This is a genomic window from Pseudomonas sp. CH235 (assembly GCF_004368175.1).
Taxonomy (GTDB): domain Bacteria; phylum Pseudomonadota; class Gammaproteobacteria; order Pseudomonadales; family Pseudomonadaceae; genus Aquipseudomonas; species Aquipseudomonas paraglycinae.
Genome location: NZ_RRZJ01000026.1, coordinates 1 through 57,671 on the forward strand (window position 1 = coordinate 1; position 57,671 = coordinate 57,671).

Annotated in this window: 42 protein-coding genes and 1 pseudogene (1 of these 43 running past the window's edge); 25 read left to right on the forward strand and 18 right to left on the reverse strand. The window is 61.9% G+C overall.

Features of this window, described 5'->3' with window-relative positions:
- Positions 1-183: 183 nt before the first annotated feature.
- The 3 genes and pseudogenes from EIY71_RS22145 to EIY71_RS22155 form a co-directional block, all read left to right on the forward strand.
- Entirely contained in the window at positions 184-639 is a 456-nt protein-coding gene (locus EIY71_RS22145) for a VOC family protein (protein ID WP_085747571.1), read from the forward strand.
- Between the two features lie 80 nt (positions 640-719).
- Positions 720-2,264, forward strand: coding sequence for a class I SAM-dependent methyltransferase (locus EIY71_RS22150; protein ID WP_134023103.1), 1,545 nt, complete (start codon positions 720-722; stop codon positions 2,262-2,264).
- 11 nt (positions 2,265-2,275) lie between these two features.
- Positions 2,276-2,524, forward strand: a pseudogene (locus tag EIY71_RS22155) (GGDEF domain-containing protein); the annotation flags it as partial.
- On the opposite strand, the gene EIY71_RS22160 reads toward EIY71_RS22155, so the two are convergent.
- Positions 2,503-3,627 carry an alkene reductase gene (locus EIY71_RS22160; protein WP_085747568.1) on the reverse strand — a complete coding sequence of 375 codons (1,125 nt, stop codon included), beginning with the start codon at positions 3,625-3,627 and terminating at the stop codon, positions 2,503-2,505. The pseudogene EIY71_RS22155 and the gene EIY71_RS22160 overlap by 22 nt on opposite strands.
- A gap of 117 nt (positions 3,628-3,744) precedes the next feature.
- On the reverse strand, positions 3,745-4,422 hold the full coding sequence (locus EIY71_RS22165; RefSeq protein ID WP_134023105.1) for a type 1 glutamine amidotransferase domain-containing protein: 678 nt from the start codon (positions 4,420-4,422) through the stop codon (positions 3,745-3,747).
- A gap of 209 nt (positions 4,423-4,631) precedes the next feature.
- Between EIY71_RS22165 and EIY71_RS22170 the strand changes: the two genes are divergently transcribed.
- Entirely contained in the window at positions 4,632-5,216 is a 585-nt protein-coding gene (locus EIY71_RS22170; protein WP_134023107.1) for a TetR/AcrR family transcriptional regulator, read from the forward strand.
- Between the two features lie 145 nt (positions 5,217-5,361).
- Positions 5,362-7,488, forward strand: coding sequence for a TonB-dependent siderophore receptor (locus EIY71_RS22175; protein ID WP_134023113.1), 2,127 nt, complete (start codon positions 5,362-5,364; stop codon positions 7,486-7,488).
- 50 nt (positions 7,489-7,538) lie between these two features.
- Here the strand turns inward: EIY71_RS22175 and EIY71_RS22180 are convergent, their stop codons facing one another.
- The 4 genes from EIY71_RS22180 to EIY71_RS22195 all read right to left on the reverse strand — a co-directional run bounded on the left by EIY71_RS22180 (position 7,539) and on the right by EIY71_RS22195 (position 11,473).
- Positions 7,539-8,495: a 2-hydroxyacid dehydrogenase gene (locus EIY71_RS22180; RefSeq protein WP_134023115.1), complete on the reverse strand. Its 957-nt coding sequence runs from the start codon at positions 8,493-8,495 to the stop codon at positions 7,539-7,541.
- A 32-nt stretch (positions 8,496-8,527) separates the two neighbouring features.
- A complete protein-coding gene (locus EIY71_RS22185; protein ID WP_102686642.1) occupies positions 8,528-9,292 on the reverse strand; it encodes an SDR family oxidoreductase in 765 nt (254 codons plus the stop codon).
- A 39-nt stretch (positions 9,293-9,331) separates the two neighbouring features.
- Entirely contained in the window at positions 9,332-10,024 is a 693-nt protein-coding gene (locus EIY71_RS22190; RefSeq protein WP_134023117.1) for a fumarylacetoacetate hydrolase family protein, read from the reverse strand.
- A gap of 99 nt (positions 10,025-10,123) precedes the next feature.
- Complete coding sequence (locus EIY71_RS22195; RefSeq protein ID WP_102717362.1) at positions 10,124-11,473, reverse strand: MFS transporter; 1,350 nt, start codon at positions 11,471-11,473, stop codon at positions 10,124-10,126.
- Between the two features lie 587 nt (positions 11,474-12,060).
- On the opposite strand from EIY71_RS22195, the gene EIY71_RS22200 reads away from it, so the two are divergent.
- Complete coding sequence (locus EIY71_RS22200; RefSeq protein ID WP_085747560.1) at positions 12,061-12,993, forward strand: AraC family transcriptional regulator; 933 nt, start codon at positions 12,061-12,063, stop codon at positions 12,991-12,993.
- Positions 12,994-12,997: 4 nt separating this feature from the next.
- Here the strand turns inward: EIY71_RS22200 and EIY71_RS22205 are convergent, their stop codons facing one another.
- Positions 12,998-13,936 (reverse strand): AraC family transcriptional regulator, encoded by a 939-nt coding sequence (locus EIY71_RS22205; RefSeq protein ID WP_134023119.1) that lies wholly within the window; start codon positions 13,934-13,936, stop codon positions 12,998-13,000.
- 21 nt (positions 13,937-13,957) lie between these two features.
- Positions 13,958-14,791 carry an oxidoreductase gene (locus EIY71_RS22210; protein ID WP_134023121.1) on the reverse strand — a complete coding sequence of 278 codons (834 nt, stop codon included), beginning with the start codon at positions 14,789-14,791 and terminating at the stop codon, positions 13,958-13,960.
- Between the two features lie 205 nt (positions 14,792-14,996).
- Between EIY71_RS22210 and EIY71_RS22215 the strand changes: the two genes are divergently transcribed.
- Complete coding sequence (locus tag EIY71_RS22215; RefSeq protein ID WP_134023174.1) at positions 14,997-15,965, forward strand: alpha/beta hydrolase; 969 nt, start codon at positions 14,997-14,999, stop codon at positions 15,963-15,965.
- Positions 15,966-15,976: 11 nt separating this feature from the next.
- On the opposite strand, the gene EIY71_RS22220 is transcribed toward EIY71_RS22215, so the two are convergent.
- A complete protein-coding gene (locus EIY71_RS22220) occupies positions 15,977-16,855 on the reverse strand; it encodes a LysR substrate-binding domain-containing protein (RefSeq protein WP_039771013.1) in 879 nt (292 codons plus the stop codon).
- Positions 16,856-16,959: 104 nt separating this feature from the next.
- Here EIY71_RS22220 and EIY71_RS22225 point away from each other — a divergent pair, with 104 nt between their 5' ends.
- The 4 genes from EIY71_RS22225 (at position 16,960) to EIY71_RS22240 (ending at position 20,425) form a co-directional block, all read left to right on the forward strand.
- The gene (locus EIY71_RS22225) at positions 16,960-17,385 is read left to right on the forward strand and encodes a VOC family protein (protein WP_011333668.1); all 426 of its coding nucleotides are present in this window, start codon (positions 16,960-16,962) and stop codon (positions 17,383-17,385) included.
- Between the two features lie 113 nt (positions 17,386-17,498).
- Positions 17,499-18,758 carry a cation:dicarboxylate symporter family transporter gene (locus EIY71_RS22230; protein ID WP_039771015.1) on the forward strand — a complete coding sequence of 420 codons (1,260 nt, stop codon included), beginning with the start codon at positions 17,499-17,501 and terminating at the stop codon, positions 18,756-18,758.
- A gap of 109 nt (positions 18,759-18,867) precedes the next feature.
- On the forward strand, positions 18,868-19,971 hold the full coding sequence (locus EIY71_RS22235; protein ID WP_129973846.1) for an alkene reductase: 1,104 nt from the start codon (positions 18,868-18,870) through the stop codon (positions 19,969-19,971).
- 73 nt (positions 19,972-20,044) lie between these two features.
- Positions 20,045-20,425 (forward strand): nuclear transport factor 2 family protein, encoded by a 381-nt coding sequence (locus tag EIY71_RS22240; protein ID WP_039771019.1) that lies wholly within the window; start codon positions 20,045-20,047, stop codon positions 20,423-20,425.
- A gap of 40 nt (positions 20,426-20,465) precedes the next feature.
- Here EIY71_RS22240 and EIY71_RS22245 read toward each other — a convergent pair whose 3' ends face one another.
- Positions 20,466-22,325 carry an ABC transporter ATP-binding protein gene (locus EIY71_RS22245; RefSeq protein WP_134023123.1) on the reverse strand — a complete coding sequence of 620 codons (1,860 nt, stop codon included), beginning with the start codon at positions 22,323-22,325 and terminating at the stop codon, positions 20,466-20,468.
- 164 nt (positions 22,326-22,489) lie between these two features.
- Here EIY71_RS22245 and hchA point away from each other — a divergent pair, with 164 nt between their 5' ends.
- From hchA to EIY71_RS22260, 3 genes are all read left to right on the forward strand, one after another.
- Positions 22,490-23,368: a glyoxalase III HchA gene (gene hchA, locus EIY71_RS22250; protein WP_134023125.1), complete on the forward strand. Its 879-nt coding sequence runs from the start codon at positions 22,490-22,492 to the stop codon at positions 23,366-23,368.
- Positions 23,365-24,084, forward strand: coding sequence for a PA1136 family autoinducer-binding transcriptional regulator (locus EIY71_RS22255; RefSeq protein WP_134023127.1), 720 nt, complete (start codon positions 23,365-23,367; stop codon positions 24,082-24,084). The genes hchA and EIY71_RS22255 overlap by 4 nt, the downstream gene beginning before the upstream one ends.
- A 121-nt stretch (positions 24,085-24,205) precedes the next feature.
- Positions 24,206-27,088: a winged helix-turn-helix domain-containing protein gene (locus tag EIY71_RS22260; RefSeq protein WP_134023129.1), complete on the forward strand. Its 2,883-nt coding sequence runs from the start codon at positions 24,206-24,208 to the stop codon at positions 27,086-27,088.
- On the opposite strand, the gene EIY71_RS22265 is transcribed toward EIY71_RS22260, so the two are convergent.
- The 3 genes from EIY71_RS22265 to EIY71_RS22275 form a co-directional block, all read right to left on the reverse strand.
- Positions 27,075-27,689, reverse strand: coding sequence for a response regulator transcription factor (locus EIY71_RS22265; protein ID WP_102717370.1), 615 nt, complete (start codon positions 27,687-27,689; stop codon positions 27,075-27,077). The two genes, EIY71_RS22260 and EIY71_RS22265, sit on opposite strands and share 14 nt — an antisense overlap.
- Before the next feature lie 78 nt (positions 27,690-27,767).
- On the reverse strand, positions 27,768-28,139 hold the full coding sequence (locus tag EIY71_RS22270) for a response regulator (RefSeq protein WP_134023131.1): 372 nt from the start codon (positions 28,137-28,139) through the stop codon (positions 27,768-27,770).
- The gene (locus EIY71_RS22275) at positions 28,139-30,100 is read right to left on the reverse strand and encodes a PAS domain-containing sensor histidine kinase (RefSeq protein ID WP_256661103.1); all 1,962 of its coding nucleotides are present in this window, start codon (positions 30,098-30,100) and stop codon (positions 28,139-28,141) included. Before EIY71_RS22275 ends, EIY71_RS22270 begins: the two co-directional genes overlap by 1 nt.
- Before the next feature lie 338 nt (positions 30,101-30,438).
- On the opposite strand from EIY71_RS22275, the gene EIY71_RS22280 reads away from it, so the two are divergent.
- A complete protein-coding gene (locus tag EIY71_RS22280) occupies positions 30,439-31,404 on the forward strand; it encodes a quinone oxidoreductase (protein ID WP_178083791.1) in 966 nt (321 codons plus the stop codon).
- Here EIY71_RS22280 and EIY71_RS22285 read toward each other — a convergent pair.
- Complete coding sequence (locus EIY71_RS22285) at positions 31,391-32,620, reverse strand: MFS transporter (RefSeq protein WP_134023136.1); 1,230 nt, start codon at positions 32,618-32,620, stop codon at positions 31,391-31,393. The genes EIY71_RS22280 and EIY71_RS22285 overlap by 14 nt on opposite strands.
- A 216-nt stretch (positions 32,621-32,836) precedes the next feature.
- On the opposite strand from EIY71_RS22285, the gene EIY71_RS22290 reads away from it, so the two are divergent.
- The 4 genes from EIY71_RS22290 to EIY71_RS22305 all read left to right on the forward strand — a co-directional run bounded on the left by EIY71_RS22290 (position 32,837) and on the right by EIY71_RS22305 (position 36,621).
- Positions 32,837-34,171: an epoxide hydrolase family protein gene (locus EIY71_RS22290; protein WP_134023138.1), complete on the forward strand. Its 1,335-nt coding sequence runs from the start codon at positions 32,837-32,839 to the stop codon at positions 34,169-34,171.
- Between the two features lie 71 nt (positions 34,172-34,242).
- Positions 34,243-35,286 (forward strand): alpha/beta fold hydrolase, encoded by a 1,044-nt coding sequence (locus tag EIY71_RS22295; protein ID WP_134023140.1) that lies wholly within the window; start codon positions 34,243-34,245, stop codon positions 35,284-35,286.
- Between the two features lie 24 nt (positions 35,287-35,310).
- Positions 35,311-35,820: a cytochrome P460 family protein gene (locus EIY71_RS22300; RefSeq protein ID WP_134023142.1), complete on the forward strand. Its 510-nt coding sequence runs from the start codon at positions 35,311-35,313 to the stop codon at positions 35,818-35,820.
- 24 nt (positions 35,821-35,844) lie between these two features.
- Positions 35,845-36,621 carry an alpha/beta fold hydrolase gene (locus EIY71_RS22305; RefSeq protein ID WP_085747542.1) on the forward strand — a complete coding sequence of 259 codons (777 nt, stop codon included), beginning with the start codon at positions 35,845-35,847 and terminating at the stop codon, positions 36,619-36,621.
- A 46-nt stretch (positions 36,622-36,667) separates the two neighbouring features.
- On the opposite strand, the gene EIY71_RS22310 is transcribed toward EIY71_RS22305, so the two are convergent.
- Positions 36,668-37,882: a CynX/NimT family MFS transporter gene (locus tag EIY71_RS22310; protein WP_085747541.1), complete on the reverse strand. Its 1,215-nt coding sequence runs from the start codon at positions 37,880-37,882 to the stop codon at positions 36,668-36,670.
- A gap of 134 nt (positions 37,883-38,016) precedes the next feature.
- On the opposite strand from EIY71_RS22310, the gene EIY71_RS22315 reads away from it, so the two are divergent.
- Together EIY71_RS22315 and EIY71_RS22320 are read left to right on the forward strand one after the other, a co-directional pair.
- The gene (locus tag EIY71_RS22315; protein ID WP_134023144.1) at positions 38,017-38,832 is read left to right on the forward strand and encodes a helix-turn-helix transcriptional regulator; all 816 of its coding nucleotides are present in this window, start codon (positions 38,017-38,019) and stop codon (positions 38,830-38,832) included.
- Between the two features lie 134 nt (positions 38,833-38,966).
- Complete coding sequence (locus EIY71_RS22320) at positions 38,967-39,716, forward strand: creatininase family protein (RefSeq protein WP_134023146.1); 750 nt, start codon at positions 38,967-38,969, stop codon at positions 39,714-39,716.
- A gap of 70 nt (positions 39,717-39,786) precedes the next feature.
- Here EIY71_RS22320 and EIY71_RS22325 read toward each other — a convergent pair whose 3' ends face one another.
- The 3 genes from EIY71_RS22325 to EIY71_RS22335 form a co-directional block, all read right to left on the reverse strand.
- Positions 39,787-41,220, reverse strand: coding sequence for a catalase (locus EIY71_RS22325; RefSeq protein ID WP_134023148.1), 1,434 nt, complete (start codon positions 41,218-41,220; stop codon positions 39,787-39,789).
- A 136-nt stretch (positions 41,221-41,356) separates the two neighbouring features.
- Complete coding sequence (locus tag EIY71_RS22330) at positions 41,357-41,773, reverse strand: organic hydroperoxide resistance protein (RefSeq protein ID WP_134023150.1); 417 nt, start codon at positions 41,771-41,773, stop codon at positions 41,357-41,359.
- A gap of 40 nt (positions 41,774-41,813) precedes the next feature.
- Complete coding sequence (locus EIY71_RS22335) at positions 41,814-42,218, reverse strand: hypothetical protein (protein WP_102686666.1); 405 nt, start codon at positions 42,216-42,218, stop codon at positions 41,814-41,816.
- Positions 42,219-42,708: 490 nt separating this feature from the next.
- Between EIY71_RS22335 and EIY71_RS22340 the strand changes: the two genes are divergently transcribed.
- The 4 genes from EIY71_RS22340 to EIY71_RS22355 form a co-directional block, all read left to right on the forward strand.
- A complete protein-coding gene (locus EIY71_RS22340) occupies positions 42,709-42,927 on the forward strand; it encodes a hypothetical protein (protein ID WP_134023152.1) in 219 nt (72 codons plus the stop codon).
- 103 nt (positions 42,928-43,030) lie between these two features.
- Entirely contained in the window at positions 43,031-52,039 is a 9,009-nt protein-coding gene (locus tag EIY71_RS22345; protein ID WP_134023154.1) for a non-ribosomal peptide synthetase, read from the forward strand.
- Entirely contained in the window at positions 52,036-56,148 is a 4,113-nt protein-coding gene (locus EIY71_RS22350) for a non-ribosomal peptide synthetase (RefSeq protein WP_134023156.1), read from the forward strand. Before EIY71_RS22345 ends, EIY71_RS22350 begins: the two co-directional genes overlap by 4 nt.
- A protein-coding gene (locus tag EIY71_RS22355) for a non-ribosomal peptide synthetase (RefSeq protein WP_134023158.1) crosses the window boundary here: on the forward strand, positions 56,145-57,671 show its beginning. 7,569 nt of this gene lie beyond the right edge of the window; only the first 1,527 of its 9,096 coding nucleotides appear in the window; the start codon lies at positions 56,145-56,147; the stop codon falls past the right edge of the window. The genes EIY71_RS22350 and EIY71_RS22355 overlap by 4 nt, the downstream gene beginning before the upstream one ends.

Here is a 57,671-nt window from a genome sequence, read left to right on the forward strand (position 1 = left end):
CGATGCATCGCCGATGGTAGTGTGGGGTTTCCCCATGTGAGAGTAGGTCATCGTCAAGATTAAATTCCGAAACCCCAATTGCGAAAGCAGTTGGGGTTTTGTTTTGCCCGCAGGAAAGTTTTTGCTCACGTTTGAGCACGCGTTGTTGGTTACCATGTGCGTCCGTTCGGCAGGAGGCAGGCAATGCAACTCAAGTTCAGTCACGTCGATGTACTCGTCAATAACCTCGAAGAAGCCTGCGCGTACTACGCGCAAATATTAAAGGCGAGAACCTCCAGGACGCTGGTGTGGGAGCGGGGCGGCCTGCATGTGCGTTATGCGATTGCGTTGATCGGGCAGGAGCGTTTCATGCTGGTTCAGCCATTGGCCGGTAATCTGCGGGAGCTCCTGGATAGCGCAGGCGAGGGCATGATCTACCGTCACTGCTATTCGACTCCCGATATCGAAAAAGCCTACGACGAGCTTGTCGCTGAAGGCGTACAGCCCGAAGATGAAAACGGTAAACCGTTGGTCCGCGAACATCTCCAATCACCGGCAGGGGCACGCATCATCTGGTTGCCCAAGCGCTTCGGTCACTTCTCGATCGAAATCCTCGAGGAAGAGACGCTAGAGGCATTTATCGAAGACGCGTTTGCCTGATAGCTTCTCCTCTTGTGATACGCCATCACTACCCCGTATAAGAGCGACTTTCATTTCCGATATCAGAGTAGGGTGCACGCATGAGCAATGCCTGGAACGAGGGATATTTCACGGACGAAGGCTACACCTACGGGTATAGCCGGGAAATCAATCCGGTTTTCCAGCGTTATTGTCTGCTGCTGCGCGGTTTCGCCACGCTGGAGAGCACCGACGGTTATCACTGTGAGCTGGGCTTTGGTCAGGGCGTTTCGATCAACATCCATGCCGCGGGCAATCCAGGCTCCTATGTCGGTACCGACTTCCACCCGGGTCAGGCGTCCCATGCCATCGCTCTGGCCAGAGACTGGGGCAGCGATGCGCGACTGTATGACGACAGCTTCGAGCAGTTGCTGGCCCGCCATGACTTGCCCCAGTTCGACAGCATCAGCCTGCATGGCATCTGGACCTGGGTCAGCCGCGATAACCATAAGCTGATCGTGGAATTCGTCCGCCGTCATCTCAAGCCAGGTGGTCTGCTCTACGTCAGCTACAACTGCTTCCCGGGCTGGTCGCCTCAGGCACCGTTGCGCCAACTGTTCAGTCTGCACGACCGTTTCGCCAGCCAGCCGTCTGCGCGCCCTGATCAACGTATCGACGCTGCGCTGCAATTTTCCGAAGCGCTGCTGGCTGCAAATCCTAAATATGCCAACTCCGCACCGGGGCTGGACGCCAAGCTCCAGAGCATCAAGGGTCAGGATCGCCAGTACGTCGCCCATGAGTATTTCAACCGCGACTGGAACTGCATGTATTTCACCGACGTGGTGGATGCCCTGGCACCCGCCAAGCTCGATTACGCCACGACAGCCGTGCCGCTGGACTCCGTCGACCCGCTCAACCTGAGCGCCGAAGGCATGGACTTTCTGGAAGGTATCGAGCATCCCGTCATGCGTGAGCAGGCGCGTGACTACTTTGTGAACCAGAGTTTCCGCCGGGATCTTTATGTGCGTGGCGCCAACAAGCTGTCCGCCTCCGAGCACCGTGAGCGGATGCTCAGCACGCGCTTCGTCCTGTTGCAGGCAGCCGACAGCGTGCCGGCCAACGTCACCGGTCCGGCGGGCGCAGCGACGCTGCAGGCAGAGATCTATGGCCCGGTACTCGCAGCCCTGGCGGATGACGCCTATGTGCCGAAGACCTTGCGGCATTTGCTGGATCTCGTGCCCTCGTTGGCCTATGGCGACGTCGAGCAGGCCCTCAACGTGCTGATCGGCATGAGCGTTGTAGCGCCCTGTCAGAGCGAGGCCTCTGAAAAGCTGGTGCAGGCCCGTTGCAACACCCTCAACCTGCAGCTGTGCAAGCGTTCGTTGTACGGCAACAGGATTCAGACCCTGGCGAGTCCGGTGACCGGTGGTGGCGTGACGGTCAGCCGCTTCCAGCAGTTGTTCCTGATCTCGATCAAGCAAGGCAAAAAGCACCCGGCTGAATGGGCGCAACTGGCGTGGGGCATCATCGGCGGCCAGGGCGAAGGTCTTCTGAAGGACGGCAGGGCCCTGACCACCGCTGAAGAAAACCTTGCCGAACTGACCTGGCAGGCTCAAGCGTTTGCCGAGAATACGCTGGTGATTCTCAAGACTTTGAAAATCGTCTAGTCGAGACGAGGGACGGCGCAGCGGTCGTGGCGCAAATAATCCTGAAACGCTTGGCGCAAGAGCCTATCGCTCACCGGACCAGTCCATTCGGCCGAGTGAGTGTGAGCATCGGCACTGCGGCCGCCACAGGGTCGCAACTGGACACGGTACAAGGCCTGATCGCTGCGGCAGATCAGGCGCTGTATCAAGCCAAAGGGGCGGGCCGCAATCAGCTCGCCAAAAGTGTCGCCAGCGAAAGCTACTCTCCGTACACCGGGTAATCCACATAGCCTTCGGCATGGCCGCCATACACCGTGGCCGGGTTCAGCGAATTCAGCGGCCAGCCATTGGCGATCCGCGCGGGCAGGTCCGGGTTAGCCATGAACGGGCGACCGAAAGCCACGAGGTCCGCCAATCCGGATTCAAGCAACCGCGCACCGCTTTCGGCGTTGTAGCGGCCCGCGTAGATGATCGCGCCGCTGAAGGTGTCGCGTACCGCTCGACGGAAGGTTTCCGGCATCACTGGCGCGTCGTCCCAGTCGGCTTCGGCGATGGACAGGTAGGCGATGCCGACGTCTTGCAGCACCTTGATCGCTTCGATATAGGTGGTGTGCGGGTCTTCCTCGACCATACCCAGATAAGTCCGCTCTTCATCGGTGGTGGTGAACAGCGGGGCAAAGCGCACGCCGACCTTTTCTTTGCCGATGCATTCGGCGACCCCGGCCACCACTTCACGCAGAAAGCGCAAACGGTTATGCAGCGAACCGCCGTATTGATCGGTGCGCAGATTGCTGTGGGCGGAGATGAACTGGTTCACCAGATAACCATTGGCACAATGCAGTTCGATACCGTCGAAACCGGCGTCCATGGCATTGCGCGCCGCCTGGATGTACAGCTGAACCAGTTCCTGGACTTCATCGGTGGTCAGCGCTCGAGGCGCGGACGGCGGAACCAGAGCGCCCACACCGGGCGCGGTTTCGATGAACACACTGATCCGGTCGGTGGCGATGGCGGAGGCCGACACCGGTGCGTCGCCATTGGGTTGCAGGGCAGTATGGGATACGCGACCGACGTGCCATAGCTGCGCGAAAATCACGCCGTCACTGGCGTGGACAGCCTCGGTGACCTTGCGCCAACCGGCAATTTGCTCAGGTGTATGAATGCCCGGGGTCCAGGCGTAACCCTGGCCACGGGGTTCGATCTGAGTGCCTTCAGTCACCAGCAAGCCCGCACCGGCCCGCTGCTGGTAATACTCGGCCATCAATTCATTGGCGACATTGCCCGGTTGGGTGCTGCGCTGGCGGGTGAGGGGCGGCAGGACTATGCGGTTTTTCAGGATGTGGCGGCCCAGGGTGACGGGTGTAAAGAAACTGCTGTGGTTCATGGAAATACCTTTTCATGGCCTTATTAGACCAGTCGACTATTCAAGTGGCGAAAAAAGAACACCGTGCAACGCACACACGGTGTCCGGATCAGTTGTTCGAGGATGTAGCGGAAAGCTTCAGCCCAGCAGCTTCAGCAGTTTTTCGGCGACAGCTGCCGAGCTGGCAGGATTCTGGCCGGTGACCAGTTTTCCATCCGTCACGACATGAACTTGCCAATCCGCAACTTTGGAATAGCGACCGCCAAGACGCTGAAACTCGTCTTCGATCAGGAAAGGTACGACATCCGTCAAACCGACGGCCGCCTCTTCGGAATTGGTGAAACCGGTCACTTCGCGATGCTGGATCAGCGGTTTACCGTCTGCGTCGACGACATGACGCAGCACCCCCGGCGCGTGGCAGACAAAACCATGAGGCTTGTCGCTGCGCGCGAAGGCTTCGATCAGGGCAATCGAATGCTTGTCTTCGGCCAGGTCCCAGAGCGGGCCATGGCCACCTGGATAAAACACGGCATCGAAATCTTCGGCGCGGACGTCGGCCAGGCGGCCGGTGCTCGCGAGTGCCTGTTGGGCCGCAGGGTCCTGGCGGAAGCGATCGGTTTCAGTCGTCTGAGCGTCGGGCTCGTCGCTCTTCGGATCAAGCGGCGGCTGGCCGCCGGCGGGCGAAACCAGTGTGCCGTCGGCACCGGCGTCCTTGAAGGCGTAGTAGGGGGCGGCGAACTCTTCGAGCCAGAAGCCGGTTTTCTTGCCGGTGTTGCCGAGTTGATCGTGGGAAGTCAAAACCATCAAGATTTTCATAGAGCACCCTGGGTTGGTCTGGCAGCGTTCATGAGCAAGGGATTCGCACAGGATCGACACCGGGAAAAAGTTTGTCGGGGCGCAGCATAGTTTCCAATTAGACCAGTCGTCTAGTAATTTTTTCTCTGAAGCTTTTTCATGGACAGGTGTGGCAAACTCGCGTTCCTTTGAGATAAACGACTGGTCTATTGCCTGGTAATTCGTGCCCCATGAAACCGACCTACGACGACACCCGCCAACATTTGCTCGACACCGGCCACCGGATGATGGCCGAGAAAGGCTTCACCAGTGTCGGCCTGAACGAGATCCTGCAGACCGCCGGCGTGCCCAAGGGCTCGTTCTATCACTACTTCAAATCCAAGGAACTGTACGGTCAGGCCTTGCTCGAGGATTACTTCGTCGACTATCTGGCGGACATGGAGCGACGCCTGACGCTGCCCGGCCTGAGCGCCTATGAACGGCTGATGGATTATTGGCAAGGCTGGCAGGATCGCTGCACCCTGGAAGGCCATGGCGACGAATGCCTGGTGGTGAAACTCAGCGCCGAGGTGGCTGACCTTTCCGAAACCATGCGCCTGACCTTGCGTGATGGTGCAGAGCGAGTGGTGGCGCGCATCAGCGAGTGCATCGAACAGGGCCAGGTCGAAAAAAGCTTGCCTGAGGGCGATGCTCGGCAACTGGCTGAAACCCTGTATCAACTGTGGCTGGGGGCCAGTTTGCTGAACAAACTGCAACGCACAGGACAGTCGTTGAGTACGTCAATGGCGACCACGAAACGCCTGTTGAGCGTGTGAGCAGGAAATAGACGCAAGAGGTGAGAGTCAGCTGCACAAACGAATGGGAATGCCTATCAATTGCGCGGCGGGTGGTATACCATCCGCCGCGTTTTTGCTGGCAGTTATCCCCTTCGTTCTGGCCTATCCGTAAGGTTTTCTCCTCATGCGTCGAACTCTGCTGTCCATCTGTGTGTTGCAAACGTTGTCTCCCTTTGCGTGGGCCGAGCCATCCGATTCAACGGTGTCAGCGCTGGAGCTGGAGGCAACCGATGTGGTCGGTACCGCGGATTACGAAAGAGCGGACGGCCCGGTACACGGATATCGCGCGACCCGTTCGGCCAGCGCCACCCGAACCGATACCTCGATCCATGAAACCCCGCAGTCGATCAGTGTCGTCACTAAAGACGCGGTCGAAGACATCGGTGCTACCCGGCTGCAGGACGCACTGGATTACGCGGGCGGCGTAGGGCGAGCCAACAATTTCGGCGGCCAGGGACTGACCACGTTCACCGTGCGCGGATTTACCACCGGCGAGTTCTACCGTAATGGTTTCCCGATCAATCGCGGGTATCCGAACATGCCGGATGCCAACACCATCGAGCGTCTTGAGGTCCTGCGCGGTCCGGCGACCATGCTCTACGGCCGTGGCGATCCGGGTGGCACCTTCAATGTCGTTTCCAAACAACCGTTGCCCGAGCGCACGGTCACACTCGGCAGCCAGTTGAATGACCAAGGCATGCGCCGCGGTACCCTGGATGCTTCCGGTCCGCTCGATGAAGAGGGGCGTCTGGCCTATCGCCTGAACGTGGTGGGCGAGGGCGGCGATACCTTCCACGACCACGTCGAAACCGAACGCTACGGCGTGACCCCCGTGCTGACCTGGCAAGCCAGCGATGACACCCGAGTGATCTTCGAGGGTGACTTCATGCGCAACAACCATCCGCTGGACCGGGGCGCGACGCGTTATCCCCGGCAGATCGGCACTGCCTCCCGTGACACCTTCTTCGGTGAACCGGACGCTGGCAAATTGCACAACGACAACAACATGGCGCAATTGCGCTTCGAGCATGTGCTCAATGAGGACTGGACGCTCGGCGGTGGCTTCCAGTGGCTCGACGGTACCTTGCAGGGCAATGCCATTGAAGCCAACGGCATTGCCGCCGACGGCCGGACCCTGGGACGAAATTTCAACTACCGCAAGCTGGAGTGGACCGACAAGGACACTCAGCTCAACCTGACCGGTCACTTCTCCACGGGCGGCCTGCAGCACACATTGCTCACCGGTATCGAATACGAGGACTACGACTACCAGTCGATCATCCAGCGCTCCAGCGGCGCGGTAAGTGCCTATCCGATCGATATCTTCAATCCGGTGTATGGGCAGCCCCGTCCGGCACTGACGCGCACTCCGACCCACGACAAGGAAAATCTCAAGACCTACGCCGCGTTCGTACAGGACCAGGTAGCGCTTACCGATCGGTTGAAAGTGCTGGCCGGCGCACGTTTCGAACGCTTCGAACACGACTACGAAACCTACGTGCCCGGCGGCAAGAACTGGCAGGCCAGTGACAATGCCGTCACGCCCCGCGTCGGTGTGACCTACGACCTGACCGACACCCTCGCGGTCTACGCGGACACCGCGCGTTCATTCAAGCCCAATACCGGCGCGAGCCGACAGGGCGGGGGCTTTGAACCGGAGAAAGGCAAGTCCTGGGAGATGGGCGTCAAATGGGAAGCGCTGGATCATCAGTTGAGCGTTGACGCGGCGATCTATCAGATTGAAAAGCGCAATGTCCTGACCACTGACCCGGTGGACTCGACTTTCAGTGTGGCTGCCGGGGAAGTTCGCAGCCGGGGATTTGACCTCAATGTTGCCGGCAACCTGACTCCCGAGTGGCGTGTCATCGGGGGTTACGCCTACGTCGATGCCGAGGTGACCAAGGACAACGTGATCCGCTCCGGCACGCGACTGATGAACATCCCGAAAAACAGCTTCAGCCTGCTCAACGTCTATGAGTTCCAGGACGGTGCCCTCAGTGGTCTGGGTCTGGGAACAGGCGTCAAATATGTCGATGAGCGCGCGGGGCAAACGGCGAACACCGCGTTTTCGATGGGGAGCTACACCGTTGTCGACCTGCTCAGCTACTACAAGGTCAATGACAAGTTACGTCTCAATCTCGACCTGAAGAACCTGTTTGACCGGGACTACGACGAGGGTGCATTCGGTAACGTCTACGCCTATCCGGGGGCACCGAGAACGGTGCAGGTCGGCATTTCTTACACGTTGTAGTCGGGCTGTAATCTGTCAGCGGGGGCTGCGGCCCCCGATGACTGTTAGGCTCAGCCGGTCACGCACCCTGGCGGAGTCTTTCCGGCAAAACTGTCCACCAGGCTCGCCACAACCATCTCGCCCATGCGGGTGCGGGTCTGCAGGGTCGCGCTGGCGCGATGCGGTTGCAGCACCACTTGTTCCTGGGCAAACAAGGCTTCAGGCACGTTAGGCTCGTCGACGAAAACATCCAGTGCCGCACCCGCGATCTCGCCAGCCGTCAGGGCCGCCACCAGATCGGTTTCGTTGACCAGTTTTCCTCGGGCGACGTTGATCAGGTAGCCGCCCTTGCCCAGTGCCTGCAGCACGGAGGCATCGATGATGGCCTCGGCCTTGTCGGCGGCCGCCGCGAGAATCAGCGCATCACTGTCGCGGGCCAGTTGCTTGAGGTCGGCGATGAAGGTATGGCTGACATCGCTCATCGGTTGCAGATCGGTGTAGCTGATCGGACAGCCAAACGCGGCTGCCCGGGTGGCGACCGCTCGGCCGACCCGGCCCATGCCCACGATGCCGATCCGCATGCCGGACACCTGACGTGCCAGCGGCAGCGGTGCAAGCGGCGTCGGGCTCTGCGGCCACTGGCCCGAGCGCACGTAACGGTCACTGGTACACAACCCACGGCACACGGCGATCAGCAAGCCGATGGCCAGGTCGGCCACGTCTTCGGTCAGTGCGCCGATGGTCGCCGTCACGCGAATCCCGCGATCCCGGGCGTAGGCCAGATCAACCGCATCGGTGCCGACACCGTTGACCGCCACCACTTCCAGTTTGGGCAGTTGCGCCATCAGCGCCTGGCTGATGCCCGTGTGGCCACCGGTGATCACGCCGCGAATGTTGGCGCCGTGTTCCTGCAAATACGCCGCTTTGTCGGCCTGCTCGAAATAATGCCTGATCGTGAACAGTTCGCCGAGACGGGCATTGATTTGCGGAATCAGGATCGGGCTCAGCTGCAAGACTTCTGGCTTCATGTAAACCTCACTTACGCAATAAAAAAGCCGGCTCAACCGCGGCCGGCAAACGGCATGGCAGTGGCCATGACGGTCATGTTCAGGACGTTGGCCGACAGGGGCAGACCGGCGATGTAGCGCACGGCGTCGGCGACATGCTTGACGTCGACCATCGGCTCAACGGCGATGCTGCCGTTGGCCTGACGCACGCCTTTGGTCATGCGCACCGACATTTCGGTCAAGGCATTGCCGATATCGATCTGGCTGCAGGCGATATTGAATTCCCGACCATCCAGCGCCAGTGATTTGGTCAGCCCCAGCACCGCGTGTTTGCTGGCGGTGTACGCGCTACTGAAAGGACGCGGGGTGTGAGCCGAAATCGAACCGTTGTTGATGATGCGTCCGCCCTGTGGCTGCTGCCGGCGCATGAGCCCGAACGCGCCACGGGCGCAGAGAAAAACCCCGTTGAGGTTGGTGTCGATCACGTTTCGCCACTGCTCGAACGTCAGCTCATCCAGCGGCACGGCGGGGGCATTGACCCCGGCGTTGTTGAAGACCACGTCCAGGCGTCCATAGACTTCGGCAATGGTTGCAAACAGCTGATCGACACTGGCCGGGTCGCGTACATCAGTGGGCACCGCCAGCGCTTCGTTTCCTTCGCTGGCCGCCAGATCGACCAACGCCTGCAAGGGTTCGGGCCGGCGCCCGGCCAGCACCAGGGTGTATCCGTCGGCCAGCAGGCCCAGTGCCACCGAACGGCCGATCCCGCTGCCGGCGCCGGTCACCAGGGCCACTTTCAAGGATTGAGTGTCAGACATCTTGTTGTTCTCCTTTTTTCCAATCACTTAAGGACAGACTCAAGGCCGTGGGCCGACGCGCATTTCGAGTTGGCCGATGCCGTCGATCCCGGCACTGATGACGTCGCCGGGTTGCAGGATATCGACGCCGGCGGGGCTGCCGGTCATGATCAGGTCACCGGCCTTGAGTGTTACGGATTGCGAGATGCGGCTGATGACTTCACTCACCGACCAGATCTGGCTGTCGAGACGATCGCGCTGGCGTTCTTCACCGTTCACGCTCAACCATAATTCCCCTTCGAGCCGACCGGTCCGAGTGACCGGCACAATGGCGGTCATCGGTGCGGCGCCGTCAAACACCTTGGCACCTTCCCATGGCAAGCCGTCGCGCTTGGCCAGTCGCTGTACGTCACGGCGGGTCAGGTCCAGTCCGGCGGCGTACCCCCAGACATAGGCCAGCGCCTGGCTTTCGGGGATCTGCGCGCCGCCTTCGCCGATGGCCACGACCAGTTCGATTTCATGGGCGAACTCTTCGGTCAGTGACGGGAAGATCACTTCGCCGGCAGCGTCGACGACACTGCTGGCCGGTTTCATGAAGAACACCGGTGGCTGACGCGGTTGGCCCAGCGTGTCCGGCCACGGGTAGTTGCGGCCGACGCAAAACACGCGTCCGACGGGAAAGCGTTGCTCGCTGCCGACAACCGGCAAGGTCACTGGCAGATCCGGGGTAAAGACGTACTCGGTCATGTTCATCCTGGTTCAAGTCCTGTGTGAAAGGTCAGCGTACGGCGGCAATCGTTGGCGAAGTTGGACGAAAGCCGCCTCCTGTTGGAGAAAACGGTGATTCTTGCTTCAGCGCGTTTTCAACTCGATGCGGTACAGGCGACCGAGCAGCAATGAGTAGGAGAGAGTGCCGATCAGCGCCACGGCGCCGATGAACCAGAACGCCCAGGCGAACGAGCCGGTGGCGTGGACGATGGCGCCGATCACGATCGGGGTCACAATGCCGCCGATGTTGGCGGCCAGGCTGGTGATCCCGCCGGTCAGCCCGATCAGTTCCTTGGGCGCCACCTCCGACACCGCCGCCCACGAGGACGACGCGATGCCCTGCGCGAAGAAGGCAATGGTCAGCACGGCGATGCAGATGACGTTCGAGTCGGTGAAGTTCACCAGCACGATCGACATGCCCAGCATCGACCCGACTACCAGCGGCAGTTTCCGGGCGAAAGACATTGAATAGCCACGACGGATCAACAGGTCGGAGACGATGCCGGCGAGCAGGATGCCGACCGTTGCGCCCACGAAGGGCATCACGGCAAAGATCCCGGCCTTGATCGTGGTCAGATGGCGTTCTTCAATCAGATAGGTCGGGAACCAGGTGAGGAAGAAGTACAGCGCCGAGGTGCTGGCGAACTTGCCGATACAAATGGCCCAGACCTGGCGATAGCTGAACAGCTCGGCGATCTGCCGCCAGTTGAAACGGGTGCGTTCCTGGCTGCTCTTGACCAGTCCGCCACCGGCCTCGATGTATTTCAACTCTTCTTTGCTGACCTTCTTGCAGTTCAGCGGATCGCGATACAGATACAGCCACAGCACACCGAAGACGATGCCGAGCGCGCCGGTGCTGTAGAAGACATGGCGCCAGTCAAAGGTTGTGGCCAGCCACAGCAGGGCACCGGTAAACAGTGCCGTGCCCAGGTACTGCCCGCAGACGTAAATGCTGCTGGCCAGTCCCCGTTCCCGCGCCGGAAACCATACGGTTACCGCACGGCTGTTGGCCGGAAACGCCGGCGCTTCCATCGCCCCGACGGCCAGACGCAAGCCGAACAGCGAAGCGAAACCCGTGGCGAAGCCTTGAAACACCGTGACGGTCGACCAACTGATCAGTGAAACCCCGTAGGTGAAGCGTGAGCCGAAGCGGTCGGCGATAAATCCGGCCGGCACGAGAGCGAGTGCGTAGGTCCAGGCAAAGGCAGAGAAAATCAGCCCCATTTCGATCTTGTCCAGACCCAGGTCCTTGGCCATGAACGGGGCGGCGATCGAGATGTTCACCCGGTCGATGTAATTGATGATCGTCGCAATCAGCAGCAGCGAGAGCATGAACCAGCGTCGCCGCGTCGGCAGTCGCCGGGAAGAGGCGGCGTCCCTGTCGCCGGCAATCAACGGCGGGGCGGTGGTGGGGGAGGTGTGTGAATTCGACATGAGTGGACCTCGTTATTGTTAGAAGTGTCGAGTTGTTTGCGGACAGCCGACGCCGTTGCCCGCTGTTCGGGGGCAAGGCAATCGAAGTTGAAACCAATGGCAAAAACGGCCAGGGTCAGACGTTCAGGGACGTCTTCCGGCTGGCATCGTCGGTAAAGGGTGGGGAGGGGCGGCGGGGAGCAATAGCGGATTCATGACGTGCGCACCTTCTGTTGTTTTTGAAAGAGGTTGGGCGTGGGAAATACAGTGGTCGTACAACCTCTTGAAATCAATCAAGGTGTTAGATCATTTTTTCCGGAGAAGGGCGCGTCGGATAAACCTGTCCAAAAAAAGTCCACACAGTAAATTTTCCAGATGCTCTCTGGTTTATTTTCTATCCGACTGTTTTTAAAAGGAAAAAATACTGAATTTGCGGACGCGTTTTTTGGACAGTGATCATTGGCAGTGGCGGTGTAGAAAAAACACTGAGTCTGGCGTCGTCGTATGACTGCTTGAAGGGGCGGCGCCGAACCTTCAAGATGAGCCACGCCGATTACTCGGCAACGCCAGGAAAACCTGCCCGAGTACCTGTCGAGGATTCTCAAGAAATGACGTCACAATGCCGTGTGCCCACCTACGTCATGCAGCAACGCAGCGAGATGATGGATTTCTACATTCGTGACAAGAAAGGTCGCCGCGCCGAGACTGGCCCGCACCGACACGAATACTTCCAGATCCAGATCAACCTCGGCGGCGACACGGTGCAGCACATAGGCAACGCGGTTCGTCCGTTTCCGCGTAACGCACTGGCATTCATCCTGCCGCACCGTGTGCATGTCATCCCGCATCCGGCGGACAGCAATTTCATGGTGATCAACTTTTCCCAGACCTTTCTGTTGCCGCATTTGCAGTGCGACCCAATGGATCTGGAGGAGGTATCGATTCTCCTGGCGCCCGAACTGTCGCCGTTTCGCTTTCAGGAGCATCTGGATTTCATTCTGGGGAATGAGGATTTCAACGAGGTCTGTGGCCTGATCGAACAGATGCGCAGGCTGGACGAGAATCGTCAGTTCGGTACGCGCGAAGTGCTCAAGGGATTGCTGCTGCAACTGGTGGGCAAGGTGTGCGTCCTGTATGCCGAACCGCTCAAACGCCTGGCGGAAGAAAACGCAGCACAGGCCAGTCGACGGGATGCACTGAGCCGGATGTTCGAGTACCTGCGCAAGAATATTGCCGACCCCGATCTCAATCTGATCAAGGTGGCGGCGGCGACCTACCTGTCACCGACTTACCTCACGCACTGGCTGCGCAAGGAAATCGGCAAGACCTTCACCGAGCTGGTGCTGGAACGCAGAATGCACGCGGCGCGCAATTACCTGCTCAATGGAGCCCGGCCAGTGGGCGAGGTGGCGAGGCTGTGTGGTTTTGCGGATGAAGCTTATTTCTCCCGGCGCTTTCGCCAGATCCACGGCCAGCCACCTGGACAGTTCCGCCGTCGGCAACTGGACCCAGACACCCCGCAGTCACCTGTAGATGCCTGATCGGCTAATGCGACGAAACATAAACCGAGGCCGACGTCGGCGCAGGCAACGCATACGTTGCCTTCATCCACTCGATCTCCGCTTGCGGCGTTCGGCCGAAGAAGCGTTTGAACTCGCGGCTGAATTGCGAAGCGCTTTCATAGCCGACACTGAACGCCGCCGCTGACGCGGTCATGGCATGGCGCAACATCAAAAGTCGCGCCTGATGCAGGCGTGTCGACTTCAGGTATTGCATGGGCGAGGCGTCCGTCACGCTGCGAAAGTGCAGGTGAAAACTGGGCACGCTCATGCTCGCTTCGCGGGCCAGTTGCTCGACGTCCAGGCGCTCCTGATAGCTGCTGTGGATCTTGCGGATCGCCCGCGTCACCTTGCCGAAGTGTCCCTGTCGATTGAGTGCGGCGCGCATCGAACCGCCTTGTTCTCCAGTCAGGATGCGGTAATAGATTTCCCGCAACAGCGCTGGCCCCAATATCTGTGCCTCACCCTCAATACTCATGGCTTCGAGAAAGCGCAGCGTCGATGCGCGCAGGCGGTCGTCCATCGGCGAGGCAAACATGCCCTTGGGTGGCGCATCACTCGGGCCGTGAATCTCATCCACCTGCGGCATCAACTCGCTGGCCACCTGGAAATCGAGTTGCATATAGATCGCGAGCATTGGCTCGTCCTCAGAGGCGTCGGTCTCCATGGTGAAGGGGATCGGAACCGACACCACCAGGTAATGTTGGGCGTCATAGACGTAGACGTCATCGCCCAGATAACCGCGCTTTTGACCCTGACAGAGAATCACGATGCCGGGGTCGTACAGCACCGGCGTGCGGGTCAGTGGCCGGTTCGAGCGCAGGAAGCGCACGCCCTCCAGCGCGCTGAGGTTGTAGCCCTCGACCGGTGCCAGCGTCTCCATGAGCTGCACCATGCGCGAAGTGCTTGGGTCGGCCTGTTTCATTGCGTTCTCTCTGTGGGCCGTTCAATGGTCGGTGGAGCGGGTCAGGGCTTCCCATTGATCGATCTCGCTGGCGGCACGTTTCAGCTTGTCGCGCACCAGGTTCAATGCATCGCTGCCCAGCAACAGATGCGCTGGCGGAGCAGGGCTGGTGATGATCTGCAACATCGCCTGCGCCGCTTTGCGCGGATCGCCGAGCTGCTTGCCGCTCTTGTCTTCGCGCGCCTTGCGCACCGGATCGAAGCTGGCGTCATAGTCGGCGATGCTGCGGGGCGTGCGCTGCATCGAACGGCCGGCCCAGTCGGTCCGAAATGAACCCGGTGCGACGGCGGTCACGAAGATATTGAACGGCGCCAGTTCCTTGCTCAGGGTATCGGAGATGCCTTCGAGCGCAAACTTGCTGCCACAGTAGTACGCGATACCCGGCATGGTGATTGTGCCGCCCATCGAGGTGATATTGAGAATATGACCCGCCCGCCGCTGGCGAAAGAACGGCACAAACGCCTTGGTCACCGCGACCGCGCCGAACACATTCACGTCGAACTGGCGGCGCATGTCCTCCAGCGGCGATTCTTCGAAAATGCCTTCGTGACCGTAGCCGGCGTTGTTGACCAGCACATCGACCGGGCCGTGGGTCGCTTCGACAGTCGCCACGACGCCTTCGATGCGGTCGAAGTCGGTGACGTCCAGCAGCACGCCGTACGCATTATCGATAGAAAGAGCCTGAAAGGCTTGCAGATCGGCTTCGCTGCGCACGGTGCCGATGACGCGGTGACCGGCGCCCAGCGCTTCCTTGGCCAGCGCGTGGCCGAAGCCGCTGCTGACGCCGGTGATGAAGAGGGTTTTGGTGGTGGTCATGACGGGCTCCAGTTAATCCGGTTTCAACTCATGGTATCCATCGAAGAAACACTCACCTATGTCGGTTTGTCTTTGATCATTGCCTATTCCTATCAACGGCGCGACAAACGGCCAATGAGCTTTTTGCGTTGCTCCAGGCATCCAGGCTGGAACAGACCGCAACCGCTGATATCCTGCGCAACAACCGCCGATGAGCCAGGACGAAATGAAGACATCAACCCGTTGGCCCGCAGACGATAACGAGTTGGCGCAATTGCGCGCGTTCAACTGCAAGCTTGCCCGGCTGCCGCGCTTTCGCATCCGCAATCGCATCACCCCACGGGCGATTCAGTTGTTGTTGCGCCTAAGCCAATTGGGCGGCGCAAGAAAGTTGCTCAAGCACGGGCTTAAGGCCGAACGAAAAGTGGTGGGTGTCGACGGCGCGTCAGTGCCGGTGCGGATTATTCGGCCAAAGACAAAGGCCAAAGGCGTAGTGCTGGATTTCCATGGCGGCGGCTGGGTCATCGGCAACGCGCAGATGAACGATCCCCTCAACATCGCCATGGTGAAAGCCTGCGACGTGGCAGTGGTCTCGGTCGACTATCGGCTTGTGGTCTCGACTCCGATCGAGGGCGTCATGCAGGACTGCCTCACGGCGGCCCGCTGGCTGCTGAGCGATGACTGCCGCGAGTTTGCGAACCTGCCCGTCATCGTCGTGGGCGAGTCGGCAGGCGGCCACCTTGCCGCCGCGACCCTGCTGCAACTCAAACAGTGGCCGGACCTGCTCGAACGGGTGAGCGGGGCGCTGCTGTATTACGGCGTCTACGACCTGACCGGAACCCCCAGCGTACGCAACGCCGGGCCCGAGACCTTGCTGCTGGATGGGCCGGGGATGGTTGAAGCGCTGCAAATGCTCACTCCGGGATTGAACGATGAAGAACGCCGGCAGGCGCCGTTGTCTCCGCTGTACGGTGACTTCACCGGTTTTCCGCCAGCGTTGATGTTTGCTGCGCAACTGGATCCGCTCAGGGATGACACGCTTGAGTTGGCTGAGCGTTGGGGTAGAGCGGCGGAAGTGGAGGTGCATCTGTTGCCGGAAACCGCACATGGGGTGATTCATTTTCCGCTGGGGTTGGCGGGGAAAGTGCTTGGGTATAGTCGTGCGTGGGTTGCGGGGCGGCTTGTTGAGGGGTGAGCCATCGACCCTCACTCAGCCGCCACCTTGAATTGCTCGAGAATAAGTTCAGCCAATGTCCTGACAGGCTCGGTGAAACTTCGCCGAGGCCTGTGCACCAGTCCGATATCACGATGGAAGGTGTGTTGGCCGAGATCAAGCGCCCGCACACCTGACGGCCATTGCTGATGGGTGGCCGTCTGCGGCACGAGCGCGACCCCTACGCCATTTTCCACCAGCCTGATGATGGCCTCCAGCTCATCCAGCTCAGAGACTTCACGCAAAGTGAAATGCATCTGTCGCAGGAAACGATCGACCTGCCTGCCGCCGAAGGAGGAGCGGTCATAGCGAATGAACGGCAGGCTTGAGAGCAGTTCGATCCAGTCTTCTCCCGGTACGTCCTTGGGCACGATCAAACGGTAGGGTTCAAGCGCCAGCGTGGTCCAGCGCAGATCGCTTTGAAGCGAGAAGGGCGGCCGAATGATCGCTGCCATGTCGATTTCGCCGGTGTCCACCAGATTCACCAGCTCCATGGAAAGACCGGGCACGACACGCGTTCGGCATTCCGGGCACTGCTGGTGGAACCTGGCGAGTGCGTCCGGGAGAAACGATCGCTGGACTGAGGCGATAGCGCCGACGTTGACCAGAATGCGGGTGGAAAGACCGACGGTGGTCGATCCCAGGTTGTCGTAAAGACGAAGCAGCTCCTGCGCCTGAAGCAGGACTTGCTGGCCCATCCTGTTGAGGTGGGCCGAGCGTCCTTTTCTGTCGAATATTTCAAAGCCGAGCTCGGCTTCCAGACGTTGAATCTGGGCGCTCACCGCCGCCTGGGTGAGGCCGATCCGGTTGCCGGCAGCCGCGAAAGTGCCTTCACGGGCGACGGCAATGAGGGTCTTGAGTTCTTTGATCATTCACAAATATTAGTTGTGTTTCTGAGAAATATATATTGATTTTTTTGCTGTCAGTGTCGCCCTACGATGTGCTCACCAACCACAAAAACCGTATCGGAGTCCTGATGAGCCTTTCGCCATTCCACCTCGCCATCCCCGTTTACAACCTGGCTGCAGCCCGCACTTTTTACGGTGAGGTCTTCGGCCTGGAAGAGGGTCGTTCCAGCAACCAATGGGTCGACTTCAACTTTTACGGGCATCAACTGGTGATTCACGAACACCCGAAAACCGCGTCTCAGGAAAGCGTTCACAGCAACCCGGTCGACGGGCACGACGTTCCTGTTCCTCACTTCGGCATCATCCTGGGATGGGAAGAGTGGGAAGCGCTGGCAGAGCGCCTCAAGTCTTTCGGTACCGAATTTGTGATCGAACCTTACATTCGATTCAAAGGACAGGTTGGCGAGCAAGCCACGATGTTCCTGTTCGACCCTTGCGGCAATGCCCTCGAATTCAAGGCCTTCAAGGATATGAGCCAGCTCTTCGCCAAGTAAGAAACGCAATGGCACAACGGCGTTGTGCCATTTGATCTCAAGTGAGCTGGAAGCTCATGACTCTAGCAACTGCCGATTGATGCAGTCCTTTCATTCCAACAAGAAGGCTAGACATGAAACGTATTCCCCTGGTGTGGCAAATCGTTGCCGGGCTGTTGCTTGGCGTGCTCGTTGGTTGGTACTTCAATACCCATCCGCAGTATCAGTCGTGGGTCAGCACGGAGATCCTGAAACCGCTTGGCGATATCTTCATCAAGATGATGAAGATGGTGGTCGTGCCTATCGTGTTCTGTTGCATGATCCTGGGTATCGCCGGAGGCGGGGATAACAAGTCGTTCGGCCGGATGGGCATCAAGTCGCTGGGCTATTTCTTTGCGATCACCGGCCTGGCCATCGTGATCGGCCTGTGTTTCGCGAACCTCTTCGAACCCGGTACGGGCACCGATATTTCGGGCATCGCACATGGTGCTGCCGCCATCACGATGGAGCCTTCGAAGGGCGCGCTCGTGATTGTGCAAAACATCGTTCCGGATAACGTTCTGGTGGCGATGTCCGAGGCGAAGTTGCTTTCTGTGCTGTTCTTCGCGGTGTTGTTCGGTGTCGCGCTCAACGCATTGCCCAGGGAGAAAAGTGCACCTGTGGTTGCGCTGGTCCAAGGCATTTCAGATGCGATGTTCAGGATCGTCTCGATCGTCATGGCCTATGCCCCGATAGGGGTGTTCGGCATGATCGGTGCGACCGTCGCTACCTTCGGTTTTGCCTCGTTGTTGCCCCTGCTCAAGTTGATTGGTGTGGTTTATCTGGCGCTGATCGTCTTCGCATTGGTAGTGCTCGGAGGAATCAGTTACCTGATCGGCGAGAACATCTTCAAGTTGATCAGGTATTTCCGCGACGAGTTGATTCTTGCGTTCTCCAGTGCTGCCTCTGCAGCGGTCATGCCGCAGTTGATGAGCAAGCTGGAGAACTACGGCGTACCACGGCGCATTGTCAGTTTTGTGGTGCCAGTGGGGTACGCGTTCAACCTCGATGGCGCGTCGATCTTCCTCGGCGTGGCGACAATTTTCATCGCCCAGCTTTATGGAATCGATCTGTCGCTTTCTCAGGAAATCCTGCTGGTGGTGACCATGGTGCTGACCTCCAAAGGTGCTGCCGGGGTGCCTGGATTCGCCATCGTCATCCTGTCGGCCACGTTGGCGTCTGCCGGTCTCCCGCTGGAGGGCGTGGCACTGATCGCCGGTATTTTCAGGATTATCGACAGCGGCACCACCACCCTGAATGTGTTGGGCAATGCGATCGCGCCCCTGGTGATCGCCAAATGGGAGAGGGTGACTCTTGAGCCTTCGCGCACCCGCCCGGACGTACAAAAGGCCTGACGATCACAAGGAGCACTGACGGTGCTGCACGAGTAAACGCCTGCTGATGTACAGGCGATTTTTTTCATCAAGTTACTAGACGACCGGTCTGATATTGAAGGTATGCAACATGATTGATAACAGTCGCAACACGGATCTTTTTTCTCCCATGCAAATGGGCGCCCTGCAATTGGCCAACCGGATTGTCATGGCGCCCGTGACTCGCAGCCGGATGGCTGAAGACGGCGTTCCGAACGAACTGCACGCGACTTACTACGCACAGCGCGCGAGTGCCGGCTTGATCATTGCCGAAGCGACAAACATTTCGGCGCAGGGGCGTGGCTATGCCATGACGCCGGGGATCTGGTCGGACGCGCAGGTGGCGGGCTGGAGAAAAGTCACGGACGCCGTCCATGCCGCAGGTGGCAGGATTGTCAGCCAGTTGTGGCACGTGGGGCGTTTTTCCAGCGTCGAGTTACAGCCCGACGGTGCCGCTCCCGTTGCGCCCTCGGCGATCAAGGCAGAAGGCAGCACCTACACCGAGAACGGCTTTGTCGAAGTGTCGATGCCCCGAGCGCTGGAGACGTCGGAGATTCCCGGCATCATCGAGCAATACAAGCGCGCCGCTGAAAATGCCAGGCGTGCCGGTTTCGATGGGGTGGAGGTTCATTCGGCGAACAGCTATCTGCTCGACCAGTTTCTGCGTGACTCGACCAATCAGCGCACTGACCGGTACGGCGGCACCATTGAGAACCGCGCCCGACTGACGCTTGAAGTCACTGAAGCGGTGATTTCGATCTGGGGCAGTGACCGCGTCGGCATCCGTCTTTCGCCGGTCACGCCCGATGCCGGAAACACGCCTCCCGACAGCAATGTCATGGCGACTTACGGATATCTGATTCAGCAGCTCAACCGGCTCAATCTGGCCTATCTGCACTTCGTCGAAGGCGCCACCGCGACTTCGCGAACGGTTCCTGATGGCGTTGATATGGATGCATTGAGCGCGCAGTTCGAAGGCCCCTTCATCGGCAATAACAACTACGACCTCGAGATGGCACTGGAGCGCCGGGCGCAGGGCCGGATTGACGCGGTGGCGTTCGGGCGCCTGTTCATTTCCAACCCCGACCTCGTGGAGCGCCTGCGTCGGGGCACCGAACTGACCATCGCGCCACGCGAGAGCTACTACGGCGGCGGCGCCAAGGGCTACACCGACTGGCCAACGGCTGACCATTGATGTGTGCGCCCTGAACCGGATCGGCGCAGGGCGGATTGATTGAAAAAACATTCACAGCAAACAGGAGTTCATCATGAGTCATCCAACTTACGTGCAGGAATACAACGCAATCGTCGAAGTGCTCAGCCAGTACAACGAAGGGGGAGCAAAGGCTGACAGCGCCTTGATGAAGCCCGCGTTCAATGCGCAGGCGACCATGTTCGGGGTTGACGACGGCAAGCTCGTCGGCGGCGCGATCCAGAATCTGTATGACGTCATCGACAGCGCGTTCCGTCCATCTCCTGAAGCCGAAGCCGCGATCGTCCGCATCGACATCGTCGGCACGGCCGCGAGTGCCCGGGTCGATACCGACAACGTGTCGGGGTTCCGTTTCACCGACTTCTTCAACCTGCTGAAGGTAGACGGCAAGTGGACGATCGTCAGCAAGATCTACCACACCCACCCGAGCGCCTGAGCCCTCGTCTTCTGCCCCGGCAGTACCGGGGCAGCACCGTTTACGCCTGATCCATCGCCTCGGCCACGCCCTGATCCTCACCCAGAAACCCGCCACTCTGATGCTGCCACAACCGCGCATAGGTGCCGTTTTTCGCCAGCAGTTCGGTGTGGGTGCCTTGCTCGATGATCCGTCCCTCATCCATGACAATCAGTCGGTCCATCGCCGCAATCGTCGACAGTCGATGCGCAATCGCGATCACGGTCTTGCCCTGCATCATTTCATCGAGGCTTTCCTGAATGGCGACTTCGACTTCTGAATCCAGGGCGCTGGTAGCTTCGTCCAGTAGAAGAATCGGCGCGTTCTTGAGCATTACCCGGGCGATGGCGATCCGTTGGCGCTGGCCACCGGAAAGCTTGATGCCGCGTTCGCCCACCAGCGTGTCATAGCCGGTGTGGCCCTGGCGGTCGCTGAGCTGGTTGATGAAGCCGGCGGCCTGAGCATTGGCCGCCGCGCGCTGGATCTGTTCGTCGGTCGCGTCCGGTCGGCCGTAGGCGATGTTGTCGCGAATCGAGCGGTGCAGCAGGGACGTGTCCTGAGTGACCATGCCGATCGCGCTGCGCAGGCTGTCCTGGGTCACCTGTGCAATGTTTTGCCCGTCGATGCGAATCTCGCCGCGATCGACGTCATAGAAGCGCAGCAGCAGATTGATCAGCGTGGATTTACCGGCGCCGGAGCGGCCCACCAGACCGATTTTTTCCCCCGGTCGGATGCTCAGGCTCAAGCCGTCGAGCACCTGGCGTTCGCCGTTGTAGTTGAAACTCACGTTGTCGAACTCCACGGCACCTCCGGAAGGCACCAGCACGCCGGCGTCCGGCGCATCCTGCACCTTGGGGCCACGGGTCAGGGTGTCCATGCCGTCCTGCACGGTGCCGATGTTTTCGAACAGCGACGTCATCTGCCACATGATCCAGTGCGACATGCCGTTGATGCGCAACGCCATGGCCGTGATCGCCGCCACCGCCCCGGTGCCGACTTCGCCCTGATGCCAAAGCCACAAGGCATAGCCGCCGGCGCCCATGATCAGCCCGACTACCAGCGCCTGATTGACGATCTCGAACTGGCTGACCAGACGCATCTGGCGGAAACCGGTCTGCTTGAAATCCTCCATCGCCGCCCGCGCAAAATGCGCTTCACGTTTGGAGTGGGAGAACAGTTTCACCGTGGTGATGTTGGTGTAGGCGTCCGACACCCGGCCCGTCATCGACGAGCGCGCGTGGGCCTGTTCCTGGCCGACCTGGCCCAGGCGCGGTACGAAATACAGCATCGCCAGCCCGAACAGCGCGACCCAGGCAATGAACGGCAGCATGAGTTTCAGGGCGAAACCGCCGGCCAGGGCGATGATCGCTATGAAGTAAACGCCGATGCCCGGTGCGATTTCGATAACGGTGAACAGCACCTCGCGCACGGCCAGTGCCGTCTGCATCACCTTGGTCGTGACCCGGCCGGAAAACTCATCGGAAAAGAATGAAAGGCTCTGCCGCAGCATCAGCCGGTGGAAATCCCAGCGCAGCCGCAGCGGCAGATTGATCGCCAACACCTGGTGCTGAACCATGGTGCGCAGCGCCACCAGCCCGACGCTGGTCAGCAGCACGAGGCCGATGCCCCACAGCACACGGCTCTCCTGGCCGTTCACATCGCCGCCGGCCTGCCAGGCCGAAAGCAGGTCAACGACCTGACCCAGAAAGGAAAACAACCAGGCTTCGTAGATCGACACACCGGCACTGAGCAGCGCCAGCGCGAGGATATAACCGCGAGCGCCACGGGTGCAGGCCCACAGGAATCGCGCCAGACCGACCGGCGGTGGCGGCGCTTCGTCGGGCGGGAAGGGGTCGAGCCGTTGTTCAAACAGGCGAAGCATTGTGGGTCTCCGAATTCATCAGTTGCGGGGATTCTGCCACTTATCGATCACATTGAGGGGCTGCAGGTTCAGCGCATGATTTTTTGAGGGAAAACCCTCATTGTTGTAATGCTGACGCCTTACTAGCATGAACTCCGACATTGACCCACTCGATGGAGAGCACCATGGCTACCACGCAGACTGACGACAAGCGCCCAACCCCCGATCCGGCCGAGGACAACGCGTTTTTCCCCTCGCCGTATTCCCTCAGCCAGTTCACTTCGCCCAAATCCGATCTCAGTGATGCCGAGTACCCGAACCGTTACAAGGGCGGGCGCTGGAAGATCCTGATGATCGGCGCGGACGAGCGCTATCTGTTGACCGACAACGGCACCATGTTTTCCACGGGCAATCATCCGGTTGAAACCTTGCTGCCGATGTATCACCTCGACAAGGCCGGTTTTGGCTTCGACGTCGCGACGCTGTCAGGCAATCCGGTCAAGTTCGAATTCTGGGCCATGCCCTCCGAAGACGCCGAAGTGAAGGGCTTCTACGAGCAATACCGCGATCAGTTCAAGCGTCCGCTCAAGCTGTCCCAGGTGATCGAAGAAGCGCTGGGCGAGGACTCGGATTACATCGGCGTGTTCATTCCCGGCGGGCACGGCGCGCTGATCGGCCTGCCGGAAAGCGAGGACGTGAAGAAAGTCCTGCAATGGGCCGTCGCCAAGGACAAATTCGTCATTACTCTGTGCCACGGCCCGGCGGCGCTGCTGGCGGCCGGCCTCGGCGAAACAAAAGATTCATGCATCTTCAATGGCTACCGGATCTGCGCGTTTCCCGATGCCCTGGACGCGACAACCCCTGACATCGGTTACATGCCCGGCCACCTGACCTGGAAGTTCGGCGAGCAGTTGCAGGCGCTCGGTGTGGAAATCACCAATCAGGGTATTTCCGGGGCCACGCTTCAGGATCGCAAGTTGCTGACCGGTGACAGTCCGCTGGCGGGCAACGCACTGGGCAAACTGGCGGCGGCCGCGCTCCTCAAAGAGGTCACGTCGGGGTGAGCTCCGGACCTGCCGAGGCCCTCTTGCGCGCCGCCCTCGACATCGAGGCGGCGCTCACGCTGGTGGCGATCCAGAAGGCCGTTCGCGGTTTCGCCGGGGCCTATGGTTACGATCGGTTCGTCCTGTTTTCCGCCACCTCGGCGTCGGAGGACGTGGTCGAGCGCATTTACTGGGTGGAAGGCGACTGGTTTGGTGATGGCACTGGCGTCGACGCCGAGACCTACGTTCAGCGCTGCCCAGTGACTCGCCACCTGTTGGACGCCCGCGAATCGTTCTTCTGGAGCAAGGTGCAGGAGGAGAGCGGCGAACTTTATCGGCTGGTCCGCGTGCCCAGTGGCTCTGGTGTACATGGCTTGCAGATTCCGGTCTTCGGCCCGCAGGGGCTTGAAGGCGCCATGAGCCTGGGTGGCGAACAGATCGATGCTTCTGCGCGGACTCGACTGGCGCTGGGCATGCTCGCCTCGGTGGCGTTTTACGCTGCACGACGCTTGCTCGAAGCGCCGCTGGACGAGACGGCCGGAAAACTCTCGACCCGTGAGCGCGAAGTGCTGGCGTGGGTCGCTGCCGGTCGGCGGCAGGCCGACATCGCTGCCACCCTCGGTCTGTCCGGGCGCACGGTGGAAAATCACCTGCGTTCGGCCCGTCGGCATCTCGGCGTGGCCACCACCGCTCAGGCCATCAAAATTGCCATTCGCAAAGGGGAAATAAAGGGGTGAGGTTCTCACTCTGCCGGTGCCGTGCTTGAACGACCATGCAAAACTCCTATCATGCAAAGGGCCTGCGCCGGCTGTCTGTAACTGGCGCCGCCCCCTACGTTTTTTAGAGAGATCGATCCTCGTGGAGTCTTTTCCGGACGCATTGCACGAATCCCTCACGACCCAATTCATTTTCGGTCCGTTCTGTGTCGTTCCAGGTAAACGGCTGCTGACCCGCAACGGGGTGGCGGTCGAGATCGGCGGGCGGGCGCTGGATCTGTTGATCGCCTTGCTCGAGCAACCGGGACGCGTGCTGTCCAAGTACGACCTGATCGACAAGGTGTGGCCCGACAGCGTGGTGGCCGAAGGCAGCCTGCGCTTTCATATGACCGGGCTGCGGCGGATTCTCGGCGATGGCGAGGAACAGGCGCGGTATATCGCGACCCAGGTGGGCGTGGGCTATGCCTTCGTCGCGCCGCTGGAAAGAAAACAGACCGCTGTTCAACCGGCGCCCATCGCGCCCCGAGCCACTGATGGCGTTTGCAGTCTGCCGCCCCGGGCAAAACTGATCGGCCGAGAAACCGATCTGCAACTGGTCATCGACCACATGCAGCAACCGAGGCTGTTCACCATCGTCGGCCCCGGCGGCGTCGGCAAGACCAGCCTGGCCATCGAAGTGGCGCACCGCATCGCCGCCCAGGGCTATGAACGCGTCAGCTTCGTCGATCTGGCGCAAGTGGAAGACTGCGCGCTGGTGCCGTCGGCACTGGCCCGATCGTTGGATATCCCGGTGCAGGCGGAAGACCCGATGTTTGTCCTGCTCGCGCATTTGCGTGAGCAGCGGCTGATGCTGGTGATCGACAACTGCGAACACCTGATCGACGCGGTGTCGACCCTCCTGGAACAGATCAGCGATACCGCGCCGGATGTCGGGGTTCTGGCGACCAGTCGCGAACCGCTGCGGGTACGTGGCGAATACGTGCACTGGCTCAATCCGCTGGAATTTCCCCGTGAGCCGCAACACCTTTGCGTTGAAGAATTGCTGGCATTCCCGGCCATCAAGCTGTTTGTCGAACGCGCATCGTCGAGCAATGCGGCGCTGTTGCTGGAAGCGGACGGAGGGCAAATGATTGCGGACATTTGCCAGCGGCTGGAGGGCATGGCGCTGCCGATCGAACTGGCGGCGATGCGGGTCGCCAGCCACGGATTGAAGGCCACCCACGCGCTGCTCGGCGAGCGCTTCTCCCTGGGCTGGTCGGGGCGCAGGACCGCCGTTCCCCGCCATCAGACCCTGCGCGCCATGCTCGATTGGAGTTATGACCTGCTGTCGCCGCAAGAGCGTCTGGCGCTGGAGCGGTTTTCGGTCTTCGTCGGGCCGTTTTCCCAGGAAGCCGCCGCGCAGGTAGTTGCCGAATCGCAACACGAAAGCGCCACAACGGCCGCGATCCTCGATGATCTGGTGTGCAAGGGACTGGTCACGGTCGATCACAGTGACTCGACGGATTCGTATCGCTTGCTGGAGATGACGCGCGCCTACGCCCGGGAGAAATTGACGGCGTGGGGAGAGGCCGAGGTCAACGCGCTGGCGTTCCGGCACGCGGCGTTTTACATGGATCTGCTCGGCCATCTGGGGACTGCGCCCGACGAAATTTTCCGTCATTCGGCGCGTCTCGCCAGCCAGTTGGGCAACGTTCGCGGTGCGCTGGAATGGAGCTTCGGCCCCCACGGTGATCCGGGTCTGGCGTTGCCGCTGGCGGCAGGGAGCGCGCCGTTGTTTCTGCATTTTTCATTGCTGGTCGAGTGCCGAACCTGGTGTTCCCGGGCAGTGGAACTGCTGGAACTGGGGTACTATGGCACGCCCACCGAAATGGAACTGCAAGCCGCGCTCGGTCTGGTGCTGATGTTCACCCGGGGCAACAGTGAGGCCGCCGAAAAAGCCTTGCTCCGGGCGCAGGACATTGCAGTCGCGTTGAACGACTACGGCTCACAGCTGAGGTTGCTGGGCCGCTTGCAGATCTTCTACGAGCGCATCGGTGATTTCCCTTCGTCGCTGGCCTGGGCGGAGCAGGCAGCGGTGGTCGGCAACATCCTCAACGAGCCCGCCGCCATCGCGATTGCTTCATCGCTGACCGGCATCTCCCATCATCTGCTCGGCAATCAGCGTCTGGCCCGTCAGGAACTGGAAAGCTCGTTGCGCAACAGCTTGCCGTCCCATCCCAGCAACACGATTTACTACGGCTTCGATCACCGCAATCGCACGGGGCTGGCGCTGGCGCGTTCACTCTGGCTGCAGGGCTATCCCGATCAGGCCCGGCGCTGGGCCGAGCAGATAGAGGCTGAAGCGTCGGCACTGCAGCATCCGGTCACCTACTGCATCGCCATGGTCTGGATCTTGTGCATCTATATCTGGACCGGTGATCTGGCGAAGGCCACCGCGAGCCTCGAGCGGTTCAGCGCCATCGCCGAAACCAACGCGCTCGGCCCCTACATTGCCGCCTGCCACGGGTTGCGTGCGGCGATCGCCATTCGCGCCGAAGAGCCGGGGGACGCAGTCGCGATGCTGGAGGAAAGCCTGGCGCGGTTGCGTGGCATGCGTTACGAACTGCTCACGACCTCATTCGAAATCGCACTGGCCGAAGGCCTGATGCTGGTGGGCCTACACCAAAAGGCACTGACGCTGGTTGACGGCACCATCGCTCACTGCCGGCAAAGCGGTGATGCCTTTGCGCTGCCGGAGTTACTGCGGATCAAGGCCGGTATTCTCAAGGTCATCCAGGCCGAAGATGAACAAGTCATGCTGGCCGTTCTTGAGGATTCCATCACGTTGAGCCGCGAGCAGGGCGCCTGGGCGTGGGAGTTGCGGTCAACGATGGATCTTGCCCGTTTCTGGCTTGAACAGGGTCAGCCGGATCAGGCCCGGACGTTGCTCGGCGCCTGTCGCGAGCGGGCTTCGGAAGGCTTCGACAGCCTTGATCTGCGCCGGCTGGAAAGCTTCTGGCAGAGCCTGCCGGTCACGCCGGCGTAATCAGGGCGGCCATTTTCACCAGGTCCGCCAGCGAGCGGGCCTTCATCTTGCGCATCACCTTGCCGCGATGGGCCTTGACGGTGATTTCGCTGATGTTGAGGTCGGCGGCAATCAGTTTGTTGAGCCGTCCGCTGACCACCGAAGCCATGATCTCCTGCTCGCGGGGCGTCAGGGTCTTGTAGGCCTCAAGCAGTGAGCGCACGTGCTTTTCTCCTTCCAGCGCCACACGACTGCTTTGCAGCGCATCGGCCATGGCGGCAAGGATCACATCGTCATTGAACGGTTTGGTCAGAAACTCCACCGCGCCGGCCTTCAAGGCCCGCACCGTGCGCGGAATATCGCCGTAGCCGGTGATGAAAATGATCGGCATGTTGTGACGTTCATTGGCAAGGGCGGTCTGCAGATCCAGGCCGCTCAGGTCGGGCAAGTTGATGTCCAGCACCAGACAACTGGGCACCAGCGACCGGGGCGCATCGAGAAAATCCTGCGCGGACTCGAACAGCCGTGGCTGCCATCCGGCGAAGCGGATCATCAGCTCCAGCGACTCGCGCACGGAAATGTCGTCATCGACAACGAATACGACGGGCGTGACATCACTCATCGGTAATGCTCCACGGGAAGGGGCGATTGCGTTGTTCGCGTTCAACATGTCGATTCCTTGTTCTGTTCGGTTTCACGCTCAGTCGAGGGGCAGGGCGGCGCTCAGGGCCTTGAGCAATTGGGCTTCGCTGAAGGGTTTGAACAGGCACTCCACGGCGCCACTGTTCAGCAGCTTCGCCTGTTCGCTGGCGTCGCCGTGGGCGGTGATGAAAATCACCGGAATGCAATAGTCACGGCGCAGCAGCTCCCGTTGCAGATCCGGGCCCGACATCCCCGGCATGGCCACGTCGAGAATCAGGCAATGGGTCAGGTCCAGATAAGGCGATGCCAGAAACGCCTGCGCCGAGGCAAACGCCTGGACGGCAAAACCGAACTCCTTGATCAGGTCAGGCAGTGATTCACGAACCGATTCGTCGTCATCGACCACCGATACGAGCAAATGCGTACCCATCAATCATTCTCCACGGTGCGATCGGCGAGGTCGCGGTTATCGGTTTGCGGCAAGTCCGTCGAATTCGGGATAGCAAAGGTAAACGTCGTACCCGGGCCGTCGTTGGCGCTGGCCCAGAGTTTGCCGTCGTGGCGCTCGATGATCGAGCGACTGATGGACAGACCGACGCCCATGCCCGAGCTTTTGGTGGTGTAGAACGCATTGAAAATGCGCTCGATGTCCTGCGGATCGACGCCGTTGCCGCTGTCCTTCACCGCCAGGTAAACGCTCTCGTCCGGCGCAAGGCCAGTGCTGACGATCAATTGCCGGGGCCGGCCGTGGATCGCACTCATGGCCTCGGCGGCATTCATGATCAGGTTGAGGATCACCTGCTGAAGCTGGACCCGATCGCCCCTGACCAGCGGCAGGGCTTCGGCAAATTGCGGGTGCAGCACCACGCCGTTGCGTTGCAGCTCGCCCAATAGCATGGCGATGACTTCCCGTGCCGCGTCATTCAGATTGACGTCTTCAATCGTGATGCTTTTTTTCGAGAACAGCGCCCGCAGTCGATTGATTACATCGGCGGCGCGATTACCGTCGCGAATGGTGCGGCGCGCGGTTTCCCTGGCGCCGTCGACATTCGGCGGGTCCGCACCAAGCATGCGCAGGCAGGTGCTGGCGTTGGTGATGATGCCGGCCAGCGGTTGATTGACCTCGTGGGCAATCGACGCCGTGACCGCGCCAAGGCTGGCGACTCTGGCCAGGTGCGTCAGTTCCGAGCGCGCCTTGCTCAAGACCTCTTCGGCGAGCCGGCGCTGGGTGATGTCCTGCAGGGCGGCGATGTACTCGAAACCGTCCGGCGCATGGGCGATCGAGTGCGCCACCAGCCGCACGTATTTCACCGTGCCGTCGGGCATCAGCAGCCGGTGTTCGTGTTCGAAATCACGCCCCTTGCGGCGCTGGCGCTTGATCATCTCCCGATGGCTGGAGATGTCGTCCGGATGCACCCGGCGATAGATCGCCTCGAAACCGGGCGGGGTGTCCGGGTCCAGTTCAAGGATGCGGTAGACCTCGTCCGACCAGGTGATCTCGTCGGTGCTCACCCGCCAGGAAAACGTACCGGTGGCGCTCAGGCGTTGGGCCTTGGCCAGAAAGACTTCCGCCCGTTTGCGGTCTTCGATGTCAGTGTTTTCGCCGTACCAGCGCACGATCCGCCCCGTGTCATCGCGCTGGGGCACGGCGCGGATCAGGAACCAGCGGTAAATACCGTCGAAGCGTTTCAGTCGGGCCTCGTATTCACCGGCGCTGCCCGATTGCAGAATCCCTTGCCAATAGACTGCCAGGCCCGGTGCGTCGTCCGGGTGGATGGACGCCGTCCAGCCATGGCCGCAGGCCTGTTCGAGGGACATGCCGGTGTAGTCGCACCAGCGTCGATTGACGAAGCCGACGCTGCCTTCGGGCGAGGCACTCCAGACAAAACCGGGCACGGCATCGATGATCCCGCGCAAGCGCTCTTCCGATGCGCTGACTTCAGCGAGGGCACTGGCGATCAAGGCCTTGTCCCGCCGGCGCTCGTCGATGTCGACCTGCAGCACGCACCAGCGTGTGATGGTGCCTTCGCTGTCTCTGATCGGCAGGCCGCGCACATGGAACCAGCGATAGACACCGTCGGCGCGTCGGATGCGATGTTCGACTTCATAGGACGTGCCGGTGTGGACTGAATGCATCCACGCGGCAACGACCGAGGGCAGGTCGTCCGGGTGCACGGTTTCGCCGGCCTGCCATTTTTTCAGTTCATGGAGCGGGGCGCCGATGTAGTCCATGATTTGCCGGTTGACCTGTTCCAGCTCACCGGAAGGCGTCATGAAGGCGACCATGGCCGGGATGCTGTCGATGATGGCTTCGCCCCCCGGCATGGGCATGATCTCGTCACTGGCGCGGTCTGGACCGTCCTCGATGACGCGCTCCTGCTCGTTCGTCATACCGATTCTCATTGTGTGCAGTCACCGTTGAACAAAGATGCGCCTTCTGCTGGCACTCGCCCATCATACTTTGGTGTCGCCTGTAGCGAATATCGGCTGCCGTCGTACACTGCGACGGGCATCACAGTGGCGCTTTTGTAAGCCACTGTATCTACGGCCCTTCGAGCCATACAAGCATGCAAATGAGCCTGTTCGCGAAACTGCGCGGATACACCACCCGCTCACTCTTGGCCCTGGTTTCAACGTCCTTCGACGTTGAGTGAAAGCAACGTGACGTCCGCGCTCCTGCCTCCCGAAAGGCAGCAGGACCGGTCGTCCCGATGACAGGGCAGAACATTATGAAAGCAGTGGTAATCGAGGCCTTTGGCGGGCCTGAAGTGTTGACGGTGCAGGACATTCAACTGGCAGAACCGGGGCCCGGACAGGTCCTGGTCAAGGTCATGGCAGCGGGCATCAATTTCATGGACACCGGTGCCCGACGCGGGCTCGGCGCTGCCTGGGAGCTACCGCTGACGCTGGGTGCAGAAGGCGCCGGCGTCGTCCTGGCCAGCGGCCCGCAGGTAACGGAGTTCGCTGTCGGTGACCGCGTGGCCTGGCATTACGTGCCGGGCAGCTACGCCAAACAGGTGATCGCCCCGGTCAGCCAGTTGGTGCCGCTGCCGGACGATATCGACTTTGCCACCGCCGCCAGCCTGATGATGCAGGGCCTGACCGCCAGCAATCTGGTGGACAAGGTGCATGCGATCCAGCCGGGTGACGTGGCCTTTGTGCACGCGGCGGCGGGAGGCGTGGGATTGATGCTGACCCAGTTGATCAAACTGCGGGGCGGCAAGGTCATTGGCCGGGTGTCCCATGCCGACAAAGTGGAGGCGGTGCTCGCGGCCGGGGCTGACTATGTAGTGATCGGGCGAGCGCAAAACATTGCCGGACAGGTCATGCGCCTGACCGACGGGCAGCGGGTGAATGTGGTGTACGACGGCACGGGCGCGGAAGGTTTCGCCGACTCGCTGGAGATGCTGGACTACTTCGGCACCCTGGCCTTGTACGGACCGTTCATGAATCCGACACCGCCGATCGATATCTTCAGCATGCCGCGCAGCATCAAGCTGACGTACCCCTCGGTCATGCACTACGTGCGCAACCGCGAAGTGCTGCTGGAAAAGTCCCGGCAACTGTTCGCGTGGGTCAGCACCGGTAAACTGAAAAGCTTTATCGGCCAGCGTTATTCGCTGGACGAAGTGCAGCAGGCTCATCGCGATATCGAGTCGCGCAACACGACGGGCAAGCTGATCATCGTCCCTTGACGCCACGCCAGATCAGCAGGGCCGCCAACACCTGACTACCGGCGAAAAAAGTGAACAGGTGTTGTGCGGTCCATCCGGCATCCAGCAGAAAACCGGCGACCAGCGGCGAAATGATCGCCCCCAGACGCCCCATCCCCAGCACCACGCCGACACCGGTCGTACGAACCGAGGTGCAGAACGCTTGAGGAGCCAGGACATACAGAGCCGCGACCGCACCATTGAGCATCAGCCCCAGCGTGACTGCCACGAGTGTCGCCAGACCGGGGACGCGAGTGGCCGGCAGCATCAATGGCAGCAGGGCGGCGTTGAGCAGCAGAAACCCCGACAACAATCGCCGGCAGCCGAAACGATTGGCCGCCAGTCCCAGCAGCAGGGCACCGAGCATCCCCCCCAACGCCAATAACACTCCGATCCGGGCGCCTTGTTGGTCGGTAAAACCATTGTGGACCAGCAGGCTCGGGGTCCAGCTCATGACGAAGTAAAAGCAGAACATCAACAGAAAGAGTGCCAGTGCCAGCGATGTGGTCTGTTGCGACTGACCGGGCAAAAGCGGTCGGCTGGGGTTGTCAGGCGACGCTGTAGCGATTGGCGTGCGGCGTTCGAGTGCCAGAAATGACGGCGACTCTCGCAGCCAAAAGACGCCGGCAAGCGCGGCTGCCAGCGTGATGCAACCCCCGGCCAGAAAGACATACCGCCAGCCCATCAAATCATTGAGTACATGAGCCAGCACTCCGCCCAGACTCGCGCCCATGGCGAAGGCGAGGGATTGCAACGCGATGGCCAGATTGCGCCGCTGCGGGCTGGCGTGTTCGAACGTCAGCACGTTCGCCCCCACCAGCACCGCCCCCGTGCCGATGCCGGTCAGCAGTCGCAAAAGCATCAGTACGTGATGATCCGGGCTCCAGAACGACAGCAACATGCTCAGGCCGCTGAGCAGCAATCCGGCGAGCAACAAAGGCCTGCGCCCGAAGCGGTCGGCCCTGGGCGCGGCCAGCAGCGAACCGAGCGCCATCCCGACCAGGCTTGCGCTCAACAACAGGCCCAGTTGCGCGCCGCTCAACGCCCATTCGGCCGCAACCCGGCTGGCGGTGAAGGCCATGGCCATCACGTCGAGTCCGTCGATCACGTTGAACAGCATGCACAGCCCGATCACCCACCACGGCGAAGTGGTCGATGGCGTACTGCTCAGGCGTTCGAGCGCTGTCTCCCCACGCATCCGCGATCCTTGTTCCGCTCTGTGATTCAAATGGGTCTTTTCCCCGCCGCATTCTGCCCGTTAACCGCTGCTGAATTCGAGCGCGATTTTGTGCGCCAGGCCTGCGCGTCATACCAAGGTATCGACCGACACCATCGTGTAATCGCCCCGGTGCCAGCGCAGTGGTCTGATCCGATTGGCGATGCCTTTCGAATAATGACTACAAGGAGATCCATCATGGTTGCGCTTTCGTCCGGTCTTACCTGGCGCCATTGCCTGGCGTCATCCATCAGGGGCGGCGCGCTCGGCATTGCCGTACTCGCTGGCAGCAGCGGGGTCTGGGCCGCGGTTCCGTCGCAAGCCATTCGCCCGTACACCATCCATGTTGACGAAGCGAAGTTGAGCGATCTGCACAAACGCATCGCCGACACCCGCTGGCCGGACAAGGAAACGGTCGGCGACGTGTCCCAGGGAGTGCAACTGGCGCAGGTCCAGGCGTTGGTGAAGTATTGGGGCGACGGCTATGACTGGCGCAAGGCTGAAGCGAAGCTCAACGCCTTGCCGGAGTTTGTGACCACCATCGACGGCGTCGACATCCAGTTCATCCATGTGCGTTCGCGCAATCCCAATGCGATGCCGCTGATCCTCACCCACGGCTGGCCGGGTTCGCAGTTCGAATTCCTCAAGACCATCGGCCCGCTGACCGACCCCGTGGCCTATGGCGGCAAGGTCGAGGACTCGTTCGACGTGGTGATCCCGTCTATTCCCGGCCATGGTTTTTCCGGCAAACCGACCGAGCTCGGCTGGGGCCCTGACCGGGTGGCGAAGGCCTGGGATGTGTTGATGAAACGTCTGGGCTACAGCCATTACGTGTCCCAGGGCGGCGATCACGGCTCGGTGATATCCGATGCACTGGGTCGCCTGGCGCCGCCCGGTTTGCTGGGCATCCACCTGAACATGCCGGCCACCGTGCCGCCGGAACTGGTCAAGCCGATCAACAGCGGCGACCCGGCACCGGCAGGGCTGACTGCACCGGAGGTGACGGCCTTCAATTCGCTCAGCCAGTTCTTCGGTCGTAACGCCGCTTACGGCGCAATGATGGTGACCCGGCCGCAAACCATCGGTTATCTGCTGGCCGACTCGCCCGCCGGCACGGCCGCGTGGATGTATGAAAAATTCGCCGCGTGGACCGACAGCGACGGTCAGCCCGAGAAAGTCCTGAGCCGCGATGAAATGCTCGATGACATCAGCCTGTACTGGCTGACCGACAGCGGGGCGTCGTCCTCCCGTTTCTACTGGGAGAACAACAACAATAACTTCAGCGCCGCCGCGCAGAAGACTGCCGACATCAAGGTGCCGGTGGCGATCACCGTGTTCCCGCACGAAATCTACCGCGCGCCGAAAGTCTGGTCGCAGCGCGCCTATCCGTCGCTGGCCTACTTCAGCGAAGTCAGCAAGGGCGGTCACTTCGCGGCATGGGAGCAACCGCAACTGTTCAGCGAAGAACTGCGCGAAGCCTTCCGGCCACTGCGCGCGGCTGCGCAGAAAACCGCTGCTCAGGCAGCCCGCTAACCCTGCAATTCGCAAGCCCTTCAACACCAAGTCCGGAACCGCCGCCCGGCGGTTCACGAGGGAGACTCGGCATGACTGACCCTAACGCTGTAACCCCATCCCGGCGCGTGCTCGCCGTTTCGATCCTGGCGCTTGCGCTGGGCATCGCTTCGGCATACGCCAGCGCCGCTGAAGTGCCCGCCGGCAAGATCGACGCCATTACCGCCGGCACCAACGTTTCCTTCGGCGCGCTGAAACACGTCAAGGCTGGATTGCTGGACGTGTCCTACGCCGAAGTCGGTCCCGCCGACGGTCCGGTGGTCATCCTGCTGCACGGCTGGCCCTACGACATTCACAGCTACACCGACGTGGCGCCGGCACTGGCGCAGAAGGGCTATCGGGTGCTGATTCCTTACGCGCGCGGCTATGGCGACACACGTTTCCTGTCTGCCAAAACCGTGCGCAACGGCCAGCCGGCGGCGCTGGCCAAAGACCTGATCGACTTCATGGACGCCCTGAAAATCAAGCAGGCCGTACTTGGCGGCTATGACTGGGGCGCGCGTACCGCCGACATCGTTGCAGCGCTCTGGCCCGAGCGGGTGAAGGCGCTGGTGGCGGTGAGCGGTTACCTGATCGGCAGCCAGGAAGCGGGCAAGACGCCGCTGCCGCCGGCGGCGGAGTTGCAGTGGTGGTATCAGTTCTACTTTGCGACCGAGCGCGGTCGCCTGGGTTACGAAAAAAACACCCATGATTTCGCCAAACTGATCTGGCAGCTGGCCTCGCCGAAGTGGACCTTCGACGACGCGACCTACGACCGCAGCGCCGCCGCGTTGCAGAACCCGGATCACGTCGCCGTGTCGATCTTCAACTACCGCTGGCGCCTGGGGCTGATCAAAGGGGAAGCGCAATACGATCCGCTGGAGAAAAAACTGGCGACATTCCCCTCGATCGGCGTGCCGACCATCACTCTTGAAGGCGACGCCAATGGCGCGCCGCACCCACCGGCCGAGGCCTACGCCAAACGCTTCACCGGCAAGTACGAATACCGGCTGATCAGCGGCGGCATCGGCCACAACCTGCCGCAGGAAGCGCCGCAGGCGTTCGCTCAGGCGGTGATCGATGCCGATCATCTCTGACTGCTGGCCTGAGGGGATCCGACGATGAAACTCAACCATTGGGCCGTGTTGCCGGCGGCCATTGCGCTCGCGGCACTGGCGGCCACCGGTGTCGCGTTGGGCGAGGCCGATGAGGGCGATGCCTCGCCGATCTACGGCGTGAAGCTGCCGAAAAACTATCGCCAGTGGGCGCTGATTGCCCCGGCCCAGGAAGCCGCGCCGCTGGATGAACTGCGTGCGGTGCTGGGCAATGACCGGGCGATCAAGGCTTACCAGAGCAAGACGCTGCCGTTTCCCGACGGCACGGTGCTGGTGAAGCTGGCGTGGAAACACGTGCAGTCGCCGGAGTTCGAGCCGGCCTCGATTCCGGGGGCGGCCACCACCGTTCAGGTGATGGTCAAGGACTCGCGCAAATACGCCTCGACCGGTGGCTGGGGATTCGGCCGGTTCATCGATGGCAAACCCGCCGATGAAGCCCAGCACCAGACCTGCTTTGCCTGCCATCAGGCGCGGGTGCAGAACCACGATTTTGTCTTCACTCGATACGCTCCCTGAATCCGTCATACGAGGAACATCCAGATGAAAAAAACACTGATTGCACTGAGCATCGCTGCGGGCCTGTGCCTGGGCGCCAATGCCTTCGCCCAAACCGCCAAACCCACGGTGGTGCTGGTGCACGGCGCATTTGCCGACGCGTCGAGCTGGAACGGCGTGGCGAAGATTCTCGAGAAGGATGGCTACACGGTGATCGCCGCCGCCAATCCGCTGCGCGGCGTCAAGAGCGATGGCGCAGCGGTATCGGCATTGCTGAGCAGCATCCAGTCGCCGGTGGTGCTGGTCGGTCACTCCTATGGCGGCAACGTCATCAGTGATGCGGCCAACGATCATGCCAATGTCAAAGCGCTGGTCTACGTCAGCGCGTTTGCCCCCGAGGCCGGTGAAACCGTCGCCGGTCTGGCCGGCAAGTTTCCCGGCAGCACCCTAGGGCCAACGCTGGCGCCACCCGTTGCGCTGGCCGATGGCGGCAAGGACCTGTACATCCAGCAGAGCAAGTTCCACGATCAATTCGCCGCCGACGTCCCCGCTGCACAAGCGGCCCTGATGGCCGCGACTCAACGTCCGGTCACCGAAGCCGCGCTGAACGAGCAGGCCGGCACGCCGGCCTGGAAGCACATTCCGTCGTGGTACATCTACGGCGACAAGGACAAGAACATCCCGCCCCAGGCGATGGCGTTCATGGCCAAGCGTGCGGATGCCAAGGCCGTTGAGGTGGTGAAGGGCGCCTCGCACGTGGTGATGGTGTCGAACCCGGCCCCGGTGGCGCTGCTGATTGAAAAAGCCGCTGCAGCCAACTGAAAACCTGCGACGTGCCGAGGCGCGTCGCAGGTCTGTCACCCCCGGCTCAGGCAACGGACACCTGCGGCGATCCAGCCGGTGCCAGTCTGAGCAGGGGTGTGATGCCGAGCATCAACAGCAGTACCGCGAACAGCAAGGTGTACGCCGGGCCATAGTGTCCGGCGTATTCGCGCAGGGCACCGAACAACAGCGGCCCGAGCGCGGCGATCAGGTAACCGATGAACAACATGAACACCGTCCACAATCCGGCCTGTTCACTGGTGCTGGCGTGATCCAGCGGCAAGGTCATGGCCACGGTAAAACCCATGCCCAGGCCGATGGCCGCGAGCACCACGTACAGCATCGGCCAGTACGCCGGCAGGAATGCCATGCCGCCCACCCCGAGCAGGGCCAGCAACGCCGACAGCCCAAGCAAACCGCGCCGGTCGTGGGCCTTGCCCGGAATCAGCCCCGCAACCACGCTGGCCACGGCGAACACCGCGGTAAAAATGCCCAGCAGAACGCCCGGGGAAACACTCGATGTGGCCGCTTCCACCGACGCTGGCGCCATCCAGGCGAAGAGGGCGTAAACCACGAATTGACCGGCACCGAAGTTCAACGCGATCAGCCACGCCTGCAGATTGCTCCATGGCAGACGTTTGCTCGGACTCGACGGCGATTTCACTACAGGCGCCGGTGTCGCAAAACGCCGCGCCATCCACACCCAACTGGCGATGGCGGTGACACACAGCACGCTCCAGAACCCGGCGCTGACCCGCCAGTCCTGCGCCAGCTCGGCAATCGGGGCGCTGAGCACCGCCGCGAGAGTCGCGCCCAGACTCAGGCCGCCGGCATAAATGCCCATGAACAGCGCCGGCCGCTGCGCAAAGTGGGTCTTGATCCACGCGCCGGTCATCGCGCCGGCTACGGCAATGCCGATGCTGGCGAAGAACGTACTGCCGAGCAGGAAAAATGCATTCGGCGAGATTGCCCGCAGCAAGGTGGACGCGCCCAGCAACGTCAGTGCGACCACCACACTGCGATCGATCCCGAAGCGTCTGGCCAGGCTCGGAACCACCAGCGCGAACACGCCCATGCAGATGTCGGGAATTGAAGTCAGCAGCGCGGCCTGGGTATAGCTCAACTGGAAGTGCTGCTGGATCAACAGCAGAATCGGCCCCACCGAAATGATCGGCGGCCGCAAGGCGATGGACAGGATCAGCAGGCCGATCACCGCCGTGACGCTCTGCTGGTGGCCGGAGAGATTGCGGGTGATTGCCATGGGAGAAGCCTCATTGATGAACAATGAGCGCAAGGCTAACAATGGGCCGGTAATGGCAAATGCCAGGGTTTGTCGCCCAAGTGACAATCGCCGCTTTAACACGATCAAGGTCTGTTTTCAGGAGACGCCAGCCGATGAAACGAGAGGTGCGCAAGGTCATCGCCCAGCGTGAGTCCGCGCCGCGCAGCGAACGTTATCCCGACTATCAGGACGTGCCGCGCGTAATGACCGTGCTGGTGCGTGATCAGGCCACCGGCGAATACAACGAGCCGCACGTGCATCGGCACGGGCAGTTGCTGTATGCCTCGAACGGCGTGATGCGGGTGGCTACCGAGCGCGGCTTGTGGATCCTGCCGCCGAAGCGGGCGCTATGGATTCCGCCCGGAATGATCCACGACCAGTTGATGCTGAGCGCGGTCAAGATGCGCTCGATCTACATCGAGCCGCAGGTTTGCGCAGGGCTGGGCCATCACTGCAAAGTGCTGGAGATCCCCGGACTGCTGCGCGAGTTGATTCTGGCCCTGGCCGAGCAGCCGATCGAATACCCGCAGGAAGGCCGCAACGCGCACATCGTGGCGTTGGTACTCAGTGAGTTGCAGGCGGCCCGGACGCTGCCGATCGAAGTGCCGTGGCCGGTCGACCGGCGACTGGTCACGGTGTGCGAGGCGATTCTGCAGGATCCGGGACAAGACCATTCGATCGGTTACTGGGCTGACCGGGTCGGTGCCAGTTCGCGCACGCTGATTCGCCTGTTCGTCAATGAAACCGGCCTGAATTTCCGCCACTGGCTGCAACAGGTGCGGCTGGCGACCGCCATCGATCGGCTCGACAAGGGGCAATCCGTCGGGGTGATTGCCCGGGATCTGGGCTACGCCAGCCAGAGTGCCTTCAGTGCCATGTTCAGACGGGTGATGGGTGAATCGCCCCGTGAATTTCTCGTCCGCGATTAGGGCATTCAGGTCATTCCGATACCTTCGTATTCTGTCGTCGAAGGGAGGCGGGTGGTATCAATGACACTGCTGTTGCAGGTGCACTGAACACCCACCCTCGTTCCGCGAGGAACCTTCGAAGAGTGAGAATCCTGATGCTTTTATACCTATCGACCTGGTCCGAAATCGCCCAATTCCTCCAACGCAGCCGCACCATCGTCATCCCGATCGGTTCCAACGAACAGCACGGGCCGACCGGCCTGCTGGGCACCGACTGGATGTGCCCGGAAATCATTGCCCATGAGGCGCAGAAAAGCGCCGATATCCTGATCGCCCCGACCTTCAACATCGGCATGGCGCAGCATCACCTCGGGTTTCCCGGCACCATCTCGCTCCGGCCTTCGACCTTCATCGCCGCCATCGCCGACTGGACCCGCTCGCTGGCCGCCCACGGCTTTGAAAAGATCTTTTTCCTCAATGGCCACGGCGGCAACATCGCGTCAATCGAAGCGGCGTTTTCGGAGCTGTACGCCGAAGCGAGTTTCGCCCGACGCAAAGCCGGGTTTGCACTGAAGCTGTGCAACTGGTGGGATCTGGAAGGGGTGAACGAGCTGGCGCGTGAGCAGTTCCCGACCGGCCACGGCATTCACGCGACGCCTTCGGAAATCGCCGTGACCCAATGGGCCTACCCCGATTCCATCAAGTCGGCCGACTACTCGCCGCAGATCGCCAACTGGGGGCCGATCCGTGAAGCGGCGGATTTCCGCGCCCGTCACCCGGACGGCCGCATGGGCTCGGACCCGGCGCAGGCTTCGCCGGAAAAGGGTCGGCAACTGGTGGAAATGGCCGCTCGCGGTCTGGTGCAGGAGGTGCAGGCCTTCAGCCGCGAATCACTGCCTGACTGATTCGTACAAACAACAACGCCCGGATAATCCGGGCGTTGTTGTTTCGGCTCCCTGCCAGCGTCATTGCAGATCAGCCCAGTGCCTCAATGGCGTGCGCAACTCCTGCGCCATACGCCGGATCTGCCCGGGTGCAGTGGTCGATGTGTCGTTGTTTCGACTCTGCGCTGGCGCCATGGATCGAGCGCGCGGTGTTCTCGAACAAGACCTGTTGCTGGGCGGGGGACATGGCTCGGAACAGTGCGCCCGGTTGCGAGAAGTAGTCGTCGTCCTCGCGGTGATTCCAGTGCCCAGCGCTGCCTTTCAGGGCCAGCGGTGGTTCGCTGAAATCCGGTTGCTCGGCCCACTGCCCGTAGCTGTTGGGTTCATAGCCGATTGTGCTGCCCGCGTTCGCATCGGTGCGCATCTGGCCGTCCCGGTGGTAGCTGTTGACCGGGCAGCGCGGAGCGTTCACCGGAATCTGGTGATGATTGACGCCGACGCGATAGCGCTGTGCATCGCCGTAGGAGAACAGACGCGCCTGGAGCATTTTGTCCGGTGAAAAACTGATGCCCGGCACCACGTTGGCCGGGTTGAAGGCCGCCTGTTCGACGTCGGCGAAGTAGTTGTCGGGGTTGCGGTTGAGTTCGAGCACGCCGACTTCGATCAGCGGGTAATCCGCGTGAGGCCAAACCTTGGTCAGGTCGAACGGGTTGATCGGGTAGGTCTCGGCGTCCAGTTCCGGCATCACTTGCACGTAGAGCTTCCATTGCGGGAAGTGGCCTTCCTCGATGGCGCTGTACAGGTCGCGCTGGGCACTTTCGCGGTCATCGCCGATCAGGGTCGCGGCCTGTTGATCGGTCAGGTTCTCGATGCCTTGTTGAGTTTTCCAGGTGAACTTCACCCAGAATCGTTCGTTCGCCGGGCTGATGAAACTGAAGGTGTGGCTGCCGAAACCGTGCATGTGGCGGTAGGTGCGCGGCAGTCCGCGGTCGCTCATGACAATCGTGACCTGGTGCAGCGCCTCCGGCAGCAAGGTCCAGAAATCCCAGTTGTTGCGGGCGCTGCGCATGTTGGTGCGCGGGTCGCGTTTGACCGCATGGTTGAGGTCGGGGAATTTCAAAGGATCACGCAGGAAGAACACCGGCGTATTGTTGCCCACCAGATCCCAGTTGCCTTGTTCGGTGTAGAACTTGATGGCGAATCCACGGATATCGCGCTCGGCATCCGCCGCGCCACGTTCACCGGCCACGGTCGAAAAGCGGACGAACACATCGGTGGTCTTGCCCACGCTGGAAAACAGCCTGGCCTTGGTGAAACGGGTGATGTCGTGGGTGACGGTGAAGGTGCCGAACGCGCCCGAACCCTTGGCGTGCATGCGCCGCTCGGGTATGACTTCCCGATCGAAGTGCGCCAGTTTTTCCAGCAACCAGACGTCCTGCAACAGCATCGGGCCTCTCGGGCCTGCCGTCTGTACGTTGTTGTTATCAACCACGGGCGCGCCCGCAGCAGTCGTCAGCTTGTTCATGCGCAACTCCTGGCTTTTGTCGGTTTCCCGCTATCACATCAAAAGCCTTGGGCGCGATCTATTGCACCTTGGTGTCGCCGGATAGTACGAAGGTGTGGTTGGAAGATTGGGCGTTTTGCTGTCGGCAAAAGACGCGTCAGGTGAGGGTGATGCTGACCTTGATGTTGTTGCGCGTGGCCTTGGAGTAGGGGCAGTTCTGGTGTGCCGCGTCGATCAGTTGGAGTGCTACTTGCGGTTCGATGTCCGGCAGCGACACCGCCAGTTGGGCCTGCAGGAAGAACCCGTGCTCGCCATGAGCCAGATCGACTTGCGCATCAACCATCGCTTGTGCAGGAAAACCGATCTTGCGCGCGTTGCAGGCATGGCGCAGCGAGCCGAGGAAGCAGGCCGACCAGCACACGGCGAACAATTGCTCGGGGTTGGTTCCGTTGCCCGGCGCACCCGGTGGCGACAGCTTGAGATCCAGTCGGCCATCGTCACTGCGTCCTGTGCCCTCGCGGCCTCCTGTGGTGCAGGTATGCGCGGAGTAGAGGGTTTTTTCGATATCGATCATGGGCATTCCCTGAAGAGCATTTCACAGCGAAAAGGGCGGTTCATGTTGCCCGTGTGGGTTCATGACATTCACGCGCAGACGCACCCGCCAGCGCGTCGGCCGTGGCCACGGCGTCAGTGCCGCGATGGCCCAGGTTGTCGAGCAGGATCGTGCGGGCGATCTCGATCAGCCAGGCGCGAAACGGAAAGCTCGGGTCATGGGCGGCCTGTTCCTGATAGAGCGCCCTGAAGGCTTGCTGAACGAGGCCGCCGGTGTCTTCGCGACGGATCCGCCCGGCCTGCACCTGACCTTCGTAAAAGGCGATGAGCAACGGCGTCACCGTCGCGAACAGCTGTTGCGCCTCACCCCGGCCATGCCTGACGGCGCCCGCGACCAAGGCATACAGTTCGTCGTTGCCGAGCCGGTCTGACTCGCACAGGCAAGTGTGGCGATAACCTTCAGCCATGGTCGAATCCCTCGCAAAACCATTGTTCGACTGAGCGCGGCTGCCGAAAAGATTTGCAGGTGGCCCGGCGTTCAGCGGTGAGATTCAAGCCTGCCTTCACAGCCGAATGACTGCCAGTTATGCGTTGTTAGCGCTTGTTAGCGCCCGGCTATCGAGGTATGTCGCGTGGTGACTTTTTCGCTGGCCACTCAAGACTCTGCAGCGGTTTTCGATGCCCGTGGCCTGCACGAAACGGCGGAACGGTGTACGAGCATTTTTGACATCCCTGTTCCTTTGCCATCGTCACAAGCATGTAGGAAACGTCCGATATTTATTTCGCAAATTTCCTACATTTTGTTTGCCTCCCTAACAAAAAACGTGGTTATTATCCGCCGGCGCTTCGGGTCACAAACCCGGCGCCAGAAGATTGCCGTGCGTCTACAGACCCGGCAGTCGCAGCCGATCGGGACCACCCTGGCGCTGTCATCCCCGCGCAGGTTGTTCCTCGTCGTTGACCCTCAAATGGAAGTCGAGGTTTCAATTGGTCACGCGGTTTGCAATCGACGATGCAATGAACGGTGCGACGGATGTCGCCAATGATCCGGCCCACTTTCCAGTTGCCTGCGCCGACCGCGCGGCGGCGTTTTTCTCCAGCCTGTCTCCCCCCGAATTTCTGCGTGTGCCCGCGTTCAACGCGAGTCTGCACGCGCGCGCCGCGCCATCCTCCTGAATTCGAATGACCGTGCCGGCATCTGATGCCGGGGCCTGACTGGCGGGGCATTTCTGTCCCGGCCTGATCACAAAAATAATGTAGTCATGGACGGTAGCCTCCGATGCTCGACAACACTTCCTTGCGTGGGACGAATTCCGCGCAGCCCGACGTTTGCTCCTTGAAACCGTTCGATGCGGACCTGTGCGTGCACGGTCTGTTTGAGGCGCAGGTGCTGCGCAACCCCGAGGCCATCGCCGCACGCTGGCAGGAGGAAGCGCTCAGTTACCGTGAACTGAATATCCGCGCCAACCGGCTGGCCCGTCACCTGCGCAAGCTCGGGGTCGGGCCGGACGTGCGAGTCGGGCTGTGTCTGGAGCGTTCGCTGGAGATGTTGGTCGGCGTACTCGCAGTCCTCAAGGCCGGCGGCGCCTATGTGCCGCTGGACCCGGCCTATCCGCAGGCGCGGCTGGCGCACATGCTGGCCGACAGCGCACCGCCGGTGGTGCTGACCCACGGCCAGGCGCGCGATGTTTTGCGGGCGGTGCTCGAACAGTCGGCGACTGCACCTGCGGTATTGGATCTGGCCGACGCTCATGTCTGGGCTTCGCTCTCGGCAGACAATCCCGATCCTCACGCAATCGGTCTGACACCCCGTCACCTGGCTTACGTGATCTACACCTCCGGCTCCACCGGCACCCCGAAAGGCGTGATGGTCGAGCACTGCGGACTGGTCGCCGTGAGCGCCGACTGGGCGCAGCTTTATGCTTTGGGCGAGCCGGTCAACCACCTGCAGATGGCGGGTTTTTCCTTCGACGTGTTCAGCGCCGACCTGATCCGTTCGCTGGGTTTTGGCGGCACGCTGGTGCTCTGCCCACGGGACACCCTGATGGACCCGCCGGCCCTGTATCGCCTGATGCGCGAGGCGCAGATTGGCTTTGCCGACTTCGTGCCGGCGCTGCTCAATCCGCTGCTGGCGTGGGTCGAAGAGACCGGCCACGACCTGTCGTTCCTGCGCACCGTGGTCTGCGGCTCCGACATCTGGACCGCCCACAGCGCGCGGCAATTGCGCAGGCTGTGCGGTGATCGCGTGCAGATCGTCCAGGCCTACGGCGTGACCGAAGCGAGCATCGACAGTACCTGTTTCGAGTTCACCGAAAACAGCCAGATCGACGCGGTGCTGCCCATCGGCCGGGCACTGCCCCATACCCGGATTTACCTGCTCGACACTGACGGCGCACCGGTTGCCGAGGGCGTCGCAGGCGAGCTGTACATCGGCGGCGTCGGCGTGGCGCGCGGTTATTTGAACCTGCCACAACTGACCAGCGAGCGTTTTATCGACAGCCCGTTCGTGGCGGGCGAACGCCTTTACCGCACCGGTGACCTGGCGCGTTACCGGGCCGACGGCCAACTGGAATTTCTCGGCCGCAACGATTCCCAGGCCAAGTTGCGCGGCCTGCGTCTGGAACTGGGGGAAATCGAAACCAGGCTGGCGGACATCCCGGGTATTCGGGAAAGCGTGGTGCTGCTGCGCCAGGACAGTCCCGGTGAACCGCGATTGGTCGCCTACTACTGCGAAAAACCAGACACCACTTTGAGCCCACGTTCCCTGCGTGAACAGCTGCAAGTCAGCCTGCCGGATTACATGGTGCCGACCGCCTTCGTGCGCCTCGACTCGTTGCCGCTGACCGCCAACGGCAAGGTCGATCGGCCCGGTTTACCGGCGCCGGACGCCGAGGCGTTCGATCAGCAGGAATACCAGGCACCCGAAGGCCCGCTGGAAACCGCGCTCGCCGCGATCTGGGCCGACGTGCTCGGCGTCGAGCGGGTCGGGCGTCAGGATCAGTTCTTCGCCCTCGGCGGTCACTCGCTGCTGGTGATGCGCGTGCTGGCGCAGGTTCGTCATGCGCTGGAGCTGGAAGTCGCGCCTTCGACGCTGTTTGCCGCGCCGGTTCTGGCGGCGTTCGCCGAACGGCTGCAAGCCAGTCAGGCTGCGGCTCGCCCGGCCATCACGGCCCTTGAACGCACGGGCGCGCAAACGTTGTCGTCTGCTCAGCAGCGCCTGTGGTTTCTGGCGCAAATGGAGGGTGGCAACGCGGCGTACCACATGCCGCTTAACCTGCGTTTGCGCGGTTCGCTGGACGTGCCGGCACTCGAACGCAGCTTCAATCAGCTGGTGGCGCGCCATGCTGCGCTTCGCACCACGTTCATTGCCGTTGAAGGGGAAGGGCGACAACGGGTTTCGCCGCCGGCGCACAGCATCCGGCTGACGGTGACTGACGTGCAGGGGCACGATGCGCAAGAGCGTCTGACCCGCTTGATCGACGAGGAGGGCGCCAGACCGTTCGACCTGAGCCGCGGCCCGTTGATGCGGGTCAGCCTGCTGCGACTGGCGGCGGATGACCATGTGTTGCTGCTGACCCAGCATCACATCATCTCTGACGGCTGGTCGATGGGCGTGCTCACCCGCGAGCTGGGGCAGCTGTACGCAGCGGCGTTGCTGGATCGCGACGATCCGCTGCCGCCCTTGCCGGTGCAGTACGTGGATTACGCCGTGTGGCAAAAGCAATGGCTGTCCGGCGACGTGCTGGAGCAGCAGAGCCGGTACTGGCGCGAGACCCTCACGGGCGCGCCGGTATTGCTGGAGTTGCCGACCGATCACAAGCGCCCGCCCGTGCAGGATTACCTCGGCGGCTTTGTTCCGTTGGTCTTCGACGCCGCTTTGACCGCACGCCTGAAAGCCCTGGGCATGCAGCAAGGCACCACGCTGTTCATGACTCTGCTGGCCGGTTTTTCACTGCTGCTGTCGCGCCTGTCGGGGCAAAGCGATGTGGTGATCGGCGTGCCATCGGCCAACCGCCCGCAGCAGGAACTGGAAGGGCTGATCGGTTTCTTCGTCAACACCCTCGCGCTGCGCGTGACTCAGTCCGGGACGCCGTCGGTGGCGCAATGGCTGCAACAGGCGCGGCGAGTGGCGCTGGAGGCTCAGGAACATCAGGACCTGCCGTTCGAGCAAGTGGTGGAGTTGCTCAATCCGCCGCGCAGTCTGGCCCACAGCCCGTTGTTCCAGGTGTTGTTTGCCTGGGAGCAGGATCAGGATTCCGATCTGCTGCTGACCGGGCTGGATGTCACGCCTGTCGAGAGCAGCCATCACGTGGCCAAGTTCGATCTGCAACTGGCGCTCAGTGAGCGCGACGGGCAGATCGTCGGCGGTCTGGAATATGCCTCGGGCCTGTTCGAGCGCAGCACTGTCGAGCAGTTCGGCGAGTACCTGCGTCGGGTGCTGACGCAGATGGTCGAGGACAGCCAACAGTCGCTGGCAAGGATCCAGCTGCTGAACGCCGAGCAACTCCAGCAGATCGTTCATGACTGGAACCGTACCGCGCGAGATACCACGTCACTGCCCGGTTGCGTGGCGCGCTTCGAAGCCCACGCCCGGCAGACGCCCGACGCCGTGGCGCTGCTCGCTGACCGTGAGCAGCTGAGTTACGGCGAGCTGAATCGCGCCGCCAACCGCCTCGCGCATTACCTGATCGAACAAGGCGTCGGCCCCGAGCATCGCGTCGGCTTGTGCCTGGAACGCTCGCCGCAAATGGTCATCGGCCTGCTGGCGATCCTCAAGGCCGGCGCGGCGTACGTACCGTTCGACCCGGCTTATCCGAGCGAGCGGCTGGCGTTCATGTTCAGCGATGCCGCGCCGACCTTGCTGCTGACGCAATCGAGCCTGGTGTCCGGGCTGCCGGCCAACGAGGCGAAGATCTGCTGCCTGGACACCGACGCAGCGCAATGGGCGCAACACCCGACGGATGATCCGCACGTCAATGTGAGCCCGGAAAACCTCGGCTACGTGCTCTACACCTCCGGCTCCACCGGACGCCCGAAAGGCGTGGCCCACAACCGTCGTGCGCTGGACAACCTGATCGCCTGGCAGCTTGATCAAGCCACGGCACCGCAACGCGTGCTGCAATTCGCCTCGCTGAACTTCGACGTCTCGTTCCAGGAAATCTGCAGCACGCTGTGCCAGGGCGGCAGCCTGTTGCTGATGACCGAAGACAGCCGCAAGGACCTCGCCGCGCTGCGCCCGACTCTGGTGGCCGAAGGCGTGCAGCGGGCGTTCCTGCCGTTCGCCGTGTTGCAGCAACTCGCCGGCCTGACCGAGGCCGGTGCGCCGATGCCGGCCGGCGGCTGCGAAATCATCACCGCCGGTGAAGCCCTGCAAATCAATGACGAGCTGCGCGGTTTTGTTCGCGGACTCGGTGGCGCGCAACTGCACAACCAGTACGGGCCGACCGAAACCCACGTGGTCAGCCAGTTCAGCCTCGACTGCAATGAGGCCGAATCCTGGCCGGACGCGCCGCCCATTGGCCGTCCCATCGCCAACGCGCGGCTGTACGTGCTGGACGAGCACTTGAATCCAGTCCCGGTCGGTGTGGCGGGCGAGTTGTACATCGCTGGCGCCTGCCTGGCCCGAGGGTATCTGAACCGTCCGGACCTGACCGCTGAACGCTTCCTGCCGGACCCGTTCAGTGGCGAGCCGGGCGCGCGGATGTACCGCAGCGGCGACCTCGCGACATTCCTGGCCGACGGCAACGTGCAATACCTGGGACGCATCGACCAACAGGTGAAACTGCGCGGCTTCCGCATCGAACTCGGTGAGATCGACAGCCTGCTGCATCAACAACCCGGTGTGCAGGAAGCCGCCGTGTTGCTGCGTGAAGACGTGGCCGGGGACAAGCGTCTGGTGGCCTACGTGGTCGGCACTGCGACCAGTGAATCCCTGCGCGCCGAACTGCAACGCCAGTTGCCCGAACACATGATCCCGAGCGCCTGGGTCCGGCTCTCGCAATTACCGCTGACCCGCAACGGCAAGCTCGACCGCCAGGCGCTGCCGGCACCGGAACGCAGCGCCGGCGCGACTTACGAAGCGCCGCGCAACGACATTGAACGGCAAATGGCCGAGATCTGGGCCGAAGTGCTCAAGTGCGAACGGGTCAGTATTCACGACAACTTCTTCGACCTCGGGGGCCATTCGCTGCTGGCGACGCGGATGATCTACGCGATCAACCAGCGCATGGGCGCGCAACTGTCCCTGAGCAGCCTGTTCCAGACCCCGGTGTTGCTGGATCTGGCGGCGCAGGTGTCGCGTGAAGAGCAAAGCGTTGAACCGGCGTTCATTCAGATCGAACCGGATCGCGACAATCGACATGAACCGTTCCCTCTGACCGATATCCAGCAAGCCTACTGGTTCGGTCGCGAGGCCACGGTCAGCCTCGGTGGCGTCAGTGCCCACGGTTACGAAGAACTGCGCATTCCCGACTTCGACGCCGAGCGTTTCGAACAAGCCTTGAACCGCATGATCCTGCGCCACGACATGCTGCGCGTGGTGTTCCTCAGCGACGGCACGCAGCAGGTGCTGGCGCAGGTGCCGACCTATCGCATGCCGCGCAGCGATCTGCGCGGTTTGCCCGCCGATGTGGCGCAGCGCACGCTGGAAGCGACACGCGAACGCCAGTCCCATCAGGTGCTGGACGCCAGTCGCTGGCCGCTGTTCGAGTTCAGCCTGTCGTTGCTGGATGACGGCATTACCCATTTGCACATCAGCCTCGACGCGCTGATCGTCGACGCCGCGAGCACGCAGATTCTCGCCCGCGAACTGATGGCGTTCTACGTTGATCCGAACCTGGAACTGGCGGAACCGGGCCTGACTTTCCGCGACTATGTTCTGGCCGAACAACAGCTGCGCAACGGCCGCCGTTACGAGCAGGCGCTGAGCTACTGGCGCGACCGAGTGACTACTTTGGCCCCGGCGCCAGACCTGCCATTGGTGCGCCAACCCGAAAGCATCGCCAACCCGCACTTCACCCGCCGCGACCGCGACATGTCGGCGGCGCAGTGGACGCAGCTCAAAGCCGTGGCCAAACAGTTTGCCGTGACGCCGTCGGTGATGCTGCTGACCGCGTTCAGCGAAGTGCTGGCGCTGTGGAGCCGCACGCCGCGTTTCACCCTGAGCCTGCCGCTGTTCAACCGTATGCCGCTGCACACCGATGTCGACGAAATCATCGGCGATTTCACTTCGCTGGTGCTGCTGGAAGTCGGCATTGACGGAACACAAACCTTTACCGACAAGGCCCGCGCCGTGCAGGCGCAACTGTGGCGCGACATCGACCATTCGGTGGTCAGCGGCGTGCGGGTGCTGCGTGAATTGTCCCAGGCCCGGGGCGTGCAGCAGACGGCGATGCCGATCGTGTTCAATAGCACACTGTCGGAAGCGGCGCCGGAGTTGGCCGAGTTCAACCTCGCCGACGCGTTGAACGCCAGGCACATGCACAGCATCACCCAGACCCCGCAAGTGTGGCTCGACCACACGTTGCTGGAGCTGGAAGGACGCCTGTTGTTCAACTGGGACAGCATCGACGAACTGTTCCCGCAAGGCATGATCGAGCAGATGTTCGTCGCCTATAACGCGCTGCTCGACAGCCTTTGCGAACCGGCAGCCTGGGGCGCGAACACGCCACAACTGCTGCCGCAGGCACGCTTGCCGGCACCGGTCGACCATCAGCAAACGCTGCCATTGATGCACGAACTGTTCGAACGTCAGGCCCTTGCCACACCGGACGCACTGGCGGTGATCGGCACGCGACAGCTGACGTACGCCCAGCTTCGCTTTGAGGCCCGACAACTCGGCGCCCGATTGCAAACACAGGGCGTGCTGCCGAACCGCTTGGTCGCGGTGGTGATGGAGCGCGGCTGGGAACAAGTGGTCGCAACCCTGGCGATTCTGTATGCCGGCGGCGCTTACCTGCCGATCGAGCCGACGCAACCGGCGGAACGGCTGCGGCATATTCTGGAGCGGGCCGAGGCGAGTCTGGCCCTGACCCAACCGGCGCTGCTCGACAAGATCGAATGGCCGGCGCAAGTCACGACCATTGCCGTGACCGATGAAGTTTCAAACGATGGACTGTCACTGCAACCGGTGCAGGTGAACGAAAGCGACCTCGCTTACGTGATCTACACCTCCGGCTCCACCGGTCAGCCGAAAGGCGTGGTGATCGACCATCGCGGCGCGGTCAACACCTTGCTCGACATCAACCGGCGCTTTGCCGTCGGCCCGAACGACCGTGTATTGGCGATCTCGTCGCTGAGCTTCGACCTGTCGGTCTATGACTTCTTCGGCACGTTGGCGGTGGGCGCGGCGGTGGTCATCCTCGACCCGCAACTGACCCTCGATCCGGCGCACTGGCTCGAATTGATCAAGCGTCATCACGTCAGCCTGTGGAACTCGGTGCCGGCGCTGCTCGGCATGCTGGTCGAATACGTGGAGGGTGAGGGCGGCGCGTTGCCTGCCAGCCTGCGGGTGGCGATGCTGTCCGGCGACTGGATTCCGTTGACCCTGCCCGAGCGGGCCTGGGCCTTGCAGCCGGATTTGCAACTGATCAGCCTGGGCGGTGCCACCGAAGCGTCGATCTGGTCGATCTGTTACCCGGTACAGCACGTCGACCCGGCTTGGCGGAGCATTCCCTACGGCAAGGCCCTCGATCATCAGCGCTTCTACGTGCTGGATGAAGCGCTGCAAGTGCGCCCGACCTGGGTTGCGGGGCAGTTGTACATCGGCGGCATCGGTCTGGCGAAAGGTTACTGGCGCGATGAAAAATTCAGCGCGGGCAGTTTCTTCAATCATCCACTGACCGGCGAACGGCTGTATCGCACCGGCGACCTGGGCCGTTTGCTGCCCGACGGCAACATCGAATTCCTCGGTCGCGAAGACAATCAGGTCAAGGTCCAGGGTTATCGCATCGAGCTGGGCGAGATCGAAGCCGCGCTCAATCGCCATCCCGGCGTGCAGAGCGCGGTGGTGCGGATTCTTGGCAGCACGCTGGGCGAGAAACGTCTGGCGGGCTACGTGCTCAAGGCCGATCCGGCGTTGCAGGCCAGCGATTTCAGCGCGTACCTGAGCGACAAGCTGCCGGCCTACATGATTCCGCCGTCGTTCACCTTTGTTGAAGCGTGGCCGTTGTCGTCCAACGGCAAGGTCGACAAGAAACGCCTGCCGGAGCCTGAGCAAGTCGAGGAGCAAGGGCCGGCGCTGGAAGTCGACGGCCCTCAGGAACAGCGGCTGGTGGAAATCGTGCAGGATGTGCTCAAGCGCGAATCGATTGCCGCCAACGCCAATCTGCTGAACCTCGGCGCAACGTCGATCGATATCGTCCGGATCAGCAACGCGTTGTCCGGCGCCTTGCAGTTCCGCCCGCACGTGGCGCAACTGCTGGCCCAGCCGACGTTGCTGCATCTGCTTGGCATGTACCGCCAGAACCGGGCGCGGCAGGATCTGCTCGGCAACGTGCAGCAGGCTCCGGAGCCCGTGCAGGACATCATCGAAGATCCCCAGCAGCGAGCGCAGTTCAAGGCCGAACAACGCGGACGCCGCGACTTCGCTCAGACTTTGCCGGCAGTGGCACTGGATCTGCCGCAAGACCCGGCCTTCGCCCGGCGTTTGAGCGATTACCGCTCGGTGCGTCAATACGACCTGCAACCGATCGCCGCCCAGGCCTTCGCGCACGTACTGGCGGCGCTGGCTCAAGGACAACTCGACGGCGAAGTGAAATACCAGTTCCCGTCGGCGGGTGGCCTTTACCCGATTCAGGCGTACCTCTACGTCAAGCCGGATCGCGTGCTCGGCGTGCCCGGTGGCGCGTATTACTACGATCCCCGCCAGCATCGTTTGCTGGCGCTCCAGAGCGGAGCGCTCGACCCGGACACCTACGACTATTTCGTTAACCGTCCGGTGTACGAGAACGCCGCGTTCTCGCTGTTCTTCATCGCCGACATGGCCGCGATCCGCCCGCTGTATGGCGAGCGCAGCCGTGACTTCTGCCACATCGAAAGCGGTGCCATGGCCCAGTTGCTGAGCATGACCGCCGTCGAGCACGGGTTGGGCCTGTGCGGCATCGGCTCGGTCGATGAGCAGCAACTGACGACGCTGTTCGACCTCGGGCCGAGCCATGAATTGATCTACTCGATGATCGGCGGGCTGCGCACAGCCGATGAACAACACCGCGCGCCGGTCGAGGCGTTTGCCATCGAGCCTGTGACCGCAAGTCTGGACGACGAAGACATGGAGGAGTTCGAAGTATGAATGCCGATCAATTGCTGGCGTTGTTCGCTCGCCATGGCGTGGTGCTCGAAGTGGACGGTGACAGGCTGCGCTGCAAGGCGCCGCGCGGGTTTCTCACCGAAGAACTGACCCAGGCGCTCAAGCGTCACAAACAGGAACTGATCGCCTTGCTCGGCGGGCACGATGACGCGGCGATTCCCCGCCGTGCCGGCGCGCACGCGTCCTGGCCATTGTCGTTCTCGCAGCGGCAACTGTGGTTTCTCGATCAACTGGAACCCGGCAACCCGTTCTACAACGTGCCGACGGCGGTAACACTGAAAGGGCAGTTGGATGTCGCGCAGCTGGAGCGGGCGCTGAACGAATTGGTGGCCCGGCACGAAGTCCTGCGCACGACGTTTTGCAGCGTGGACGGTGAACCGCGTCAAGTTGTTCATGCATCGATGCCGCTGTCGTTGTCGGTAACGGATCTGCGCCATTTGTCTGCCGAAGACCGCGAGCAGCACGTGCGATCCGCCGTCGAGCAGGACGCCCGGGCGCCATTCGATCTGGCGAGCGGGCCGTTGCTGCGGGCGTCGTTACTGCGCGTGGCCGACGATGAATACCTGTGGCTGTACAGCGTGCATCACATCATCGCCGACGGCTGGTCGATGGGCGTGATCCTGCACGAAGTCGCCACGTCGTACGGCGATTATCTGCGTGGCGAAACCCCGACGCTTGCGCCGCTGCCGGTGCAATACGCCGACTACGCCTGCTGGCAGCAACAGCGAGTGGGCGGCGCCGTGCTGGACGCACAGCTCGATCACTGGCGGCGCACCCTGGACGACGCGCCGCTGTTGTCGACCTTGCCCGCCGACCGGCCGCGTCCGTTGGTGCAGCGCTATGTCGGGGCCACGTTCAGTTCCTCCGTCGATGGCGGCACCTTGCGTGAACTCACGGCGCTGGCCCGGCAGACCCAAGGCACGCTGTTCAACGTACTGCTCGGTGCTTTGGCTGTGTTGTTGTGGCGCCACAGCGGTCAGCAGGATCTGTGCATCGGCACGCCGTTCGCCAACCGTAATCGTCCGGAAGTCGAGCCGCTGATCGGCCATTTCGTTAACACCTTGGTGCTGCGTCAGCGCCTGAATCCGCAGCAAACCTTCGCCGAGCTGCTGCGCGAGGTGCGGGGTCAGATGCTCGACGTCCACGCCCATCAGGACGTGCCGTTCGACCGCGTGGTGGAGGCCGTCAACCCGCAGCGCGATCCCGGTCATTCGCCGTTGTTTCAGGTGATGCTCGTGTTGCAGAACACGCCAGGTAACGCGGTGCAGATGCCTGGCCTGGAACTGGCGCCGTACGGCACCAGCAGCGCCACAGCCAAGTTCGATCTGGCGTTCGAATGGGTCGAGCGGGAAGGGCGGCTGGACTTGCTGGTGGAATACAACACCGACCTCTACGACATCGCAACCATCGAACGCCTGAGCGGGCACTTCCGTCACCTGCTCGAACAGATCGCCGCCGACGCCAAGCAACCGATCAATGCCTTGCCGCTGATGAATGAGGCTGAGCGTCAGCAAGTGCTTGTGGACTTCAACCGCGCCGCGCCACTGACGCAAACGGCGCCCTGCGTGCATCAACTGGTTGAAGCGCAGGCCGCGAGCAACCCTCAGGCCTGCGCGGTGGTGTTCGAGGGTGAATCCCTGAGCTACGCCGAACTCAATGCCCTGGCCAACCGACTGGCGCGGCATTTGCGCACCTTGGGCGTCGGCCCGGATGTGCGCGTGGCGGTGTGCATCGAGCGTTCGCTGGAATTGCCGGTGGCGCTGCTGGCGGTGCTCAAGGCCGGTGGCGCCTACGTGCCGTTGGATCCGGATTATCCGCTGGGACGCCTGAGCCATATGCTCGGCGACAGCACGCCGGCGGTGCTGCTGACACTTGGCTCGGCGCACGCAATCTTGCGTCAGGCCGTGCAGGGTTCGAACTGGGAAGCGCCGATCCTCGACCTCGAAAAGGACGCCGCGAGCTGGGCGTCGTTGCCGGCGGACAATCTCGACCCACGCAATGTCGGCGTCACCCCTGACCATCTCGCCTACGTGATCTACACCTCCGGCACCACCGGCTTGCCCAAGGGCGCGATGGTCGCCCACCGTGGCTTGAGCAATCTGCTGCTGTGGTGTTTGCAGGTCTGCGGCGAAGCGGGGGCGATGCTGCACAAGATTCCGTTTGGTTTCGATGCCTCGGCGTGGGAGACCTTCTGGCCGTTGGCAACCGGCGGGCGGCTGGTGATCGCGCGGCCCGGCGGGCATTACGAACCGGCGTATCTGGCCCGCGAGGTGCGCGAGCAGCAGGTCACGGCGCTGGTGTTCGTGCCGGCGATGTTGCAGCTGTTTCTGGAGGTCGACGAGGTCAGCCAGTGTACGTCGCTGACCGATGTGTTCAGTGGCGGCGGTGAACTGCCGCCAGCGCTGGCGCGGCGCTTTCAGGAGCGTCTGCCCCATGCACGGCTGCACAACGTTTACGGCCCGACCGAAACCACGGTGATCAATAGCATCTGGACCCTGGAGCCCGGCGCCGAAGTGCCGGCCCGGCAACTGCCGATCGGTCGGCCGATTTCCAACAACTGCTTTTATGTTCTTGATGACCGCGACCAGCCGGTGCCGGTGGGCGTGACCGGGCATCTGCACATTGGCGGCGTCGGCGTGGCCCGGGGTTATCTGGGGCTGGCGCAGCTCAGTGCCGAGCGCTTTATCGACAATCCCTTTGTCACAGGTGATCGGCTCTATCGCAGTGGCGATCTGGCGCGTTATCGCCCGGACGGTCAGCTGGAGTTTCTGGGTCGCAACGACTTTCAGGTCAAGTTGCGCGGTGTGCGCCTGGAGCTGGGTGAGATTGAAGCCCGACTCGAAGCATTCGCGGGTATCCGCAGCGCCGTGGTGTTGATGGTCGGCGAAGCAGCGCAGGACCAGCGGCTGGTAGCTTGTTGCGTGGTGGCAGAGCCCGTGGACGAAGCAGCGGTGCACGCCCATCTGGCGACAACCCTGCCCAGAGCGGTGATCCCCGGCAGCTATCTGTGGCTCGACGCGCTGCCGCTGACCGCCAACGGCAAGGTTGATCGCGCCGCGCTGACCGCGTTGGCGGACGAAGAAATGGTCAACCGTCAGGTCAACCTGAGCAGCCCGCGCGACCACATCGAACTGGCGCTGTACCAGATCTGGAAAAGCCTGTTGCTGGCGCCGCAGATCGGCATTCGCGACAACTTCTTCAATGTCGGCGGCACCTCCATCGCCGCGATCAAAATGGCCCATGAAATCAGCCAGCAGTTCGCGGTCGAAGTGCCGGTGCGCGTGGTGCTCAGCTACCCGACCATCGAAGCGCTGGGTGGCTGGCTGCGGGTCGGGGCGAATCCGGCGCTGGCCCAGAACAACCTGATCGAATTCCGTCGCGGCAGCGGCCAGCACAACGTGGTGTGCATTCACCCGGCGGGCGGCACGGCGTTCTGTTACCTGTCGCTGGCCAAGGTGCTGCCGGATGAAACCGGCGTCTATGGGGTGCAATCGCCGGGGCTGAATCCGGGAGAGAGCACCGAGCCGACGGTCGAAGCGATGGCCGAGGCTTACTTGCGCCAGATCGAACCGCTGACACAGCAACCGCTGATCCTCACCGGGTTGTCGTTCGGCGGCCTGGTGGCCTATGAAATGGCGCGGCGATTGACGGCGGCCGGGCATCGTCAGGTGACGGTGGTGCTGCTCGACACCCAGGGCAGCGACGATCCGGGCTTCCGCGAGCAGATCGGCACCGTGGACATGGCCGAGTTCCGCGACAAACTGGTGCGTTTCAACGGCATGTACCCCGGCATCGAAGATGCCCAGGTCGAACGCTATTTCAACATCTACAACCACAACCGTTTGGCCATGGCCGCCTATGAGTGCGCACCGCGCGGCGGTCGCGTGGTGCTGATCCAGGCGCGGGAAGATTTCAGCCGCCATCAGTTGCATGAACTGCGCGGCTTCTGGCGTCGCCGCGCAGGCCGCGGTTATCTGGCGAAACTCGTCAGCGGCGGGCACTGGGACATGCTCGAAAGCGCGGAAATCCATCGGGTCTCGCAAATCATCCGTCGTGAGCTGCAACGCTTCGACGCGCAGGAGGCGAAATGATGAGTGCGTCCAATGACATGCCGTTGCTCACGCGTTTCGCCGAGCAAGTGGCGGGTAATCCGCAAGCCCCGGCGGTGATCGATCAGTCGGTCACGCTAACTTACGCGGAACTGGCCAGCGCCAGTGAGCGCATCGCCCGAGGGTTGCTGGCGCGCGGTGTTGAGCCCGGTCAGTCGCTGGCGTTGTGCATGCCGCGTTCATGGCAATGGCTGGCGGCGATCCTTGGCGCGCTGAAAGTCGGTGCGGTGGTGGTGCCGCTGGATCGGGCCAGCCCGCGCAAACGCCGGGAGTTGATGTTGGCGGATGCGGCGTGTGTCGGCCTGATTACTCTGGACGAGGAACCGCTGTGGTCGCCTTCACTGTGGCAAACCAGCGTCGAGGCCTTGCTCGATCAGCCGGACGCTCCGCCGCAAACACTGGCCGAAGACTTCGCCGAGGTGATGTTCCTGTTCTACACCTCGGGCACCACCGGCACGCCAAAAGCCGTCGAGGTGGGCGAGCGCGGCTTGCTGCGGCTGGCGCACAGCGACGGCTATATCGAGATTCGCCCGACGGACCGGTTTGCCTGCCTGTCCAACCCGGCGTTCGATGCGTGCAGTTTCGAACTGTGGGCGCCGCTGCTCAACGGCGGTTGCTGCGTGATGATCGCCGACGATGACGTGCTGGATGCGCGTCGACTGGCCGAGGTGCTGGAGCGGACGCAGGTCGACAACCTGTTCATGACGGTGTCGCTGTTCAACACGTTGATTGCCGAGTGGCCGTCGTGTTTTTCCAGCGTGCGTCAGGTGCTGATTGGCGGTGAGCAGATCAGTGCCGCCGCTGTTCGTGGTTGGTATCGGGACAATCCTGAGAGCCGCTGCCGGATTTTTAACGTCTATGGCCCCACTGAGTGCACCACGTTTGCCTTGTGCTGGCCGATCAGCCGCGACTTTGCCGGCGACTCGGCGCCCATTGGCCGACCGTTGCCGGACACTGGCGTGTTGGTGCTGGATGAACAGCAACGGCCAGTGCCGCCGGGCGAGGTGGGCGAGCTGTATTTGAGTGGCAGCGGTGTCGCTCGGGGCTATCGCAACCGGCCCGAAGAAACTGCCCGCCAGTTCGTTCGTTTGCCCGACCTCGACGGTGGTGTGCAGGTGCATTACCGCACCGGTGATCTGGTGCGGTGCAATGCCGAAGGCTTGATCGAGTACCTGGGGCGGGTCGACCGGCAAGTGAAGATTCGCGGCTTCCGGATCGAGCCGGGGGAGGTGGAGCAACGGATGCTGGAGTATCCGGGTGTGGCGCAGGTGTACGTCTGCACCCGGCGGCAGGCGGCTGAAGATCATCAGTTGCTGGCGTTCATTGTGCCTCGGGGAGCGCTGGACTATCACGCCTTCGAAACCCATCTGCGGGCACAACTGGCGCCGTATATGCGGCCGCATCAGTTGTTCCTGCTGGAGCGCCTGCCGCTGACGACCAATGGCAAAATCGACCGTGATGGCTTGCTGGCCCAAGGGCTGAGTCCGTGGCATCCAGTGATGGAT

Coding starts and splice junctions, on each gene's coding strand:
- EIY71_RS22145 (WP_085747571.1), top strand. CDS start 184: ATGCAACTCAAGTTCAGTCACGTCGATGTACTCGTCAATAACCTCGAA.
- EIY71_RS22150 (WP_134023103.1), top strand. CDS start 720: ATGAGCAATGCCTGGAACGAGGGATATTTCACGGACGAAGGCTACACC.
- EIY71_RS22160 (WP_085747568.1), bottom strand. CDS start 3,627: ATGAACCACAGCAGTTTCTTTACACCCGTCACCCTGGGCCGCCACATC.
- EIY71_RS22165 (WP_134023105.1), bottom strand. CDS start 4,422: ATGAAAATCTTGATGGTTTTGACTTCCCACGATCAACTCGGCAACACC.
- EIY71_RS22170 (WP_134023107.1), top strand. CDS start 4,632: ATGAAACCGACCTACGACGACACCCGCCAACATTTGCTCGACACCGGC.
- EIY71_RS22175 (WP_134023113.1), top strand. CDS start 5,362: ATGCGTCGAACTCTGCTGTCCATCTGTGTGTTGCAAACGTTGTCTCCC.
- EIY71_RS22180 (WP_134023115.1), bottom strand. CDS start 8,495: ATGAAGCCAGAAGTCTTGCAGCTGAGCCCGATCCTGATTCCGCAAATC.
- EIY71_RS22185 (WP_102686642.1), bottom strand. CDS start 9,292: ATGTCTGACACTCAATCCTTGAAAGTGGCCCTGGTGACCGGCGCCGGC.
- EIY71_RS22190 (WP_134023117.1), bottom strand. CDS start 10,024: ATGAACATGACCGAGTACGTCTTTACCCCGGATCTGCCAGTGACCTTG.
- EIY71_RS22195 (WP_102717362.1), bottom strand. CDS start 11,473: ATGTCGAATTCACACACCTCCCCCACCACCGCCCCGCCGTTGATTGCC.
- EIY71_RS22200 (WP_085747560.1), top strand. CDS start 12,061: ATGACGTCACAATGCCGTGTGCCCACCTACGTCATGCAGCAACGCAGC.
- EIY71_RS22205 (WP_134023119.1), bottom strand. CDS start 13,936: ATGAAACAGGCCGACCCAAGCACTTCGCGCATGGTGCAGCTCATGGAG.
- EIY71_RS22210 (WP_134023121.1), bottom strand. CDS start 14,791: ATGACCACCACCAAAACCCTCTTCATCACCGGCGTCAGCAGCGGCTTC.
- EIY71_RS22215 (WP_134023174.1), top strand. CDS start 14,997: ATGAAGACATCAACCCGTTGGCCCGCAGACGATAACGAGTTGGCGCAA.
- EIY71_RS22220 (WP_039771013.1), bottom strand. CDS start 16,855: ATGATCAAAGAACTCAAGACCCTCATTGCCGTCGCCCGTGAAGGCACT.
- EIY71_RS22225 (WP_011333668.1), top strand. CDS start 16,960: ATGAGCCTTTCGCCATTCCACCTCGCCATCCCCGTTTACAACCTGGCT.
- EIY71_RS22230 (WP_039771015.1), top strand. CDS start 17,499: ATGAAACGTATTCCCCTGGTGTGGCAAATCGTTGCCGGGCTGTTGCTT.
- EIY71_RS22235 (WP_129973846.1), top strand. CDS start 18,868: ATGATTGATAACAGTCGCAACACGGATCTTTTTTCTCCCATGCAAATG.
- EIY71_RS22240 (WP_039771019.1), top strand. CDS start 20,045: ATGAGTCATCCAACTTACGTGCAGGAATACAACGCAATCGTCGAAGTG.
- EIY71_RS22245 (WP_134023123.1), bottom strand. CDS start 22,325: ATGCTTCGCCTGTTTGAACAACGGCTCGACCCCTTCCCGCCCGACGAA.
- hchA (WP_134023125.1), top strand. CDS start 22,490: ATGGCTACCACGCAGACTGACGACAAGCGCCCAACCCCCGATCCGGCC.
- EIY71_RS22265 (WP_102717370.1), bottom strand. CDS start 27,689: ATGAGTGATGTCACGCCCGTCGTATTCGTTGTCGATGACGACATTTCC.
- EIY71_RS22270 (WP_134023131.1), bottom strand. CDS start 28,139: ATGGGTACGCATTTGCTCGTATCGGTGGTCGATGACGACGAATCGGTT.
- EIY71_RS22275 (WP_256661103.1), bottom strand. CDS start 30,100: ATGACGAACGAGCAGGAGCGCGTCATCGAGGACGGTCCAGACCGCGCC.
- EIY71_RS22280 (WP_178083791.1), top strand. CDS start 30,439: ATGAAAGCAGTGGTAATCGAGGCCTTTGGCGGGCCTGAAGTGTTGACG.
- EIY71_RS22285 (WP_134023136.1), bottom strand. CDS start 32,620: ATGCGTGGGGAGACAGCGCTCGAACGCCTGAGCAGTACGCCATCGACC.
- EIY71_RS22290 (WP_134023138.1), top strand. CDS start 32,837: ATGGTTGCGCTTTCGTCCGGTCTTACCTGGCGCCATTGCCTGGCGTCA.
- EIY71_RS22295 (WP_134023140.1), top strand. CDS start 34,243: ATGACTGACCCTAACGCTGTAACCCCATCCCGGCGCGTGCTCGCCGTT.
- EIY71_RS22300 (WP_134023142.1), top strand. CDS start 35,311: ATGAAACTCAACCATTGGGCCGTGTTGCCGGCGGCCATTGCGCTCGCG.
- EIY71_RS22305 (WP_085747542.1), top strand. CDS start 35,845: ATGAAAAAAACACTGATTGCACTGAGCATCGCTGCGGGCCTGTGCCTG.
- EIY71_RS22310 (WP_085747541.1), bottom strand. CDS start 37,882: ATGGCAATCACCCGCAATCTCTCCGGCCACCAGCAGAGCGTCACGGCG.
- EIY71_RS22315 (WP_134023144.1), top strand. CDS start 38,017: ATGAAACGAGAGGTGCGCAAGGTCATCGCCCAGCGTGAGTCCGCGCCG.
- EIY71_RS22320 (WP_134023146.1), top strand. CDS start 38,967: ATGCTTTTATACCTATCGACCTGGTCCGAAATCGCCCAATTCCTCCAA.
- EIY71_RS22325 (WP_134023148.1), bottom strand. CDS start 41,220: ATGAACAAGCTGACGACTGCTGCGGGCGCGCCCGTGGTTGATAACAAC.
- EIY71_RS22330 (WP_134023150.1), bottom strand. CDS start 41,773: ATGATCGATATCGAAAAAACCCTCTACTCCGCGCATACCTGCACCACA.
- EIY71_RS22335 (WP_102686666.1), bottom strand. CDS start 42,218: ATGGCTGAAGGTTATCGCCACACTTGCCTGTGCGAGTCAGACCGGCTC.
- EIY71_RS22345 (WP_134023154.1), top strand. CDS start 43,031: ATGCTCGACAACACTTCCTTGCGTGGGACGAATTCCGCGCAGCCCGAC.
- EIY71_RS22350 (WP_134023156.1), top strand. CDS start 52,036: ATGAATGCCGATCAATTGCTGGCGTTGTTCGCTCGCCATGGCGTGGTG.